Annotated in this window: 56 protein-coding genes and 1 tRNA gene (2 of these 57 only partly in view); 29 read left to right on the top strand and 28 right to left on the bottom strand. The window is 61.1% G+C overall.

Translation table 11 applies throughout. The features are described from left to right. Positions 1–313: the beginning of a PAS-domain containing protein gene (locus IEV82_RS03025; RefSeq protein ID WP_188480463.1), read on the bottom strand. The gene continues 1199 nt to the left of window position 1, outside the view; the window shows 313 of its 1512 coding nt (coding positions 1–313); its start codon is at positions 311–313; its stop codon lies off the left edge, out of view. 74 nt (positions 314–387) lie between these two features. Next, positions 388–1776 carry a sensor histidine kinase RegB gene (gene regB, locus IEV82_RS03020; RefSeq protein ID WP_188480462.1) on the bottom strand — a complete coding sequence of 463 codons (1389 nt, stop codon included), beginning with the start codon at positions 1774–1776 and terminating at the stop codon, positions 388–390. Positions 1777–1893: 117 nt separating this feature from the next. On the opposite strand from regB, the gene IEV82_RS03015 reads away from it, so the two are divergent. Further along, the gene (locus IEV82_RS03015; protein ID WP_188480461.1) at positions 1894–2517 is read left to right on the top strand and encodes an SCO family protein; all 624 of its coding nucleotides are present in this window, start codon (positions 1894–1896) and stop codon (positions 2515–2517) included. Positions 2518–2595: 78 nt separating this feature from the next. Continuing rightward, positions 2596–3150 carry an ActR/PrrA/RegA family redox response regulator transcription factor gene (locus IEV82_RS03010; RefSeq protein WP_188480460.1) on the top strand — a complete coding sequence of 185 codons (555 nt, stop codon included), beginning with the start codon at positions 2596–2598 and terminating at the stop codon, positions 3148–3150. Here the strand turns inward: IEV82_RS03010 and IEV82_RS03005 are convergent. Beyond that, the gene (locus IEV82_RS03005; protein ID WP_229747638.1) at positions 3147–3635 is read right to left on the bottom strand and encodes a GNAT family N-acetyltransferase; all 489 of its coding nucleotides are present in this window, start codon (positions 3633–3635) and stop codon (positions 3147–3149) included. The two genes, IEV82_RS03010 and IEV82_RS03005, sit on opposite strands and share 4 nt — an antisense overlap. Then, complete coding sequence (locus tag IEV82_RS03000; protein ID WP_188480459.1) at positions 3632–4228, bottom strand: HD domain-containing protein; 597 nt, start codon at positions 4226–4228, stop codon at positions 3632–3634. The genes IEV82_RS03005 and IEV82_RS03000 overlap by 4 nt, the downstream gene beginning before the upstream one ends. 124 nt (positions 4229–4352) lie before the next feature. On the opposite strand from IEV82_RS03000, the gene ahcY reads away from it, so the two are divergent. Beyond that, a complete protein-coding gene (gene ahcY / locus IEV82_RS02995) occupies positions 4353–5741 on the top strand; it encodes an adenosylhomocysteinase (protein WP_188480458.1) in 1389 nt (462 codons plus the stop codon). A 31-nt stretch (positions 5742–5772) separates the two neighbouring features. On the opposite strand, the gene lysM is transcribed toward ahcY, so the two are convergent. Continuing rightward, the gene (gene lysM, locus IEV82_RS02990; RefSeq protein ID WP_188480457.1) at positions 5773–6192 is read right to left on the bottom strand and encodes a peptidoglycan-binding protein LysM; all 420 of its coding nucleotides are present in this window, start codon (positions 6190–6192) and stop codon (positions 5773–5775) included. A 184-nt stretch (positions 6193–6376) separates the two neighbouring features. On the opposite strand from lysM, the gene IEV82_RS02985 reads away from it, so the two are divergent. Further along, entirely contained in the window at positions 6377–6718 is a 342-nt protein-coding gene (locus tag IEV82_RS02985) for a DUF2853 family protein (protein WP_188480456.1), read from the top strand. A gap of 222 nt (positions 6719–6940) precedes the next feature. On the opposite strand, the gene IEV82_RS02980 is transcribed toward IEV82_RS02985, so the two are convergent. The 5 genes from IEV82_RS02980 to tsaD are packed head-to-tail and all read right to left on the bottom strand — an operon-like array spanning position 6941 to position 10108. Then, complete coding sequence (locus IEV82_RS02980) at positions 6941–7336, bottom strand: DUF1761 domain-containing protein (protein WP_188480455.1); 396 nt, start codon at positions 7334–7336, stop codon at positions 6941–6943. Between the two features lie 56 nt (positions 7337–7392). Next, on the bottom strand, positions 7393–7812 hold the full coding sequence (locus IEV82_RS02975; protein WP_188480454.1) for an EVE domain-containing protein: 420 nt from the start codon (positions 7810–7812) through the stop codon (positions 7393–7395). Next, on the bottom strand, positions 7809–8084 hold the full coding sequence (locus IEV82_RS02970) for a YciI family protein (RefSeq protein ID WP_188480453.1): 276 nt from the start codon (positions 8082–8084) through the stop codon (positions 7809–7811). The genes IEV82_RS02975 and IEV82_RS02970 overlap by 4 nt, the downstream gene beginning before the upstream one ends. After that, complete coding sequence (locus IEV82_RS02965) at positions 8085–9029, bottom strand: NAD(P)H-dependent glycerol-3-phosphate dehydrogenase (RefSeq protein ID WP_188480796.1); 945 nt, start codon at positions 9027–9029, stop codon at positions 8085–8087. 8 nt (positions 9030–9037) lie between these two features. Further along, a complete protein-coding gene (gene tsaD, locus IEV82_RS02960) occupies positions 9038–10108 on the bottom strand; it encodes a tRNA (adenosine(37)-N6)-threonylcarbamoyltransferase complex transferase subunit TsaD (protein WP_188480452.1) in 1071 nt (356 codons plus the stop codon). Between tsaD and IEV82_RS02955 the strand changes: the two genes are divergently transcribed. The 5 genes from IEV82_RS02955 to IEV82_RS02935 all read left to right on the top strand — a co-directional run bounded on the left by IEV82_RS02955 (position 10095) and on the right by IEV82_RS02935 (position 14494). Continuing rightward, a complete protein-coding gene (locus IEV82_RS02955; RefSeq protein ID WP_188480451.1) occupies positions 10095–10916 on the top strand; it encodes a uroporphyrinogen-III synthase in 822 nt (273 codons plus the stop codon). The two genes, tsaD and IEV82_RS02955, sit on opposite strands and share 14 nt — an antisense overlap. A gap of 131 nt (positions 10917–11047) precedes the next feature. Continuing rightward, a complete protein-coding gene (locus tag IEV82_RS02950) occupies positions 11048–12427 on the top strand; it encodes a COG4223 family protein (protein WP_188480450.1) in 1380 nt (459 codons plus the stop codon). A gap of 12 nt (positions 12428–12439) precedes the next feature. After that, positions 12440–13966: a heme biosynthesis protein HemY gene (locus IEV82_RS02945; RefSeq protein ID WP_188480449.1), complete on the top strand. Its 1527-nt coding sequence runs from the start codon at positions 12440–12442 to the stop codon at positions 13964–13966. 71 nt (positions 13967–14037) lie between these two features. Beyond that, positions 14038–14113 (top strand) — tRNA-Thr (locus IEV82_RS02940). 105 nt (positions 14114–14218) lie between these two features. Beyond that, positions 14219–14494, top strand: coding sequence for a DUF3072 domain-containing protein (locus IEV82_RS02935; protein WP_229747637.1), 276 nt, complete (start codon positions 14219–14221; stop codon positions 14492–14494). A gap of 178 nt (positions 14495–14672) precedes the next feature. Here the strand turns inward: IEV82_RS02935 and IEV82_RS02930 are convergent, their stop codons facing one another. Together IEV82_RS02930 and IEV82_RS02925 are read right to left on the bottom strand one after the other, a co-directional pair. After that, the gene (locus IEV82_RS02930; RefSeq protein ID WP_188480448.1) at positions 14673–15962 is read right to left on the bottom strand and encodes a methyl-accepting chemotaxis protein; all 1290 of its coding nucleotides are present in this window, start codon (positions 15960–15962) and stop codon (positions 14673–14675) included. Positions 15963–16073: 111 nt separating this feature from the next. Beyond that, positions 16074–16967: a LysR family transcriptional regulator gene (locus IEV82_RS02925; RefSeq protein WP_188480447.1), complete on the bottom strand. Its 894-nt coding sequence runs from the start codon at positions 16965–16967 to the stop codon at positions 16074–16076. Positions 16968–17072: 105 nt separating this feature from the next. On the opposite strand from IEV82_RS02925, the gene cuyA reads away from it, so the two are divergent. The 3 genes from cuyA to cuyB are packed head-to-tail and all read left to right on the top strand — an operon-like array spanning position 17073 to position 20047. Further along, positions 17073–18098 carry a D-cysteate sulfo-lyase gene (gene cuyA, locus IEV82_RS02920; RefSeq protein WP_188480446.1) on the top strand — a complete coding sequence of 342 codons (1026 nt, stop codon included), beginning with the start codon at positions 17073–17075 and terminating at the stop codon, positions 18096–18098. A 6-nt stretch (positions 18099–18104) separates the two neighbouring features. Continuing rightward, positions 18105–19307, top strand: a complete 1203-nt coding sequence (locus tag IEV82_RS02915; RefSeq protein WP_188480445.1) for a DegT/DnrJ/EryC1/StrS family aminotransferase — start codon at positions 18105–18107, stop codon at positions 19305–19307. Beyond that, positions 19307–20047, top strand: coding sequence for a cysteate racemase (gene cuyB / locus IEV82_RS02910; protein WP_188480444.1), 741 nt, complete (start codon positions 19307–19309; stop codon positions 20045–20047). The genes IEV82_RS02915 and cuyB overlap by 1 nt, the downstream gene beginning before the upstream one ends. A gap of 17 nt (positions 20048–20064) precedes the next feature. On the opposite strand, the gene urtE is transcribed toward cuyB, so the two are convergent. From urtE to IEV82_RS02875, 7 genes are all read right to left on the bottom strand, one after another. Continuing rightward, positions 20065–20772 carry an urea ABC transporter ATP-binding subunit UrtE gene (gene urtE / locus IEV82_RS02905; protein WP_188480443.1) on the bottom strand — a complete coding sequence of 236 codons (708 nt, stop codon included), beginning with the start codon at positions 20770–20772 and terminating at the stop codon, positions 20065–20067. Beyond that, positions 20762–21502 carry an urea ABC transporter ATP-binding protein UrtD gene (urtD, locus tag IEV82_RS02900; protein WP_188480442.1) on the bottom strand — a complete coding sequence of 247 codons (741 nt, stop codon included), beginning with the start codon at positions 21500–21502 and terminating at the stop codon, positions 20762–20764. Before urtD ends, urtE begins: the two co-directional genes overlap by 11 nt. Beyond that, on the bottom strand, positions 21499–22752 hold the full coding sequence (gene urtC, locus IEV82_RS02895; protein ID WP_188480441.1) for an urea ABC transporter permease subunit UrtC: 1254 nt from the start codon (positions 22750–22752) through the stop codon (positions 21499–21501). Before urtC ends, urtD begins: the two co-directional genes overlap by 4 nt. Positions 22753–22755: 3 nt before the next feature. Beyond that, on the bottom strand, positions 22756–24714 hold the full coding sequence (gene urtB / locus IEV82_RS02890; RefSeq protein WP_188480440.1) for an urea ABC transporter permease subunit UrtB: 1959 nt from the start codon (positions 24712–24714) through the stop codon (positions 22756–22758). An 84-nt stretch (positions 24715–24798) separates the two neighbouring features. Continuing rightward, complete coding sequence (urtA, locus tag IEV82_RS02885; RefSeq protein ID WP_188480439.1) at positions 24799–26085, bottom strand: urea ABC transporter substrate-binding protein; 1287 nt, start codon at positions 26083–26085, stop codon at positions 24799–24801. 296 nt (positions 26086–26381) lie between these two features. Then, positions 26382–26738 carry a hypothetical protein gene (locus IEV82_RS02880; protein WP_188480438.1) on the bottom strand — a complete coding sequence of 119 codons (357 nt, stop codon included), beginning with the start codon at positions 26736–26738 and terminating at the stop codon, positions 26382–26384. A gap of 209 nt (positions 26739–26947) precedes the next feature. Then, positions 26948–27847: a hydrogen peroxide-inducible genes activator gene (locus IEV82_RS02875; RefSeq protein ID WP_188480437.1), complete on the bottom strand. Its 900-nt coding sequence runs from the start codon at positions 27845–27847 to the stop codon at positions 26948–26950. A 117-nt stretch (positions 27848–27964) separates the two neighbouring features. Between IEV82_RS02875 and katG the strand changes: the two genes are divergently transcribed. Next, the gene (gene katG, locus IEV82_RS02870) at positions 27965–30142 is read left to right on the top strand and encodes a catalase/peroxidase HPI (protein WP_188480436.1); all 2178 of its coding nucleotides are present in this window, start codon (positions 27965–27967) and stop codon (positions 30140–30142) included. Between the two features lie 66 nt (positions 30143–30208). Here katG and IEV82_RS02865 read toward each other — a convergent pair whose 3' ends face one another. Beyond that, positions 30209–30514, bottom strand: coding sequence for a sensor histidine kinase (locus tag IEV82_RS02865; protein WP_188480435.1), 306 nt, complete (start codon positions 30512–30514; stop codon positions 30209–30211). Between the two features lie 305 nt (positions 30515–30819). Between IEV82_RS02865 and IEV82_RS02860 the strand changes: the two genes are divergently transcribed. From IEV82_RS02860 to IEV82_RS02835, 6 genes are read left to right on the top strand one after another with little or no spacing between them, the layout of a single operon-like run. Continuing rightward, entirely contained in the window at positions 30820–33681 is a 2862-nt protein-coding gene (locus IEV82_RS02860; RefSeq protein WP_188480434.1) for a monovalent cation/H+ antiporter subunit A, read from the top strand. Between the two features lies 1 nt (position 33682). Continuing rightward, on the top strand, positions 33683–34036 hold the full coding sequence (locus IEV82_RS02855) for a Na+/H+ antiporter subunit C (protein ID WP_188480433.1): 354 nt from the start codon (positions 33683–33685) through the stop codon (positions 34034–34036). Then, positions 34033–35565, top strand: coding sequence for a monovalent cation/H+ antiporter subunit D (locus tag IEV82_RS02850; protein ID WP_188480432.1), 1533 nt, complete (start codon positions 34033–34035; stop codon positions 35563–35565). Before IEV82_RS02855 ends, IEV82_RS02850 begins: the two co-directional genes overlap by 4 nt. Positions 35566–35569: 4 nt before the next feature. Further along, the gene (locus IEV82_RS02845) at positions 35570–36061 is read left to right on the top strand and encodes a Na+/H+ antiporter subunit E (protein ID WP_188480431.1); all 492 of its coding nucleotides are present in this window, start codon (positions 35570–35572) and stop codon (positions 36059–36061) included. Then, positions 36058–36327 carry a K+/H+ antiporter subunit F gene (locus tag IEV82_RS02840; RefSeq protein WP_188480430.1) on the top strand — a complete coding sequence of 90 codons (270 nt, stop codon included), beginning with the start codon at positions 36058–36060 and terminating at the stop codon, positions 36325–36327. The genes IEV82_RS02845 and IEV82_RS02840 overlap by 4 nt, the downstream gene beginning before the upstream one ends. A 9-nt stretch (positions 36328–36336) precedes the next feature. After that, positions 36337–36711: a Na+/H+ antiporter subunit G gene (locus IEV82_RS02835; protein ID WP_188480429.1), complete on the top strand. Its 375-nt coding sequence runs from the start codon at positions 36337–36339 to the stop codon at positions 36709–36711. On the opposite strand, the gene IEV82_RS02830 is transcribed toward IEV82_RS02835, so the two are convergent. After that, positions 36675–37226, bottom strand: coding sequence for a MarR family winged helix-turn-helix transcriptional regulator (locus tag IEV82_RS02830; RefSeq protein WP_229747636.1), 552 nt, complete (start codon positions 37224–37226; stop codon positions 36675–36677). The genes IEV82_RS02835 and IEV82_RS02830 overlap by 37 nt on opposite strands. Positions 37227–37457: 231 nt before the next feature. Between IEV82_RS02830 and ectA the strand changes: the two genes are divergently transcribed. Genes ectA through IEV82_RS02810 form a run of 4 tightly spaced genes read left to right on the top strand, consistent with a single transcriptional unit; the run spans position 37458 to position 41168 of the window. Continuing rightward, entirely contained in the window at positions 37458–37991 is a 534-nt protein-coding gene (gene ectA / locus IEV82_RS02825) for a diaminobutyrate acetyltransferase (RefSeq protein ID WP_188480794.1), read from the top strand. A 52-nt stretch (positions 37992–38043) separates the two neighbouring features. Further along, on the top strand, positions 38044–39336 hold the full coding sequence (ectB, locus tag IEV82_RS02820; RefSeq protein WP_188480793.1) for a diaminobutyrate--2-oxoglutarate transaminase: 1293 nt from the start codon (positions 38044–38046) through the stop codon (positions 39334–39336). Positions 39337–39340: 4 nt separating this feature from the next. Further along, positions 39341–39742 carry an ectoine synthase gene (locus IEV82_RS02815; protein WP_188480427.1) on the top strand — a complete coding sequence of 134 codons (402 nt, stop codon included), beginning with the start codon at positions 39341–39343 and terminating at the stop codon, positions 39740–39742. A 1-nt stretch (position 39743) separates the two neighbouring features. Next, complete coding sequence (locus IEV82_RS02810) at positions 39744–41168, top strand: aspartate kinase (protein WP_188480426.1); 1425 nt, start codon at positions 39744–39746, stop codon at positions 41166–41168. Between the two features lie 23 nt (positions 41169–41191). Here IEV82_RS02810 and IEV82_RS02805 read toward each other — a convergent pair whose 3' ends face one another. The 6 genes from IEV82_RS02805 to IEV82_RS02780 form a co-directional block, all read right to left on the bottom strand. After that, entirely contained in the window at positions 41192–41818 is a 627-nt protein-coding gene (locus IEV82_RS02805; protein ID WP_188480425.1) for a glutathione S-transferase family protein, read from the bottom strand. Between the two features lie 24 nt (positions 41819–41842). Next, a complete protein-coding gene (locus IEV82_RS02800) occupies positions 41843–42898 on the bottom strand; it encodes an ABC transporter ATP-binding protein (protein WP_188480424.1) in 1056 nt (351 codons plus the stop codon). A 2-nt stretch (positions 42899–42900) separates the two neighbouring features. Next, complete coding sequence (gene argH / locus IEV82_RS02795) at positions 42901–44388, bottom strand: argininosuccinate lyase (RefSeq protein WP_188480423.1); 1488 nt, start codon at positions 44386–44388, stop codon at positions 42901–42903. Between the two features lie 64 nt (positions 44389–44452). After that, positions 44453–45331, bottom strand: coding sequence for a carbohydrate ABC transporter permease (locus IEV82_RS02790; RefSeq protein ID WP_229747667.1), 879 nt, complete (start codon positions 45329–45331; stop codon positions 44453–44455). Continuing rightward, complete coding sequence (locus IEV82_RS02785; RefSeq protein WP_188480421.1) at positions 45328–46215, bottom strand: carbohydrate ABC transporter permease; 888 nt, start codon at positions 46213–46215, stop codon at positions 45328–45330. The genes IEV82_RS02790 and IEV82_RS02785 overlap by 4 nt, the downstream gene beginning before the upstream one ends. A 61-nt stretch (positions 46216–46276) precedes the next feature. Next, positions 46277–47545: an extracellular solute-binding protein gene (locus IEV82_RS02780; RefSeq protein WP_188480420.1), complete on the bottom strand. Its 1269-nt coding sequence runs from the start codon at positions 47543–47545 to the stop codon at positions 46277–46279. Positions 47546–47663: 118 nt separating this feature from the next. Here IEV82_RS02780 and IEV82_RS02775 point away from each other — a divergent pair, with 118 nt between their 5' ends. The 4 genes from IEV82_RS02775 to galE all read left to right on the top strand — a co-directional run bounded on the left by IEV82_RS02775 (position 47664) and on the right by galE (position 53346). Further along, positions 47664–48839, top strand: coding sequence for an ROK family transcriptional regulator (locus IEV82_RS02775; protein WP_188480419.1), 1176 nt, complete (start codon positions 47664–47666; stop codon positions 48837–48839). Positions 48840–48842: 3 nt separating this feature from the next. Then, the gene (locus IEV82_RS02770) at positions 48843–51176 is read left to right on the top strand and encodes a PIG-L family deacetylase (RefSeq protein ID WP_188480418.1); all 2334 of its coding nucleotides are present in this window, start codon (positions 48843–48845) and stop codon (positions 51174–51176) included. Next, positions 51173–52051 carry a DMT family transporter gene (locus tag IEV82_RS02765; protein WP_188480417.1) on the top strand — a complete coding sequence of 293 codons (879 nt, stop codon included), beginning with the start codon at positions 51173–51175 and terminating at the stop codon, positions 52049–52051. Before IEV82_RS02770 ends, IEV82_RS02765 begins: the two co-directional genes overlap by 4 nt. 275 nt (positions 52052–52326) lie before the next feature. Continuing rightward, complete coding sequence (galE, locus tag IEV82_RS02760) at positions 52327–53346, top strand: UDP-glucose 4-epimerase GalE (RefSeq protein WP_188480416.1); 1020 nt, start codon at positions 52327–52329, stop codon at positions 53344–53346. On the opposite strand, the gene IEV82_RS02755 is transcribed toward galE, so the two are convergent. Continuing rightward, positions 53343–55553, bottom strand: coding sequence for a hypothetical protein (locus IEV82_RS02755; protein WP_188480415.1), 2211 nt, complete (start codon positions 55551–55553; stop codon positions 53343–53345). The genes galE and IEV82_RS02755 overlap by 4 nt on opposite strands. Before the next feature lie 224 nt (positions 55554–55777). Here IEV82_RS02755 and IEV82_RS02750 point away from each other — a divergent pair, with 224 nt between their 5' ends. Both IEV82_RS02750 and IEV82_RS02745 read left to right on the top strand, forming a co-directional pair. After that, the gene (locus tag IEV82_RS02750) at positions 55778–56746 is read left to right on the top strand and encodes a glycosyltransferase family 2 protein (RefSeq protein WP_188480414.1); all 969 of its coding nucleotides are present in this window, start codon (positions 55778–55780) and stop codon (positions 56744–56746) included. A gap of 69 nt (positions 56747–56815) precedes the next feature. Then, a protein-coding gene (locus IEV82_RS02745) for a glycosyltransferase family 2 protein (protein WP_188480413.1) crosses the window boundary here: on the top strand, positions 56816–56883 show its beginning. It continues 2179 nt past the right edge of the window; the window shows 68 of its 2247 coding nt (coding positions 1–68); the start codon lies at positions 56816–56818; its stop codon lies beyond the right edge, outside the window.

Raw genomic sequence — 56883 nt, 5'->3', positions numbered from 1 at the left:
TGGTCAGTCCCATTCGGGACGCGTCGGCGCTGATTTGGGTCGGGCACGGCGTTTCCGGCAGATCGGGGGCAACCGGCAGCAACAGGGGTCGTATGTCGCCCCATGTCGGCGAGGATGGCAGATCGGGCAGCAGCGACCAGATCTGGTCATTCGCGTCGATCAGGATGCCGTCCTGGAACAGCATTGTGACCGTCTGCGCTGATCGTGGGCGCGGTTCGGGTGCCTTGGACTTGCGCAGGAAAAGGACCAGCAGGACACCCCCTGCGACGCAGGCCAGACCGAGCAGACTTGCTGCCAGAACAAAAGAATCCATCAATCACCTTCAGGCCCGTCAAGCCGACATTGAACGGTGAGATGGTTAATGGAGGGTTAACCGCGTCCGATGCCTCAGGCCTCGAACGCGGGGTTTTGGCCGATGCCCTCACCTTTGCGCAGGCTGGGCGGCACAATCGCAGTGCGTGGCCAGACGACTTCGACGATGGCGCCGCGACGTCGGGACGATCCGTTCGCGCGATCCGTGCCGTTGGCAAAACTCAGTTCCGCACCAGACCGCTGAAGCAGCGTTTTGGCGATGAACAGGCCCAGCCCCATGCCTTCATAACCGGGACGCGCGGTGCGCTCGCGGTCGCTGCGACGGTTGCGCACGAAGGGGTCACCGATCCTTCCAAGCATGTTGGTCGGGTAACCCGGCCCATCATCCATGATCCGCACGGAAATGACGCTGTCGTTCCAGCGCGCCTCGATCCAGACCGAGGACCGGGCAAAATCAACCGCGTTCTGGATCAGGTTGCGCAGGCCATGAATGATCTCGGGGCGACGCAGCGTCAGGGGAGGATCGAACGAGTCGTCGTCCACTCCGACCGAGTCGATCAGAACGTCCTTGCCCCGGTTCAGGTGCGGCTCTGCGGCTTCGCGGATCACCTCGACAAGGGGGGCGGACCGGATCTGCAAATCCTCCTTACCCGCCCGACCCATGGATTGAAGGATATCTCGGCAGCGGTTGGCCTGATCCCGGATCAGGCGCGCGTCTTCCTGCAGTTCGGGCTGGTCGGAAAGGTCTTCGATCAGTTCGGCGCTTGTCAGTTTTATGGTGGCCAATGGTGTGCCCAGTTCATGCGCGGCGGCCGCGACCACGCCCCCGAGATTGTTGAGCATCTGCGTCCGGCTCAACGCCATCTGCGTGGCGACGACGGCATCGCTCATGGAGTTCATTTCTTCGGTGATCTGCCGCGCGTAGAGCGACAGGAAGATGATCGCGATGGTGATCGCCGACCATTGGCCAAAGATGAACACGTCCGCGATCCGCATGATGAAGCCCTGTTCCGTCCTCAAAGGCATGTGAAAGAACACCATGAGCGTGACAAGCGTCATGGCGGTGGCCCCGATGATGATGGTCGACCGAAGCGTCATGATCGTGGCCGACACGATCACCGGACCGAGGATCAGGATGGTAAACGGATTGTGAAGCCCGCCGGTGAGGTAGATCAGGAAGCACAATTGCAGCAGGTCGAACAGGACCATGAGAAAATTCTCGGCCTCGTTCAGACGCTTGTTTTCAGGGAAAACGAAGATGGCGATCAGGTTGCCGACGATGGACACGCCGACCGCCAAATAGCACAATCCCAGTTCAAGTTGCAGGTTGTACATCTTTTGGGCCAGCGTGATCGCCGCCAATTGTCCGACGATGGCGCACCATCGCAGCCAGATCATCGTCCGCAGCCGGATAAAGCTGCCGCGCTGGCGTTCCTGGAAGATCCCGAACTCGGATTGCGTCATCTGCGCCCTTTCGCCTCTTGCCCCGGATTTCAAAATCCTTACCTCGGCTATAGCAAAGCATAGGCGAGCCAATTCCGATGAGAAGGGCTTTGTTCATGCAGGGGCGAAGGAGATCACATGGTACGATTGGCAGCGATTTCGGCAGGTGTGGCAATGGTCGCCCTGATTGCCGGTATCTGGTACTGGAGCAGGCCTGTTGATGGTGGCGACAAGTACGCGTCCTGTCGGAGCACCCAGATTGCAGGCGGTGCAGACACGATTGGCGGGCCATTCACGCTGGTCAATTCTGCGGGCGAGACGGTGACCGATGCTGATGTGATCACAAAGCCGTCGCTGATCTATTTCGGCTACACGTTCTGCCCGGATGTGTGCCCGCTTGATACCGCGCGCAATGCCGAAGCCGTCGATCTGCTCAAGGCGCAGGGCCATGATGTGACCCCGGTTTTCATCTCGGTCGATCCCAAGCGTGATACCCCCGAAGTGGTGGGGGAATTCGCGGCCAACCTGCATGAAGACATGATCGGTCTGACCGGTTCCGAAGAACAGGTGAAGGCCGCGAGCCAAGCGTACCGGACCTATTTCCGCGCGCAGCCGGGAGATGAGGACTACTATCTCGTTGATCATTCTACCTTCAGCTACCTCGTCATGCCCGAGGACGGGTTTGTCGAGTTCTTCCGCCGCGAATTGACTCCTGAACAGGTTGCCGACCGGACGTCGTGCTTTCTTGACGTTGCCGACTAGTGGGTCATTTGAACGTTGATGTTGGAAAATTCGCCGCTAATACTGGTGGATAACTTGAACGCGACGGGAGGAACCACGGTGAGTGAGCGTACCACAGACGATCTTGGCGACGACAAGAGCCTCCTGCTGGTTGACGACGACGAGCCGTTTCTCCGCAGATTGGCCAAGGCGATGGAGAAGCGTGGCTTCGAGGTCGAGATGGCACAATCCGTGACTGCAGGTACTGCAATCGCCACTGCGCGTCCCCCAGCCTATGCGGTTGTCGATCTTCGGCTTGAAGACGGGAACGGTCTCGATGTGGTCGAGGTGATCCGCGAAAAGCGGCCGGACAGTCGGGTGGTCGTCCTGACAGGATATGGCGCGATTGCCACCGCCGTGGCCGCGGTCAAGATCGGTGCGACGGACTATTTGTCGAAACCCGCCGATGCGACCGACATCACCAATGCGCTTCTGGCCAAGGGTGACGATCTTCCGCCGCCGCCCGAGAACCCGATGAGCGCCGATCGTGTCCGTTGGGAGCATATCCAGCGCGTCTACGAGCTTTGTGATCGCAACGTGTCGGAGACAGCGCGTCGCTTAAACATGCACCGCCGCACCTTGCAGCGCATCCTGGCAAAACGGTCCCCGCGCTAGGTCAGGTCGTAGCGTTTGCCGATCCTGTCGACAAGCTGCCCATTTCCCAAGGCAATGCCAGCGTGACGCGCATAGTTCTCGAACCCTCGGCTTTGGTAGTACGCCAACCCGCCTTCGTTATCGGCGCGGATCGTCGCGTTGATCCAACTGTAGCCCAAATCGCGCGCGGCCCGTTTCGACGCTTCGAAAAGCTTTGACCCCACACCAAGACCTGTCTGTCCCAAACGCACGAAAGTGGCGATATCACAGGCGTCGGAGGGCAATTCGGGATGTGGTTCAAGGAACTGAAACCCCAGTATTTTCCCCGCCTCGTCCTCGGCCACATGCCATGCGGATCGCTGTGGATCGCGCTGCATCCAGTCCAGAAGTGTGCTCCGGGATACGGGATCGGTATGGGCGGTCGTGCCACCTTTCCGGATAATCGCATCCAGAAGGTCCGCCATCTCTCGTGCATCAAGATCACCGGCGCGGCGAATTGTGATCACAGCATGTCCCTCATCAGGTCCGCATGCCGCGATGTGAAGTCGGACCGTACCTCGACGGGGGCGCGCAGCACGATGGACAGGTCCGCAATCAGGTCCAGATCCGGCGCGCCAAAGAACTTGTCGGCCTCCGTACGGGTGAACCCGGCGATCTGGGTCGCCTCCATCCATGCGCTGATGCGGTCCGCCTTCTTGATCTGTTTTTTCAGCTTGGGGGGCGTCACCGCAGGCAAGCCGAACCGGATGTGCACCGCCGCCGTCAAGCGATCGTCCAAAGCGCCGTAACCGGGGCCAACCGCAGCCTTGACCGGCGAAATCATGTCACCAATCACGTATTCCGGGGCGTCGTGCAACAGCGCGGTCAGCCGTTCGGCGGCCGTGGCTTTGGGGCAGAGCCGGGTGAACAAGGTCTCGACCAGCAGTGAATGCTCGGCCACCGAATAGGCATAGTCACCAAAAGTCTGCCCGTTCCACCGCGCGACAAAGGCCAGCCCATGCGCGATATCCTCGATCTCGATATCCACCGGTGTCGGATCAAGCAGATCAAGCCTGCGACCGGACAGCATTCGTTGCCAGGCGCGTGGTGATTTTGCCATAAGGAGCCTCGTTTTTGTCTTGGGTAGAGCGCCAATTCGACCTTGTAAACCGCCGCGCATTGCCCGGACGGTGACCGCGTGCTAACTGCCCAGCCAACCAAGGTTGACATGTGGAGAGCCGGGAATGGCCAAAGATTATATCGTCAAGGACATCGCGCTGGCCGGGTTCGGTCGCAAGGAACTGGATATCGCCGAAACCGAAATGCCGGGCCTGATGGCGCTGCGGGAAGAATACGGTGCTGCAAAGCCGCTGTCGGGCGCGCGCATCGTCGGGTCTCTGCACATGACGATCCAGACGGCGGTTCTGATCGAAACGCTGACCGCGCTGGGGGCCGATGTGCGCTGGGCATCGTGCAACATCTTCTCGACGCAGGACCACGCGGCGGCGGCGATTGCCGAGTCGGGCGTTCCGGTCTTCGCGATCAAGGGCCAGACGCTTGAAGAGCATTGGGATTACCTCGACAAGTCCTTCATGTTCCCCGAAGGCGCGAACATGATCCTCGACGATGGCGGCGACGCGACGCTTTACGTTCTTCTGGGCGCACGCGCCGAAGCTGGGGAAGAGATCATCCCGGTGCCGCAGTCCGAGGAAGAAGAGGTGATCAAGAAGCAGATCGCCAAGCGGATGGCCGAAACCCCCGGCTGGTTCACAAAGACGCGCGACGCGATCAAGGGCGTGTCCGAAGAAACGACAACCGGCGTGCATCGTCTGTACGAGCTGCACAAGAACGGCCAGTTGCCATTCCCGGCGATCAACGTGAACGACAGCGTCACCAAGTCGAAATTCGATAACAAGTACGGCTGCAAGGAATCGCTGGTTGACGGCATCCGCCGCGCCACCGACACGATGATGGCGGGCAAGGTCGCTGTGGTCTGTGGCTATGGCGACGTCGGCAAAGGCTCTGCCGCCTCGCTCGCTGGTGCGGGTGCCCGTGTGAAAGTGACCGAGGCCGATCCGATCTGCGCGCTTCAGGCGGCGATGGACGGCTTCGAGGTTGTCCTGCTCGAAGACGTTGTCTCGAGCGCCGATATCTTCATCACCACCACCGGCAACAAGGACGTGATCCGCATCGAGCACATGCGCGAGATGAAGGACATGGCCATCGTCGGCAACATTGGTCACTTTGACAACGAAATTCAGGTGGCGTCCCTTCGCAACCACAAGTGGACCAACATCAAGGAACAGGTGGACATGATCGAGATGCCCTCGGGCAATCGTATCCTCCTGCTGTCCGAAGGCCGCTTGCTCAACCTGGGGAACGCTACAGGCCATCCGTCCTTCGTGATGTCGGCCAGCTTTACCAACCAGGTGCTTGCACAGATCGAGCTGTGGAAGAATGGCGGCCAGTACGAGAACAAGGTCTACATCCTGCCCAAGCATCTGGACGAGAAAGTCGCCCGCCTTCATCTGGGCCGGATCGGCGTGAAACTGACACAACTGTCCCCGGAACAAGCGGCCTATATCGGCGTCACACCCGAAGGCCCGTTCAAGCCGGAGCACTATCGGTATTGAAGAAAAAGCCCCCGGTTTCGGGGGCTTTTTGTTACGCCTCTGTCGGAATGCGCAGAACTTGACCCGGATAAATCTTGTCCGGGTGGCTTAGCATCGGGCGGTTGGCCTCGAAGATCGCGTTGTATTTCGATCCGTTGCCCAACGTCTTGGCGGAAATTGCCCAGAGCGTGTCGCCCTTTTCGACCGTGTGGAACGTCGGTTCGTCCGCAGTGTCCGCCTCGACCGCCGACACACCTTCAACGTTGCCGACCGCGAGGATCACCTTTTCCCGCTCTTCCTGGGTCATGTCACCGCCGGTGACGACAACCTTGTCACCCTCGACCGTGATCTCTGCGCCCTTGGTGTCCAATCCAAGATCCGCGACCTCCTTGTGCAGCAGGGCTGCCGTTGGCAGTTCCTCTGCTCCAACGATTTTGCGGCCCGCTGTCTTGACGAAATTCCAAAGTCCCATGTGTACCTCCAATCAATAGTTACAGACGCGACCATTCAGTGACTTTCGCGCATACACCAGAGGGAAATCGCAGGATCGTGACGCAAAATCGCATTTTTCGTTGCCCGAAGCGGGGCTTTTTGCCACCTTTCCACTCGTTGGGGGCCGGTCCTCCGGGGAACCAAGACTTCACAGGGAGACAGTGATGGGTAAGAGAGACGATTTGATCGCAAAGTATGCGGATGACCTCAAGACCAAGTGCGGCATGACGCCGGACATGGACTTGCTGACCAAGGTCACGATCGGATGTGGGCCAGCGATCTACAACGACGATGCATCGACCGTCGCAGGGTCTCAGCCCTCCGAACTGGAGACCGTAAAGACCAACTTCCTGATCAAGAAGCTGGGCCTGAGCGATGGCCCCGAGCTTATGGATGCGATCGATTCAGTGATCGAGACCTATGGCAAGTCCGAGCGCAACAAGTACCGGGCCGTGGTCTATTACATGCTGACCAAGCATTTCGGCAAGGAAGCTGTCTACGGCTGACGCCAAGGCGCCTCACGATGCCAGAGGGCGTTCCGGTGGAGCGCCCTTTTCCTTTGCAGTTGAGACAAATGCTCCGGACTTGGGATTTGGTTTTGAGCCTGGGTTGAAGTAGAACACTCAGGACGGTCAGGACGACCGAAACCATATTCAGTTTACGCGCGTGGTGACTTGGGAGCGCGGGGACGGAGGGTTTCGGTTTCGGCCGCAACCCTCCGTTTGAATTCAGAACAGGGGGATCACGGCACCAATCACTGCGGAGCCGAATATCGCGTATCCCGCATCAATCATCGTCAATGTGAACGGTCTGCCTGCGAACCCATAGCTGGTTGCCAGCCATGGTGCGGCGAAACAGGCACCGATGCCGAGACCGGATGTAAATCCTTTTGCAACGGTCACGATCTCAAGCATGTCGAACGCATAATACATCGTCGCCGCCACGATTAGTGCCGCAGCAATGCTGATCACGTAGGGGAACGGGTTTTTCCGGTTGACCGGCTTGCCGTCTGCATCGGTCATGACCCCAGATGCCGCGATCCATTGTTTTGCGAAGACACTGTACCACAAAGCGCCAAAGGCCCATCCGGCCAGCCCGGCCACGATCACTGGAAGTATTGGCATTCTCCGACCCTCCCCGACAGGTGAAACCGGTCAACGGCCATCTGAGACCACACACCTCATCCTGTCAAACCCGCCAGATCGCAGATGATCCGCCATTCCACATTCGTGACAGGCTGAACCGACAGGCGGGAATTGTTGACCAGCACCATGCCGGACAAACGCTCATCCGCCTTGATCTGTTCGAGCGTGACTGGCGTCTTGACCGGATCCAATGCCTTGATGTCCACACATTCCCAGCGGTCATCGTCACTTGTGCTGTCTGGATGAGCCTTGGCGATAACCTCGACCGTGCCGACAACCGCCTTTTCCGATTGGGTGTGGTAGAAAAACCCACGATCCCCGACCGCCATGTCGCGCATGAAGTTGCGCGCCTGGTAGTTGCGCACGCCGTTCCATTCCTCCCCGACAGCGCCCTTGGCGACCTGATCCTCCCAGGACCATGTCGAGGGTTCGGATTTGAACAGCCAGTATCTCATCCGCCGATCACGCGTTTCCACGGGATCAGCTCGACGCTGTCGAACAGACCGGCCTTGGCATAAGGGTCATTGTCGGCCCAGTCCTGCGCCGCAGCCATGTCGGCCACGTTCAGAACCACCAGAGATCCGATCATCTGGTCCGCGTCATCCAGCAGGGGTCCGGCCTGTTCGACGACGCCAGTGGCCTCGATATAGGCCAGGTGGGCATCCCGATTGGCCTTGCGGGTTTCAAGCGCGCCAGCTTTGTCGCGAGCGATGAGAGCGATGAGCATCTATTCTTCCTTCAATGGACGGGTCATGAGTGTTTCTATGGCATCCTTGATCGTCGTTGAACCCTCAACCAGCCGCGTCACGGTTTCGGTGATCGGCAGGTCGATGCCCCTCTGGCGCGCGATCGTGGACATGGCCTTGGCCGTTGCGGCACCTTCGACGGTGATCTTCGGGTCGAAAATCTCTTCTCGGCCCAGCGACAGCCCAAGCTGGTAATTGCGCGACAGATCCGAGGTGCAGGTCAGGGCGAGGTCTCCCAACCCGGACAGGCCTGCAAGAGTGTCGGTACGTGCGCCGAAAATGGTGCCGATCCTTTGCATTTCTGCAAAGCCCCGGGTCATGGTCGCGGCGCGTGCGCTGTCCCCCAGACCCGCGCCGATCACAGCACCGCAGGCAATGGCCATGACGTTCTTCAACGCGCCGCCCAGCTCTGCTCCAATGGTGTCCGTTGTCCGGTAAAGCCGCAGGGTTGGAGTGGTCAGAGCGCTTTGCAGCGCCGCCCCTGTCGTTGCATCCGCACAGGCGAGGGTCAGGGCGGTGGGTCGACCGATGGCGATATCCGCGGCAAAGCTCGGGCCAGTCAGGATTGCTGTGGTGATGCCGGGCAGAGCGTCTTCAAGCACCCGGATCGGGCCAAGGCCGGTGGTCAATTCTATGCCCTTGCAGCACGCGACAAGAGGCGTGTCGACGCGGCCCAGCTGCGCTACGGCGGATCGCATGGATTGCAGGGGCACAGCGACAAGCAGCGCGGTCCCGCTGGTGATCCGGTGTATGTCCTGCGTGATCTCGAGGGTTTCGGGGAACGGGGCGTCGGGAAGATAGGCTCTGTTAAACCGCAACTTGGCCATGTCCTGCGCCTGATCCGCGTTGCGGCACCATAGCGTCACGGGCTGCCCTGTCTTGGCAAGAGCGATGGCCAGCGCGGTGCCGAACGCCCCGGCGCCCATGATGCCGATCACGCCTTGGCCCCTTTCTTTCCGCTTCCCAAGGCAGACGGCGACCGGGTGTCGAGCGGCCACCTTGGACGGGCGGTCAATGTCAGATCGTCCGCGCCCTCTGCGGCGAATTTCTCGGCTCCGGCAAAGGCAATCATCGCGGCGTTGTCGGTGCACAAGGCAAGCGGCGGCGCGACAAAGGGGATATCGTGGTCCAGCGAAAGCGTCTCTAACGCTGCCCGAAGCTGTGTGTTGGCGGCGACACCACCTGCAACGGCAAAGCCTGTGATCCCGTCTGAGGCACGCAGCGCCCTGTTCGATTTTTCGACCAGAACATCGCGGATGGCGGCCTGAAACCCGGCGCAGAGGTCGCTGATATCCTGCGGATGCAGCCCGCCCTGATCGGATACAAGCTGATCGCGCTGGCGCAGAAGGGCCGTCTTGAGACCGGAAAACGACAGGTCACATCCCGGTCGGTCCAGCAAAGGCCGCGGAAAGGCAAAGCGGGTTTCGACACCGGACAGGGCGCTGTGTTCAACCGAGGGGCCACCCGGTTGCGGCAACCCCAATAGGCGTGCGGTCTTGTCGAACGCTTCGCCGGGCGCGTCATCAATGGTGCTGCCGAGGCGGTAAAACGTCGTTGGACCATCGACGCGCAGGAATTGGCAATGCCCACCCGACACAAGAAGGATGAGGTAGGGGTACTCCAAGCCATCGGTCAGGCGTGGGGTCAGCGCGTGTCCGGCAAGGTGGTTGACCCCGATGAGGGGCTTTCCGGTTGCGGCGCTCAGACCTTTGGCCATCATCACGCCGGACAGCACGCCGCCGATCAGACCCGGGCCGGCGGTGACCGCAATGGCGTCGATGTCGGACAGGGACGTTCTCGCGTCAGACAAGGCGCGTTCAATACACAGGTCCAGCTTTTCGGCATGGGCGCGTGCGGCGATCTCTGGAACGACACCGCCGTAAGCCGCATGCAACGCGGTCTGGTCTGCCACGACAGAGGACAGGATTTCGCGCCCGCGCAGAACGGCGGCTGCGGTGTCATCACAACTGCTTTCCAGCCCAAGAACGGTGATGTCGTGGCTCATCAGACTTTCCGTTGCACCCATGCGGCCCAGCAGTTACCACCCTTGGGTGCTGCTCACAACAACACCGGATGCCATGGCTGCTCCACGCCCTCTTCTGCTTTTGACACGCCCGCAGGCGTCATCAGAGGCATTCGTGTCGGCGCTGCCGCAGCAGGCGCGGGACGCTGTTGATATTTTGATCAATCCGCTGCTGACGATCCGTGTCACCGGTCCTTTGCCCGATCTCGAGGGGGTGACCGGGTTGATCTTTACCTCTGCGAACGCTCTAGATGCGTACATGGCCCTTGGGGGGCGTGTTCCGGATGTTCCCGCAATTGCGGTGGGAACTGCAACGGGAAGGGCGGCTCGTGCGTTGGGGTTCAGGACGGAAGTTGCAGGGGGGACAGCAGACCAAGTGATCGGGCATGTTCTGGACAATGGCTTTAAGGGCCCGTTGCTGCACCTGCGGGGTGAGATCGCCATCGGGGATATCGCGGGGCGGCTGAGTGCGGCGGGCGTGGAAACATCGGACGCCGTTCTATATACTCAGGGGATTGAGCCCTTTGCAGACGCCACGCGGGCAGCTTTGTCGCAAGACAGATTGACGCTCGCGCCGGTATTCTCGCCGAGGACGGCACAGCAGCTTCGCAGCGAATCGATGGGTTTTGACCAAATTCGGTTTGCCGCGATCAGCGAAGCCGTTGCACAGGCCCTGCCCGCGGATGCGGCGCACCGAACGAGGATAGCGCACCGACCAGATCGCGACGGGATGGTGGACTTGGTAACGGATATGATCGCAGACGCCACGAACCTTGAGCGGCGGTTGTGACGGTTTTAAGGTGAAGTTGACATAACTGTCGCGCAGACTTGATAGATTCGAAGGATTAACCGGTGGCGAAACGCAAGAGCACGGACAAAACCTCAAAAGACGACACTGATCAATCGGTTGATGGAGACCGCGTGGCAGACCAGGCGGAATCGTCCGGGCCGTCGTCTCAGGATCTCGATACGGCGGCAGACGCTGTTGAAGCGGTTGAGGCTTACGCCCCTGCGGAGGACACTTCGGACCGCGAATCTCCAGAGGCAGATACCAAGGACACTGTCGAAGATGCGGTGTCGGACGATACGATCGAACAGCCCGAACCCAAGATTGACGAGACAGTCGATGATGCCTCCAAGGACATCGGGTCGCCCGAGACCGGCGCATCCCCACATGTCGACGATCATCTGACCGACGAAGAAGCCGAACGTCTGATCGGCGCGGCGGAAGCAGGCGACAACCATCCCACAAGACCCGAACCCGAAATCGAACCCGAGACGCTGCCTGTTGCGCCGCAGGTCATTCGGGAAACGACGGTCGAACGCAAAGGCGGTTTTGTGCCCATGTTGGTGGGCGGGGCGGTTGCGGCAGTGCTTGGCTACGGGGTTGCGGCATATACATCGCAGGCCGTGTGGCCCTTTGATGCGGCGCAGGACTCCACCTTCGAGGATGAAATCCGCGACGCACTGACCACGCAGGACGGCACATTGTCCGAGTTGGGGACGCGGATCGCGACCCTCGAAGGCGTTGAGCCTCCGACATTTGATCTGAGCCCTGTCGAGGACCAGATCGCATCATTGCAGGCAACCACGTCGGACCTGTCAGCCCGGCTGGAAGACATGGTTTCCCGGATCGACACGCTGGAGCGTCAGCCGCTGGAGTCGGCGGTGTCCGAGGAAGCCATTGCTGCCTACGAACGCGCGCTCGCCGATCTCCAGGCCGAGGTCGAAGCGCAGCGCGCCGAGGTGTCCCTGATGGCGCAGGAAGCGGTCGCCGCCGAAGAGAACGCCGAAGAGAATGCACAGCTTGCCGCCTCTCGTGCAGCCCTTGCAGAGATCACCACAGCGCTTGAAAGCGGCGCGTCGTTTTCCGGGGCAGTTGCCGTTCTTTCCTCGAACGGTGTCGACGTGCCCGAAGCCTTGGCAGCACAGGCTGAAAGCGGTGTGCCGACGCAGTCCGGACTTGCAGAGGCATTCCCCGACGCGGCGCGTGCGGCGCTTCGTGAAGCACGCAGCGCCGACACTGAGGGCGCGGAGGGGGTGGGACGGATCACCACATTCTTTGCCAACCAGCTTGGCGCACGGTCCGTTGCTCCCAAGGAGGGCGACGATGCGGATGCGGTTCTGTCCCGCGCCGAAGCCGCTGTCAGATCGGGTGACCTGAGCGCGGCCCTGTCGGAGCTTTCGGCACTACCCGAGGCAGCACAGGGAGCGCTTTCCGACTGGCAGGACGGTGCACGCGCACGACTAGAGGCTAAAACGGCAGCGGACGACCTCGTCCAGCAGCTACTTCAGGAATAAGGGGGGCGTCCGATGCTTTGGTCTCTTTTCAAGATCATACTTTTTGTCGTCATCGTCGCCGCTCTGGCGATCGGTGCTGGCTACCTCATGGAAAGCAGTGGCGGGATTCAGATCACCGCAGGGGGCACGGAATTCACCCTCGGGCCGCTCCAGTCGGTCATCTCGGCGCTGGTGGCCATCCTTGTCGTCTGGGTGTTCCTCAAGCTGTTCGGGCTTTTGATCGCGACGCTGAAATTCATCAACGGCGACGAAACCGCGATTTCGCGCTACTTCGACCGGAACCGGGAACGCAAGGGGTTCCAGGCGCTCAGCGAAGGCCTGATGGCGCTGGCTTCCGGTGAAGGCCGTCTGGCGATGGCCAAGGCGACCAAGGCCGAGAAATACCTGCACAAGCCTGAACTGACTGACCTGATCACGGCGCAGGCCGCAGAGATGACAGGCGACCGCAAGAAAGCCGAAGAGGTGTACAAACGCCTCGTGCAGAACGAAACCACGCGGTTTGTCGGTGTCCGTGGCCTGATGAAGCAGAAACTGGACGCCGGTGACACCGAAACCGCGCTCAAGCTGGCCGAACGCGCCTTTGCCATCAAGCCCAAGCACGAAGAGGTGCAGGACACGCTGCTGCGCCTTCAGGCCAAAAACGCGGATTGGTCAGGTGCGCGCAGGACCCTGAACGCAAAGCTGAAGCACGGCGCCCTGCCGCGCGATGTTCACAAGCGTCGGGATGCGGTGCTGGCTTTGTCAGAAGCGAAGGGTGTGCTGGACGAGGGCAAGACCATCGAGGCGCAGGAAGCTGCCATCGCGGCCAACAAATCGTCGCCCGACCTGATCCCGGCCGCGGCCATGGCCGCGCGCAGCCACATCGCGCAAGGCCGGTCGAAATACGCTGTGCGGCTCCTCAAGAAAGCGTGGCAGGCCCAGCCCCATCCTGACCTTGCCTCCGCCTTTGCCGAGATCGAACCGAACGAGACGCCACAGGCGCGGTTGAAACGCTTCACGCAGCTGACATCGATGCGCCCCGAGCACCGCGAAACCAAGCTGCTTCTCGCAGAACTGAACCTTGCCGCCGAGGATTTTCCCGCAGCCCGTCGCGCGATGGGAGATCTTGCGGAAAAGGAACCGGATACGCGGGTGCTTGCCATCACGGCGGCGATCGAACGCGGAGAAGGCGCCTCCGACGCCGTTGTCCGAGGCTGGCTGGCAAGAGCCCTGACAGCGCCGCGCGGGCCTCAGTGGGTCTGCGACAATTGCAAGACGATCCACACCGAATGGACCCCGGTCTGCAACACCTGCGAAAGCTTCGACACCCTGAGTTGGACAACGCCAAAGCAAAGCGAAACGGTTCTGCCCGCAGGTGCCGAGATGCTGCCGCTCATCGTAGGCTCGCTCGAAGACAAGTCCGCGCCGGTGGACGAGGCCGAGGTGATAGACCCCGATCCCGTTTCTCAGGGGGAGTCGACGCCCGAGACTGACACGACGTCAGGGTCTGAAGATGCCCCGACAAACGCTGAAACGCCCGAGCCGGAAAAGGTCAAATAACACTTTTCTTGCTCTGAAACCGGTGCTAACAGGCGCGCCATTCCCGAGATGATCTGGTCGCTTCGGGATTGGCCGCTGTAGCTCAGCTGGTAGAGCACGTCATTCGTAATGATGGGGTCGGGGGTTCGAGTCCCTTCAGCGGCACCACTGATCCGTCTGGTTTCAGTGTTCTTTGTCTGACATGACAGAGCGGTGTCGCACCCGTGATTGCCGCGCCCAGAGGTCTGCAAGACCCGCGTGTGAGACGTCAGAATGACAGGAACTCCCGAATACTCCGGAACATTGAGACAGGAACGTGGAGGGATCATGCCAGAAAGACCAACAAACACCCCGAAGAAAGACGCACCCGGCAATGCTGACAAGCCGGTCGATGAATGGGTGACCGGTGATGAACCGATGACTGGTGCGCAGGCGAGCTATCTCAAGACGCTGTGCCAAGAGGCCAATGTCGAGTTTGACCCAACGCTTTCCAAAGCAGAAGCGTCGAAACAGATCGATGCGCTTCAGGTTGAAACCGGCCGGAGCTGAGGAACTCGCCGGGGTTTCCTTGTCGCTGGGTGCAGGCAGGTCAAAATCCGGAGCTCTTCAAGAGCAAACTTCCGCCTCAAGAACCTGCCCTGTCTCATCTGGAAAAGCCCTGAACGTCGCGGGCACCGGTGGAGATGTGATATCTTTGCCGGTGCCCGTGTTCCCTTTGGATCGCTGGTCAGGAGATCTGGAAGGTCGAGACCTCTGTCGCCAGCGCGTTCGACGCTTCCGACAGATACTTGCAGGCCGATGTGGTTTCGGTCGCCATCTGCGCGTTTTCCACTGTCATGCTTTCCATGTGACCCACGGCTTCATTGATCTGGGAAAGGGCGACGGATTGCGTTGTGATGCTGTCCGCGATCCGTCCCACGGTTGAGCTGAGGCGTTCGATCCCCTCGAAAAACCCGCTCAGGTCCGAACCGGCGCGGTTGACCAGTGTCACACCGCTGGCGACATGGGTTTCGCTTTCGGCGATCAGGCCGCCGATCTCGCGGGCGGAGTCGGAGCTGCGCAGCGCCAATTGGCGGACTTCCGTTGCGACCACGGCAAAGCCCCGGCCCGCATTGCCTGCTCGTGCGGCCTCGATCGCCGCGTTGAGCGCAAGCAGGTTGGTTTGCACGGCAATGGATTCGATCGTGTTGACGATCTTGGAAATCCGCCCCGATGACGTCTGGATCAGCATCATCGCTTTCATCATGTCTTCGACAAGTTTGGTGTTGCCCTCCGCCTTGCCGCGCGTTTCCTTGGCGATTTTATCCGCCGATTGCGCCTCTTCGACCGCGCTGCGCACGGTGGTGTCGAGCTGGTTCAGGGCCTGAGCCGTCTCGCTGAGCGCGGAGGCCTGCGACGCACTGCGGCTCGAAAGCTCTTCCGACGACGCGCTCAGGTTCCGTTCGATGTGCTGGACGGACCCCGTGACGACGGACACGCGACCCAGCAGGGCATTCCAGTCTTCGGTCGTGCGATTGAAAGCGGTCCCGAGGATGGCAAGATCGGGCAGATCGCTGACGCGGATGCGATGCGTGAGGTTACCGCGGCGCAGATGGTCCAATCCTTCGGCCAGATCATGGATGGCTTCCTGCCGTGCGGTGATGTCCGAGGCGACCTTCACAACGCGCTCCACGACTCCGTGGTCGTCGAAAACGGGGGCATAGGTCGCCTGAATCCAGATCGTGCGCCCCGTGCGGGTGCGGCGCGGGAATTGATCCGTAAAGGTTTTCCCGGATTTGAGGTCTTGCCAGAACTTGGCATAGGCGCTGCTGCGCGCGTATTCTGCATCGACGAACATGCGGTGGTGATTTCCAACCACTGCATCTGCCGTATATTCCAGAGCCGCGAGGAAGTTTGCATTCGCGTGCAGAATGGTTCCGTCGACCGTGAAATGAATAACGGCCTGTGTGCGTTCGACCATTGACAGAAGGGCGACGGCACCTTCGTCGAGGGTGGAATGGGATGTCGTGTCCAACATGATAAGGTCCCTTGTGAGTTATCAGGCTCAACGACACGGCTCGCCAAAAATTTAGCGGTTTTCGAAAGGAATTCGCAGTTTCTGCTGTTTCAAGGTCTGGCCGTATGACCGTCAGTGCGACAGTGTAAGGCGCGTCCAGGCATCCAGCGTGGCAGAGTTTGTGGTCTGCGCCCAACGTTGTGCCACGATGTCCATGCCGATCCAGCCCAGGTCGCCTTCGAGATTGGTCAGATCCCCGCGGGACAGATCCGGTTGCGCCAGTGCTTTCGGCACCCATGCCACACCCAGTCCCGATTGCGACAGTTGCATCGCGGCAGTGGACAGCCCGGTTTCCGTCACCACGCTGACGCTGCACCGACCGTCGAGCGCCGGAAGGATATGCCGCGTGACCGCTGCGCCCAGAAACACGTCCGCCGGATAGCCGATGATCCGCAGCGCGCCGTCGTTGAAGCGGGCCATCAAGTCACCGGCATGAGCACTGCCACAGACCGGGATCAGCGTTTCCTCACCAATCACGGCCTCGATCAGAAACGAGGCCAGTTCCGCCGCGGGTTCGGACTTGATCCGGTAGGTGAGCGAAATCGCGGCTTGCCTGCGGATCAGCAGGGTTTCGCATTCATCCCGATTGGCGGACCGCAGGCGGATATGCGTGCGGCTGGGTTCGGCCACGGACTTGATGATCTGGGTGCCCAGGGACGTGGTGATCGCGTGCTGGCTGGCGATCACAAGCTGACGCAATCCGGTGCTTTGTTCCTGTCGCATGTCGGACAAAAGCAGCCGTTGCTCGGTCGCCAGTTTGCGCAGCTCGGCGTCGCGGTCACGCAGCACTGTGGATGGGCCACTGGGCTTGACGCTCCGGTCGATCAGTTCGATCCCGAGCACCTCTTCAAGCACTTTGATGCGGCGCGAAAAGGCGGGCTGTGTTACATTGCGCAGGCGTGCTGCGTCGGCAACGCCTCCACTGTCCAGCAGCGCGACAAGGTCTTCGATCCAGTCTATCCGCATGGGTGGCCTCTTTATGCAAGATGCGCATAATAACGCCCGTTTTTCTATTTGACGAGGCTGGTTACATGCAGAATTGATACTGCGAACCCATCAAAGGACGCTTCAATGCATTTTTCCCGATTCCCCCGCGTACACCTTGCTCATCTGCCCACCGCCCTTGAGCCGATGGACCGTCTGTCCAAAGAACTGGGTGGACCGCGTATCTGGATCAAGCGCGACGATTGCACCGGCATGTCCACAGGTGGCAACAAGACCCGCAAGCTTGAATTCCTGATGGCCGAGGCACAGGCGCAAGGGGCCGATCTGGTCATCACGCAGGGCGCGACGCAATCCAACCATGCCCGGCAGACCGCCGCCTGCGCGGCCAAGTTGGGCATCGATTGCCACATCCTTCTGGAAGACCGCACAGGGTCGAACGATCCGAACTACAATCTGAACGGCAACGTGTTTCTTGATTTCCTGCATGGCGCGACTGCGGAAAAGCGCCCCGGTTCCGGTCTGGACATGAATGCCGAAATGGAAACCGTCGCGGACAAGTTCCGTGCCGAGGGGCGCAATGTCTACACCATCCCCGGTGGCGGATCGAACCCGACCGGCGCGCTGGGCTACGCCAACGCCGCGATGGAGCTTGTCACCCAGGCCAACACCATGGGCCTGCGGATCGACCGTCTGATCCACGCCACCGGAAGCGCGGGCACACAGGCCGGTCTGATCGTGGGTCTCAAGGCGATCAACGCGCAAATCCCGCTTTTGGGGATCGGCGTGCGCGCGCCCAAGCCCAAGCAGGAAGAGAACGTCTATAACCTCGCCGTCAAGACCGCCGAAAAGCTTGGGTGCCCCGGTGTGGTCACCCGCGAGGATGTCGAGGCGAACACTGATTACGTTGGCGAAGGCTACGGCATCCCCACCAAGGACGGTCTGGCCGCGATCGAGATGTTCGCGCGTCTCGAAGGCATCCTTCTGGACCCGGTCTATTCCGGCAAGGGCGCAGCCGGCCTGATCGACCTTGTGCGCAAGGGTGCCTTTGCTGGCGACGAGAACATCGTCTTCCTGCACACCGGCGGTGGTGTGGCGCTCTTTGGCTACACGGCGGCGTTCGACTATGACGCGCCGACCATGGCAGCGGAGTAAGCCCTGATGCAGCCGTTCACCGGCAGCTTTACCCAGCAGGAGCCGATCGCGGATGACGCGATCAAGGCGGCTGTTGAGGTTTTGCGCAGTGGACGGCTGCATCGCTACAACACGGTCGGCACTGAACTCGGTCCGGTGGCCGAGCTTGAAAAGGCCTATGCCGCCTACCAGGGGTCGGCCTACTGCCTTGCCTGCACCTCTGGCGGCTACGCAATGGCCACGGCCCTGCGCGCGCTGGGCGCCGGTCCGGGGGATGCGGTTCTCACCAATGGCTTCACGCTCGCCCCTGTACCGGGCGCGATTGCCGCTGTCGGGGCCGATGCGGTGCTGGTCGAGATCACGTCCGATCTGGTGCTTGATCTGGCAGACGTCGAGGAAAAGATCGAAGCCACCTCTCCGAAGGCGGTGATGCTGTCCAACATGCGCGGTCACCTGTGCGACATGGACGCGCTGACTGCGCTTCTGGATCGACACAATGTGCCGCTGATCGAGGATTGCGCACATACGATGGGGGCTGCCTGGAACGGGCGCAAATCGGGCAGTTTCGGCATCGCCGGGTGTTTCTCGACCCAGACCTACAAGCACATGAACAGCGGCGAAGGCGGGTTCCTGACCTCGGATGATCCCGAATTCATGGCCCGCGCCATCATGCTGTCCGGGTCGTACATGCTCTATGATCGCCACGGAGCGGCACCCGCGCCCGAGGTCTTCACCGATATCCGGCTGGACACGCCGAACATGTCCGGGCGGATGGACAACCTGCGCGCGTCGATCCTGCTGCCGCAGCTGTCAAGGTTGGAAACCAATATCGACCGTTGGAACGCGCGGCACGATCTGGTGGCCGACAGGCTGCGGGGGATGAACGGCATCTACGTCCCGCACCGCCTGGAACAGGAACGCTATGTCGGGTCGTCCTTCCAGTTCCTGATGCCGGAGGCCAGCAAGGAAACCGTGCAACAGGTGGTGACTGGGGCCAAGGCGCTTGGCGTCGAGCTCAAGTGGTTCGGCGCGGACAGTCCGGTTGGCTTCACCTCGAACCACCAAAGCTGGCGCTATGTGACACCGCAGGACCTGCCCAAAACGGATGCCATTCTTGCCGGATTGCTGGACATGCGCATTCCTCTGACGTTCAGCCTCGCGGATTGCGCCCATGTGGCCGACATTATTGCGCATGTGGTGGCGCGCGCCCTGCAAAAAGGAGCAGCCTGATGCGGCGTATTGGTGTGCTGGGCGGTATGGGCCCGGAAGCGACGATCTTTTTCATGCAGCAGATCGTCGACGCCATTCAGGCGCGCGATGATGCCGATCACATCCCCTTGCTGGTGGACAACAACACCCAGGTGCCTTCGCGCATCAAGGCGATCCTCGAAGGCGGCGGCGAAGACCCCGGTCCGGTTCTTGTGCAGATGGCCAAGCGGTTGGTCGGTGCAGGTGCCGAGGCGCTCGTCATGCCCTGCAACACCGCACATTACTATGCGGGTCAGGTGGCGGCTTCGACCGATGCACCTTTCCTGAACATGGTCGAGATGTCCTGCGCTGAGGCCGCTCGGATCGCCCCCGGCGGCAAGGTCGGTTTGCTTGGCTCGCCCGCGCTGCAACAGGTGGGCGTGTTCGAAAAGGCGCTGGCGGATGCGGGCCTCAGCCCGGTCTACGCGGCGGAGCAGGGTTGGGCGCTGGCCACGATCCGGTCGATCAAGGCGCAGGGGCCATCGGAATTCGCGGCGCACACGCTGTCGGACATCTGCACGCAAATGGTCGACGACGGGGCGGATGTGATCTGCATCTGCTGCACCGAATTCTCGCTTCTGGCGCAGGATATCAAGGCCACCGTACCTGTGTTCGACGCGATGCAGGTTCTGGTGTCTGCAACGGTCGCGTTTTCACGGTCAGACCTGCCCGAATTGAACACTCCAAACGCGGCTGAGCGCGTAGCGGGTGCCGCGACCTGACAGAGGGTCAAGGCAGCCTAGACCGACACCCCGGCCAGCAAGGCGTCGCGGTCCAGATCCCCTTTCGGACCGCTCATCTTCACGGCACCGCGTTCCAGGACGTAGAAACGGTCGCCAAGGTCGTAGGCAAAGCTGAAATACTGTTCGACCAACACAATCGCCATGTCGGCCTGTTCGCGCAGCAGGGAAATCACCCGTCCGATCTGCTGGATGATGTTAGGCTGGATGCCTTCGGTCGGTTCATCCAGAAGCAGGAGCTTCGGCTTGGTGATCAGTGCCCGCGCAATCGCAAGCTGTTGTTGCTGCCCGCCCGACAGGTCGCCGCCCCGCCGGTGCAGGAAGTCCTTCAGGATCGGGAACAGGTCGTAGATGTGATCCGGGATCTGATGTTCCGACTTCGGCAGGCAGGCAAACCCGGTTTCAAGGTTCTCGCGCACGGTGAGCAGGGGGAATATATCGCGCCCCTGCGGGACATAGGCGACACCTTTCTGGGCCAGCGCATGGGCACTCGCCGATCTGATGTCCTCGCCGTTCAGCGACAGCGTCCCACCGGAATAGGCATGTGTACCCGAGATCGCCTTGAGAAGGCTTGTCTTGCCGACGCCGTTGGTGCCCATGACGCAGGTGATCTCACCCCGATGCGCGGCCATGTCGATGCCGTTCAGGATCTGGCTGCCGCCATAATGCAGGGTCAGGCCCTTCGTGCGCAGGACTTCATCGGCCAAGATACACCTCGATCACCTGTTGGTTCTTCGTCACGTGGTCCAGCGATCCTTCCGCCAGTACCGACCCTTCATGCAGCACAGTCACCTTGCAGTTCAGGCGGCGCACGAATTCCATGTCATGTTCCACCACGACAACGGCGCGGGTCTTTGCAGCCTCGCGCAGGATGTCGGTGGTGTGTTCGCGTTCTGACGGTGTCATCCCGGCGGCGGGTTCATCGACCAGCAAAAGGCGCGGGTCTTGCGCCAGCAGCATGCCGATTTCCAGCCACTGTTTCTGACCGTGGCTCAACTCGCCCGACTTGCGATAAAGCGCTGCCGACAAGCCAATCTGTTCGGCAAGCGCGGCCACCTTGTCGTTGTCCTCTGACGCGGGTTTGAAGAACAGCACCGCCAGAGGACTGCGCGTTTTCTTGAGCGCCATCATCAGGTTGTCGAACACGCTCTGGTCCTCGAACACGGTGGGGCGCTGAAATTTGCGGCCCACACCGGCCTGCGCGATCTTGCTTTCCGACATCTTGAGCAGCGACACGCTCTTCTCGCCATAAATCACACGGCCTTCATCAGGTTTTGTCTTGCCGGTGATGATGTCCATGAACGTGGTCTTGCCCGCGCCGTTCGGCCCGATCACCGCGCGCAATTCCCGCTCGGCGATCTGGAAGGACAGGTTGTTGATGGCCTTGAACCCGTCAAAGGACACCGACACGCCGGACACTTCAAGAAGCGTGCTCATTTCTCGGCCTCCTGTTCGCGCAATGCGCCCTGATCCGGGCCAAGGTCTGCGCCATGTCTGCTGGGGCTCTTGCGGTCGATCAGGATATCGACCAGACCGCCGATGCCCTTGGGCGCGAACAGCGTCACACAGACAAAGGACACCCCCAGCAGCACGGTCCACCAATCGACCCAGTTGATTGTGTAAAAGCCAAGGTTGATGTCGGGGGCCTGACCGCCGGTGAACCATGTCGACACCAACGAGACAAACGCCGCGCCAATGACCGCGCCATAGAGCCTGCCGCGCCCACCGATGGCGACCCAGACCGCCAGGTAGATCGACGCAATGGGCGCAATCTCGGCCGGATTGATGATGCCTGCCTGCGGATAGTAAAGCGCACCCGCGATGCCCGCGATCACGGCCGTCAGGGTAAAGATCGCCAGCTTGAACGCCTCGACGGGATAGCCCAGGAACCGCACGCGGGCTTCGTCGTCGCGGATGGCGCGAATGACCGATCCGAACTTGCCCGACACGACCCAGGCACAAAGAAGATAGCCAAGGCCGAGCGCCACAGCGGAGGCCCAGAAGAACCAGATCGAGACCGTGGATTGCGGTGTGTCAGACAGTCCGGGAATGTTCTGAAGACCAGACAGGCCATTGTTGCCGCGCAAGCCGCTGTCGTTCTGGAACAGATGCAGCGAAAGCGCCAAGGTCATCGCCTGCGTCAGGATCGACAGGTATACACCCGTGACGCGGCTGCGGAATGCCAGCCAGCCGAATACCAGCGCCAGAAGGCCGGGCACCAGGACAACGGCCAAGAGTTGCAGCGGCAGGGAATGGGCAAAGGCCCAGACAGGCGGAAACTCCGACGCGCCGACAACGCCGAAGATCTGGCTGGCGATGCCGTCCGACACTTCTGTCGGCGTGGGCGGCAAAGGTGCTGCGGAAAGGCTTTCCAGAACGATGATCTCGGTCCGCGCATACATCAGCCACATGCCGATCGCGTATCCACCAAGGCCGAAAAACGCCATGTGGCCAAGGCTGAGGATACCGCAATAACCCCAGACCAGATCCATCGCGAGCGCCACGAGGCACAGGCACAGGGTCTTGCCCAGCGTCTTGATGAAGCTGGTCGAGATCACACCGATGCCGAACCCTTCGGACAGGATCGTCACACCAACTGTGAACAGCGCGAGGATGGCCAGAAAGATCATCACCGACGGGAAGCGAAGGGCGATGGGCTGGCGGCGGGGAAGGGCTGCGTCAGTCATGCTTCACGCCTCCGCCGCGCGGCCCTTGAGGGCGATGATGCCCTTTGGCCGGAACTGGATGAACAGAATGATGAACAGGATCATGTAGGTCTGCGCCGCCAGGGTGTTGGACGGGTTGAACCACTCGATCCCCTTTTGCAGGAAACCGACCATGGTGGCGCCCAGCAGTGTGCCCCAGATGTTGCCCACTCCGCCGACCACCACGGTCATGAAGCTTTGCACGATGTAATCGCTCCCCATTTCCGAGGTCACCTTGGCATACAGCCCGATGGCAACCCCGGCGATGCCGGCGATGCCCGACCCGAAACCAAAGGTCAGCATGTTGATCTTGTCGGGGTTGATCCCCATCGACGCCGCCATGCGCGGGTTCTGCGTCACCGCGCGCACTTCGAGGCCAAGACGGGTGCGGTTCATCACGAAAAGGAACAGCGCGAGGAACAGAAGCGCCAGCACGAAGATCGCGATGCGAATATAGCTGATCGACACGATGTCGTTGATGACCAGAGACCCGTCCAGCCATCCGGGCGCGGTCAGCGGGCGGGCCTGCGTGCCGAAGATGTTCTTGGCCAGCTGTTGCAGCGCGATGGAAATGCCGAAGGTGGCAAGCAGCGTTTCCAGCGGGCGATGGTACAGCCAGCGGATCACCAGCCGCTCCATCGCGACACCTGCGCCGAAGGTCACGGCAAAGGCCAGCGGGATCGCGACAAGGATCGACAGGGTGTAATCGGGAATGAAGAGTTGCACGACATAGCCGGTATAGGCACCCATCATGATGAACTCGCCATGGGCCATGTTGATGACGCCCATTACACCAAAGGTGATGGCAAGGCCGATGGCAGCAAGGAAATAGATCGACGCAAGCGACAGCGCATCGAGGCCAAGATCGAACGCCTGGTTGAGCGCGACCTTGTTCTCGATCGCCTCAAGGGCAAGCAGCGCCGCGGCAACCACTTCGGGGGGCGCGCCGATATAGCGTTCGTAGAAAACATGGTCCGACAGCCGCTCATCGACCTCGGCTTCGGTCGCGACAGCGGTCACGGTGCCTTGGTCCGCCAGGGCGGCATAAGCCATGTCGCGCGCGGTCTGGCTGTCCAGCGTAGCGACCTGAATGCCGGCCACCTGCCCATCCGCAATATTGGCAATCAGCGCCTCGCGCTGGTCTTCGACACTGATGCGCGGTTTGGCAAGGTCAGCGTCGACCAGCAAGGCATAGGCATCGTTGCGGGGCAGGGCGTCCGATCCGGGGTCCAGAGACCGACCGATATCGGGATCGCTGGGCAGGGTTTCCGCCGCTTCGACACGCACTGCAACAAGAGGATTGAGTGCTGCGCGCACATCGACGCCCAGATCACCGTCAAAGCTCTGGATCGCCACGATCCGCTCTTCGTTCGTGGCGCCATACGCAATGGTCAGCAACCGCTCCAGCCGCTGCTTGCGGGCAAGGATCACCGCGTCCGGTTCCTTCGCAAGGCTGGCACGCAGCGCGGCAAGATGGCTTTCCTCGGCGCCGCGTTCGATTGCATCCAGCGCGCGGCGGCGCGTGTCCGGGTCAGTGTCGCTGAGTTGGAATTGCACCAGCGCCGTGCCGATCAACCCGCGAATACCCGAGTTCGGCTTGAGCTGTTCGAACCCGTCATCCGGGACGACGCCAATTTCGCTGCCATCGGCAAAATCGAAAATCCGCAAGGCGTCGCCGTCAACCTCCTCGGCATAGACGAACAGGCCGGTTTCGGCGTTCACCCACATCTCTCGGGTCTGCCACTTGTCCATGACAACCTGCGCCGCGGGCAAACCGCTATTGGCAAGCGCATCGATGGCCGGTCCGATCGTCACTCTGGAGCTTTCGACGATGAGTTCGCTTTGGGACTGAAGCAATTGCTGGATGGGGGCATCCGTTTGCTGGGCAGAGGTCGGAAAAGCCAGCGTCAGACATGCAGAGAAAATGGCGGCAAAGCGCAGCATTGAGATATCCGTCGTCCTTTGTCCGCGCGCGCAGACGCTACGGTAGGGGTAGGGTGCGTGGTTTCCCACGCACCGCTCATGGGCTTAGTAGTTCGACTTGATCTGAACGCAGGTCGATGTCGCGGTGTTGTACATACCGCAGCCAAGGTCTTTCCAATCCGACTTGAGAACTGCCGATTCCGGCAGGAAGTCGGTCCAGGCGTCACCCGGTACCGGATCGGTCTGGCTGACGATGTCAAACTGGCCGTCGGCCTGGATCTCGCCGATCAGAACCGGCTTTGTCAGGTGATGGTTCGGCAACATCACAGCCGTTCCACCGGTCAGGTTCGGGAATTCCTGCCCGTACATCGCGGTACGAACGGCATCCACATCGGTGGTGCCTGCAGCGGTGACCGCGTTCACCCACATGTTGAACCCGATGTAATGCGCTTCCATCGGGTCATTGGTCACACGCTCTTCACCCATGCGGGCTTTCCACGCGGTGACCCATTCTTCGTTGGCCGGTGTGTCTGCGGACTGGAAATAGTTCCAGGCGGCAAGGTGGCCAACGAGGTTGCTTGTGTCCAGGCCGGACAGTTCTTCCTCACCGACCGAGAACGCAACGACAGGGATGTCATCTGCCGAAATGCCAGCGGCCGCGAGTTCCTTGTAGAAACCGATATTGGCGTCGCCATTGATGGTCGAGATCACGCCGACCTTCTTGCCATCAGCACCCAGCGCCACGACGTCAGCGACGATCTTGGACCAGTCGGAATGACCGAAGGGGGTGTAGTTCACGAAGATGTCCTCTTCCGCGATGCCCTTGTCCTTCAGGTAGGCTTCAAGAATGTTGTTCGTTGTGCGCGGATAGACATAGTCGGTGCCCAGAAGCGCGAATTTCTCGACGCCCAGTTCCTCGAGGAAGTAATCCGTGGCCGGGATGGCCTGCTGGTTCGGCGCGGCGCCCGTGTAGAACACGTTCTTGGAGCTTTCTTCGCCTTCATACTGGACCGGGTAGAACATCAGGCCATTGAGTTCTTCCAGAACCGGCAACGCGGATTTGCGGCTGACCGAGGTCCAGGAGCCGAACATCACATCCACGTTCTGAACGGTCAGAAGCTCGCGGGCCTTTTCCGCGAAAAGCGGCCAGTCGGAGGCAGGGTCAACGACAACCGCCTCGAGCTCGCAGCCCAGAAGACCACCCTTGTCGTTCTGGATTTCGACAAGCATTTCCATCGTGTCTTTCAGGGTCGTCTCGGAAATCGCCATCGTGCCTGACAGGGAATGCAGGACACCCACCTTGATCGGGCAGGTGACATCCTGTGCGAGAGCAGGAAGCGTGGAAACCAGTAGTGCGGCAGCTGCTGTTGTGCTGAGAAATTTCATCGACATTATGCAAACGTCCTCTGTACGTTCTGCGCCGCGAAGGTTGCCAAGAGCAGAGCAAGGCCCCAGGTATCGCAAACGCAAGTCTATTGCGGAGTGCGGTGGAGCCTGGAGTTGAACGGCCGGCTTCATCGCACGTGATCAGCTGATGTCGCGCATCAGCCGCCGGTATCTAGGCCGCAGATGTTCAGGTCGGGAAATACGTCGTTGATCTTGTTAGCGATTGCCGACCCAGATGCACAAATTTTAGGCGGATTTTTTACCTTCGTCTGATATTTGTGCAAAAGCCATGAGCAAGGTCGCTATTGCGAGGCGTGCCATGCCTCCTGATTCACGCGGTTCAGGTCGGAATCATGGGCGTTGTCTGGCGTAGCAGCACCTTCCGGCGCGGGGTGCAGCAATATGGAGCGGCAATGGGCCAGTTCCTGTTCCGCCCGTTTTTCCGCCCATGAAGCCCGTCGCGGGTCTTGGGAAAACGCCGCTTGGGTCAAAAGAGAGGCATGCGCGACCTTGGCCTCGATGCGTTCGGCAAGGATGCGGGTCGCCTCTTCAGCAGAGGTCAGGGCGTCAAGAATGTCTTCAAGGTGGTCGCGCCGGGTTTCGACCTGTGCCGTGGGCTGGTCGGACATCAGCCAGTGATGTTCGATCTGCGCCGACATGCGGCCCACACAAGCGGTCACGCGGTGCAAAAGGTCTTGGTCAGGTATCGCAGCCGTGGCGGCGAGACAGGTGACCAAGGTGGCATATCCGAAAGTTTTCAAAACGCCCATAATTTGAGCGTGTAGCACAATTTTCTTTCTCGCAACTTAACGCGGGTTAGGCCCCCGCTTTTTCCAAAAGTGAGTCATTATTGCTTCAGGGGGCGGTTTCAGGGATCACTCCTCTGCCCGACGCCGCGCACGATCGCCCCGACCTCCATGAGGTGATCCGCCAATGGGTTCGATTTGCGCCAGACCATGCCAATAGTGCGATTGGGCTTCGGCCGATCAAAGGTCACCACCGACACGTTCGCATTGCGCGTCTCAAGCGCAACAGCCATTTCGGGGATCAGCGTGACCCCCATGCCTGCCCCGACCATCTGCACCAGCGTCGACAGGGAACTGCCCTCCATCAACTGGCGCGGCTGGGTCTTGGTGATTTCGCAGAACGACAGCGCCTGATCGCGAAAGCAATGCCCCTCTTCCAACAGCAGAAGTCGCATGGATTTGAGCATGTCCGGGCTTGGAACGGGTTTGCCATCGTCCTTGCGCGGGCGCACCAGAACGAAATCCTCCTGGAACAGCGCGAACTCCCGCAGCGCGGGTTCCGAAATCGGCAGCGCGACGATAGCCGCATCCAACCGTGAGTCCAACAAATCGGCCACCAGCGACTTCGTGACCGATTCCCTCAGCTCGAGGTCGATATCCGGAAAGCGGCCGGTCAGTGCAGTGATCGTATCGGGCAGCAGATACGGCGCCACGGTCGGAATCACCCCAAGCCGAAAGCGTCCGGCGAACGGGCCTTGGGACACGCGCATCAGGTCTTCCAGCTCGTCGATGGCCAGCAAGACCTGCCGCGCCTTGATGACAAAATCCTCGCCGATAGGGGTCAGACGCAAGGTCCGCGCACCGCGTTCGACCAACATGGCCCCGGCCATGTTTTCCAACTCCTTGATCTGCAACGACAGTGCCGGTTGCGAGATCGTACAGGCCTCGGCAGCACGCCCGAAATGCAGATGCCGCGCCAGCGCGTCGAAATATCTGAGCTGCTTGATGGTCAGTCCTATCATTTGGAAAACTTATCATTTCTTTTTGAATATCCAATTGGAAATTATTGATCCACGTGGTTAGAACCATTCTAGACCCGGCCTCTTGGCCAATCTGATTCACTGCGAGGGAAAAAGATCATGGACGGAAACAATCTCGACCCGAAAGGGGCCTGCCCCATCATGCACGGTGGCAACACCGGCACTGGCAACAGTGTCACCAAATGGTGGCCGAGCGCGCTCAACCTCGGGATTCTGCACCAGCACGGCGCACGCACCAACCCGATGGACCCCGACTACAACCACCGCGACGCGGTCAAGGCGCTCGACTTCAACGCGGTCAAGGCCGATGTCGAGGCGCTGCTGACCGAAAGCCAGGAATGGTGGCCGGCGGACTGGGGCCATTACGGCGGTCTCATGATCCGTCTGGCCTGGCACTCTGCCGGGTCCTACCGCATGGGTGACGGTCGCGGTGGCGCCGCAACGGGCAACATCCGTTTCGCTCCGCTGAACTCCTGGCCGGACAACGCCAGCCTCGACAAGGCCCGCCGCCTGCTGTGGCCGGTCAAGAAGAAATACGGCAACGCGCTCTCATGGGCTGACCTGATCATCCTGTCGGGCACCGCCGCGTACGAATCCATGGGGCTCAAGACCTTCGGCTTCGGCTTTGGCCGCGAAGATGTCTGGGCGCCCGAGGAAGACGTCAACTGGGGTGTTGAAGAAGAATGGCTCGCGCCGTCCGAGGAACGCTATGGCAACCTCGATGAGCCTGCGACCATGTACAACCCGCTCGCGGCTGTGCACATGGGCCTCATCTACGTGAATCCCGAAGGCGTGAACGGCCAACCCGATCCCGCCCGCACCGCTCTGCATGTTCGCGAAACCTTTGCGCGCATGGCGATGAACGACGAGGAAACCGCGGCTCTGACCTGTGGCGGTCATACTGTCGGCAAGGCGCATGGCGCGGGTGCCGGCGATACCATCGGTGACGCACCCGAAGGCTGCCCAGTGCACAGCCAGGGCTTTGGCTGGTCCAACCCCGGTCACGAAGGCAAGGCGGCCAACGCCTTTACCTCCGGCATCGAAGGCGCATGGACCCAGCACCCGACAAAGTGGGACATGGGCTATTTCGACTACCTCTTCGGCTATGAGTGGAAGCTGACCAAATCGCCTGCCGGTGCAAACCAGTGGGAACCGGTTGGCATGCCGGAAGACAAGAAGCCGGTTAACGCGTCTGACCCGTCCAAGCGCGATATGCCCATGATGACCGATGCCGACATGGCGATGAAGGTCGACCCGATCTACAACGACATCTGCCAGAAGTTCCGCGCTGATCCCGAGTATTTCGCCGATACCTTCGCCCGAGCATGGTTCAAGCTGACGCACCGCGACATGGGCCCGAAGACCAATTACTACGGTCCCTACGTCCCCGCGGAAGACCTGATCTGGCAGGATCCGATCCCGGCTGGCAACACCGGGTACGATGTTGAGGCCGTGAAGGCCAAGATCGCCGACAGCGGCCTGACCGCAGCCGAAATGATCGCAACCGCATGGGACAGCGCCCGCACTTATCGCGCCTCCGACAAGCGGGGCGGCGCCAATGGTGCCCGCATCCGTCTTGCTCCGCAGAAGGACTGGGTCGCCAACGAACCCGAGCGTCTGGCCAAGGTGCTGGGCATTCTGGAGCCGATTGCAGCCGAAACCGGCGCATCGGTTGCGGATGTGATCGTTCTCGCGGGCAATGTCGGGCTGGAACAGTCGCTCAAGGCGGCTGGCCACGACATCGCCGTGCCCTTCGCTCCGGGTCGTGGCGATGCGACGGACGACATGACCGATCACGCAAGCTTCGACGTGCTCGAGCCGCTGGTCGATGGGTTCCGCAACTTCCAGAAGGAACAGTACGCGGTTTCCATGGAAGAGCTGACGCTCGACAAGACCCAGTTGCTGGGACTGACGGCACGCGAGATGGCCATTCTCATCGGCGGGATGCGTGTTCTTGGCACCAACTTCGGCGGAACCAAACATGGCGTGTTCACGGATCGTGAAGGCCAGCTGACGAACGACTTCTTCGTCAACCTGACCGACATGACCTACAGCTGGCACCCGGTGGAAGACGGAACCTACGAGATCCGCAACCGCAAGACCGGTGAAGTCAAGTGGACCGCGACAAGCGTCGACCTGGTTCTGGGCTCGAACTCGATCCTGCGCGCCTATTCCGAGGTCTACGCCCAGGACGACAACGCCGACAAGTTCGCGCGCGATTTCGTCGATGCATGGACCAAGGTGATGGACGCCGACCGCTTCGATCTGGTCGCCTGAACCTGACATGACCTCCCGGGCGCCACGCGCGCCCGGGAGGTCCTTTTTACCCGTTCCGCTGTGTGGTTACTCCGGCAGTGACAGTGGCAGAATGAGCGAAACCTTCGCCCCGGACCGCAGGGTTTCATCTATTCTGATCCGGCCGCCCATCGCTTCGGCGAATTTCTGAGCCAGCGACAGCCCGACACCCACACCCGATTTTGTCCCGGTCTCGTGGCCCAGCCTTTCAAACGCGACAAAGGCCACGTCTGCGGTGCCTTCGGGAAAGCCCGGACCGTTATCCCTGAACACGATTTCGACCTGATCCTCTCCCATCGCCTGCGCCTGAATTCCGACAGTGCCGCCCGCAGGCGAGAACTTGATCGCGTGCAAGGATACCAGCCCGTGTCGAACGGATCATCCGCGTCCTATCTTTGGTGCCGCCAGCGGTCGCTTGGTTGGACGGCTCCGCGAAAGAGCCTACCCTTTGGTCATCTGTGCTTTCCCGGTGACATGCCGGGTTTGTCTTTGCCAAAGCTAAACTTCCGACCCGAACGGACGAAATCAGACACAGAGGTCGTGGTTCGTCCCAGGTCACCTGGCTGGCATGACATGTGCATCACGCTCCGGGGCTTTTACATCCTCTACTTTTAGAGATATGCCGCTTCGAGGCATTCAGGGTTGGATTAACTGTTGATATGAACACATCGGGCAACGTTCTCTTCCTCATCGCTCTGCTCCCCTTCGTTGGCGCCCTCGTGCCCGGTCTCATGATTCGTGCCGGGCGCAATGCATGTGCAAGTTTTACAGCGGCACCGACCGCGATTGCCCTGATCCTGCTGCTCACCTACGCCCCCGCCGTGCTGAACGGCGAGGTCATTCAGGCCGAGGTCATGTGGCTGCCTCAACTGGGCCTGTCCGTGTCGTTTTTCCTCGACGGGCTTGGGCTGCTCTTTGCCTGCATGATCCTTGGCGTCGGGCTTCTGATCACGCTCTATGCCCGGTTCTACCTGTCTGGCGACGACCCTGTGGGACAGTTCTACACCTACCTGCTGCTCTTCCAGGGCGCGATGCTCGGGATCGTGATTTCCGACAACATTTTGTTGCTGCTCGTGTTCTGGGAACTGACATCGCTGTCCTCGTTCCTGCTGATCGGCTATTGGAAACACCTGCCCGAAGGCCGTCAGGGCGCGCGCATGGCGTTGACCGTGACGGGTGCGGGTGGCCTCGCGATGATCGGCGGGATGCTGATCCTCGGAAACATTGCAGGCAGCTACAACCTGACCGACATCCTGCAAGCGGGTGACGCGATCCGCGCGTCCGAATGGTACCTGCCCGCACTTATTCTGATCCTGCTCGGCGCGTTCACCAAATCGGCGCAATTCCCGTTCCATTTCTGGTTGCCCCACGCCATGGCCGCACCGACGCCGGTGTCGGCCTACCTGCACTCCGCCACAATGGTCAAAGCGGGTGTGTTCCTGATGGCCCGCATGTGGCCGGTGCTGTCGGGCACCGATGCGTGGTTCTACATCGTGGCGACCACTGGGTTGATCACGATGGTGCTGGGTGCGCTGATCGCGCTCTTCAAGGATGACCTGAAGGCGCTTCTGGCCTTTTCGACCGTCAGCCATCTGGGCCTGCTGACCATGCTTCTGGGCTTCGGCACCGAAGCGGCGGCGGTTGCGGCGGTGTTCCACATCATCAACCACCTGACCTTCAAGGCGGCGCTCTTCATGACCGCCGGGATCATCGACCACGAAACCCACACCCGAGACATCAAGCGGCTGGGCGGGTTGCGCCATCTGATGCCGATCACCTTTGTGATCGGGACGGTTGCGGCTCTGTCGATGGCGGGGATTCCGCTGTTCAACGGGTTCCTGTCGAAAGAAATGATGCTTGAGGAAGCGTCCCACACCTCCTGGGCGGCCAGCCACTATGCGGTTCCGGTGATGGCCACCATCGGCGCGCTGCTCTCGGTTGCCTATTCCCTGCGCTTCATCAAACACGTTTTCCTCGGCCCGGTGCGCGACGATTATCCCGCCAAGCCGCATGATCCCCCCTTTGGTCTTTGGGCCGCGCCTGCGCTGCTCGTGATTCTGGTTGTGCTGATCGGTGTCATGCCATTCCTCGCCGATGGCATCGTCGCCGCCGCGGCGAGCGCCGTGACCGGGGCCGACCTCGATCCGCACCTGAAAATCTGGCACGGCGTCACGCCTGCGCTTTACATGTCGGTGATCGCGGTCGTCGGCGGTGCGGTCCTGCTGATGCTGCACGCGCCGTTGGACAAGGCCTGGATCAAGGCACCGCGTCCCGAGGCCAAGGCGATCTTCGACCGCCTGATCGCGGCGTGCGTCGCCATGACCCGGAGCGTGACCGAAGTCACGCATAACGGCGCGATCAGCCGCTACCTTGCCATCTTCACCGTCAGTTCCGTTGCCCTTGGTGCCATCGCCTTTGCAGGTGGCGGTCTGTCGGAACCCACGCGCGACATGCTGCCTGTGCCCGCGATCATCGCCGTGGGCTGGGTGATGCTGGTCGTCGCCACGATATCCGTCGTGACCATGCACCATCACCGCTTCCGGGCGCTTGTCCTGATCGGGATCATCGGCCTGTCGATTTCAGCGGGCTTTGTGTACATGTCCGCGCCCGACCTTGCCCTGACGCAGATCTCGGTGGAAACCGTCACGATCATGCTGCTGTTGCTGGCCCTGCATTTCCTGCCCAAGGAAACACCGAAGGAAAGCCCCTTGTCGCTCAAGATCCGCGACGGGATCATCGCGGTCACGGCAGGGGCGGGCGTCGGTGGTCTGGCCTTCGCCTTCATGCAACGCGATGTCTCGACGATCTCGTCCTACCACATCGCCAACAGCTACGAAGGCGGCGGCGGCACCAACGTGGTGAACGTGATCCTTGTGGATTTCCGGGGTTACGACACCTACGGCGAAATCATCGTTCTCGGGATCGCGGGCATGCTGATCTACGCGCTGATGCAGTCCCTTCTCGAAGGACCGGCGGCGCGTCGCCTGCGCAATGCCAATTATGCAAATGATCGCTCCAAGGACCGTCACCCGCTCATGATGGTCGTTGTCACCCGCGTGCTGATGCCGATTGCGCTCATGGTCGGCATCTACATCTTTCTGCGGGGCCACAACCAGCCGGGCGGCGGTTTCGTGGCGGGACTGGTCGTCGCGATTGCCCTTTTGATGCAATACATGGCTTCGGGTTTTGCCTGGACGCAGGATCGTCAACGCATCGAATATCACACGCTGATCGGCTTTGGCGTCATCATCGCCGGTGTCACCGGCGCAGGGGCCTGGGTGTTCGACGCGCCCTTCCTCACCAGTTCCTACACCTATGTCCATCTGCCCCCGATCGAGGAATTCGAGCTGGCCACCGCCATGCTCTTTGATCTCGGGGTCTTTCTGACCGTCCTGGGTGCCGTCATGCTCATGCTCTACAGCCTGTCGCGCATCGCGCGCTATGCGGGCACCACAGTGAACGTGGACCCGATGGATTTCGATCCCTCCAGTCGGGCCGAAGACAACTCGGAGGCGCGCTGACATGGAGTTTCTGGTTGCAAGCGCCATCGGGACAATGACTGCAGGCGGCGTCTACCTGCTGCTGCGGTTGCGGACATTCCCCGTGATCCTCGGTCTGGCGCTCCTGTCCTACGCGGTGAACGTGTTCCTGTTCTCCAGCGGTCGTCTGGCGATCGACATGTCGCCGATCCTGTCGAAATATGGCGAGGCCACCTATACCGACCCGTTGCCACAGGCGCTGGTGCTCACCGCAATCGTGATCTCCTTCGGCATGACGGCGGTTCTGGTGATGATCTCGCTTGGCGCATTTCTCGAATCCGACACCGACCGTATCGACATTGACCCGACCGACACCGACGAGGATGCCGCGAAATGAGCCACTGGATCATTCTTCCCGTTGTCCTCCCGGCACTGCTCGCACCGATCATCGGTTTCATGATGCGCCACGATATCGTTCTGGCGCGCGTCACGTCGATGGTCGGCTCGGTGCTGCTTCTGGCCATCTCGATGGTGCTGATCGCGATGGCGATGGACGGCACCACGCATATCTACCGCTTGGGCGACTGGCCTGCGCCGTTCGGCATTGTCCTTGTGCTGGACCGGCTGTCGGCGCTCATGATCCTGTTGACGGCGGTGCTGGCGCTGATGGTCCTTCTGCACGCGATGGCAACCGGGTGGGACAATCGCGGGCGTCATTTCCACGCGCTGTTCCAGTTTCAGCTCATGGGCATCTGCGGCGCGTTCCTGACCGGAGACATCTTCAACCTGTTCGTGTTCTTCGAAATCCTGCTGATCGCATCCTACGGCCTGATGATCCATTCGGGGGGCCGTGAACGGATGCGCGCAGGCTTGCAATACGTGGTCATGAACCTCGCTGGCTCCACGCTGTTCCTGTTTGCGCTGGGCACGCTCTATGCCAGCACCGGCACCCTGAACATCGCCGACCTTGCCGCCAAGATCTCCGACATCCCGGCGGATGAGGCAGGGCTGGTGCGCGTCGCGGCGATGCTTTTGATGATCGTCTTTGCCGTCAAGGCGGCGCTCTTCCCGGTGCAGTTCTGGCTGCCCGCCACCTATTCCAACGCGCCTGCTCCGGTCGCGGCGCTGTTCGCGATCATGACCAAGGTCGGCGCCTATGCCATCCTGCGGGTTCATACCGTCGTGTTCGGCCCCGGTGTTGCTGGCACCGAGGGCATGATCGACGCGTGGCTGTTCCCCGCCGCCATCGTCACCATCGCGCTGGGTGCGTTCGGTGTGCTGGGCGCACGCCGCCTTATGCCGTTGATCAGCTTTTCGGTCATCGGTTCCATGGGCACCCTGCTGGTCGCGGTTGCCGTCTTTTCGCCCGTCGCCACGACAGCGGCGTTGTACTACATGATCCACTCGACCTTCGCGGCGGCCTGCCTGTTCCTGATCGCCGATCTGGTGGTCAGCCGCCGGAACAGCGACTCGCTCACGCCCTCTGCCGCCACCGTTCAGAACGGGCTTTTCGCCGCGATCTTCTTCGCATCAGTGATCGCCATGGCCGGGATGCCGCCGCTCAGCGGGTTCCTTGGCAAGCTGCTCGTCCTTGATGCATTGCGTGGGCCGGATGTGATCGTCTGGGCGTGGACAGCCATCCTTGCAGGGTCTCTCCTGACAATTGTCGGCTTTGCCCGCGCGGGCAGCGCGCTCTTCTGGAAATCCACCGCCATCGACGCGCCAGCGTCTGAGGCCGGCCACACGACCGCTCCTGCTCACGCCACTCCGGCGGAAGTCACTCCGGTGATGCTGGCACTGGCCGCGCTGGTCGGGTTGTCGATCTTTGCGGGTCCGGTTGCCTCCTATCTTGAACAGACCTCCGCGCAATTGTTCGACCGGTCCGGGTATATCTCGGCGGTCCTTGCCCCGGTCGAGGAGCGTTGAGAGCATGTTGAAACGCCTGATCCCCCACCCGTTGCTCAGCCTGACCCTTGTTTTTGTCTGGCTGGCCCTGGTCAACAAATTCACTGTCGGCAACGCGCTGCTAGGCGTTCTGTTCGGTGTGGTCATTCCGATGCTCACCGCCCCCTATTGGCCGGACCGTCCCAAGATCAGCCGACCGCTCAAGGGCTTTGCCTATGTCGCGATCGTTCTGTGGGACATCGTTGTCGCCAACGTGCAGGTGGCCGCGATCATCCTGTTCAAACGTGAAAAGAACATCCGCTCCCGATGGATCGTCATTCCCCTCGAGGTCACCTCTGCCGAGGCGATCACGGTGCTTGCCGGAACAATCACGATGACGCCCGGAACGGTCTCGGCCACGCTGTCAGCGGATGCGCGCAGCATCCTTGTCCATTGTCTGGACACCGACGATGTCGATGCGGTGCGGGACGAGATCAAGAACCGGTACGAACGACGGCTGAAGGAGATTTTTGAATGATCGAAGCAGCAATCATCTTTGCAGCAGCCTGCTACGGCATCGCCCTGCTGCTGGACCTCTGGCGCATCGCGCTGGGTCCGAACGCCGCCGATCGCATTCTCGCGCTGGACACCATGGTCATCAACGTGATCGCGCTTCTGGTGCTCTACGGTGTGTGGCGCGGCTCGGCCATCTACTTCGAGGCTGCCATGCTGGTCGCCATGGTCGGTTTTGTTTCAACCGTCGCCTATTGCCGCTTCCTGTTGCGCGGCGACATCATCGAGTGAGGGCAGGTCATGAATTTCGTGGTTGAACTTCTTATCGCCTGCGCCCTCGTCGTCAGCGGGGTGTTCGGGCTGGTTGGGTCTTATGGCTTGGTCAAGCTGACCGACACGCTGCAACGGCTTCATGCCCCGACCAAGGCGACCACGCTCGGGGTTGGTGGCGTTCTGGTGGCGTCGATGATCTTTTTCTATGCCAAGACGGGATCGCTTTCGATCCATGAATTGCTGATCTCGGTCTTCCTGCTGCTGACAGCGCCGATCACCGCGAATTTCATCTCCAAGACCTACATGGCGCGGCACCTCAAGGAATCCGATCTGCCGGACAGCCAAACCGCCTGTGGCTGGTCGATCTACGACGAACCACCCGAGTCGCGCACCGGTTCCTGAGCCAACGGCTCGGGCCAGTCGGCTTTCCGGCTCGCCCTGATTTCGCCCGTCGTCAGGACAGGCGAGGCGTCCAGCCCCCGTGCATCCAGCATGTCCGCCACCCGTTCCAGTGTCGCGACAAGCTGCGCCTGCTCCCAGTCGGCCATGGCCAGGAAGGCACGCACATAGCGCTGCTGCAAGGCATCGGGCGCACGTTCCAGCCGGACATGCCCGTCCTTTGTCACGGTCACATTGGTCTGACGGCGATCCTGCAGAGACGGCACACGTTCCACCAGCCCTTGCGCCACGAGCTTGTCCACCAGCGCCGAAACGGTCGCCTGGCTGACACCCATCTGGGTCGCCAGCGATTTGGGCGTCACGCTGTCATTCCCACCGACGATCTGAAGCACCCGCAACTGCGCCGGGGTCAACCCCACGGCATGGGCAAGGTCACGGGCATAAAGTTCTGTCGCGCGCAGAATTCTGCGCAACGCGATCAGGCTGTCATCCATGCGGGCATTGGAGTCCGTGGTCATGGCGCGAAACATCGCATGAAAAAGCCAGCCTCTTCAATGAGCTTGGTGCAGACAAGCACTTTGCAACACTAATTAATTTTGGAACCAAATCCAGTCTCGGGACATAAATGTATGAACGTGAAGTGTGCTATAAGCGCATTAGACGTATAAAATATGACATATGCCTTTGTTGTTGAAATGACGAACCACTTATACTACTTAGTTAGGCGAACTAAAAAAGGGTCAGAAAAGATGCCAACACACAGTGACATTCCCCGAACGGGTGCGCCTCGTCTTCGCAAGCCGAATGCGACGGACGGGGCCGCAATCTGGGAGCTTGTAAAAGACTGCAAGCCTCTCGACGAGAATTCGATGTACTGTAATCTCGTTCAGGCCGACCATTTTCGCGACACCTGCATCGTCGCCCAGCTTGATGGCGACATCATTGGCTGGATTTCCGGTCACATGATCCCCGACCAGAATGCCCTGTTTGTCTGGCAGGTTGCCGTCAGCGCCAAGGCGCGTGGCATGGGTTTGGGCAAGAAGATGTTGCTCGACCTCATCGAACGCGACGTCTGTGACGGTGCCACGCATCTCAAGACCACGATCACACGCGACAACGCAGCCTCATGGGCGCTGTTCCGCGGGTTTGCCCGCCACATCGGCGGCGAACTGACCGACGAACCCCACTTTACGCGGGATGTTCACTTTGAAGGGCGTCACGACACCGAACACATGGTGTCGATCACGATTCCTTCGGCACGCGATCTCAAGCGCGCTGCCTGAACCACGCGTTCTATTCCCAAAATTCAATTCAAATGCCTTGAAAGGACACATGATGCCCAAGGACATGAACACGACCGATTCGATTTACGAACGCCGCGAAAGCCAGGCGCGCTCCTATTGCCGCGGGATGCCCGCAACCTTCACGATGGCGCGCGGGTCCGAGATCACCGACGACACCGGCAAGACCTATATCGACTTCCTCGCCGGATGTTCTTCGCTGAACTACGGCCACAACGACCCCGACATGAAGGCTGCGCTGATCGAGCATATCTCGAACGACGGAATCGCGCATGGTCTCGACCTGCACACCAACACCAAGGCGGCGTTCCTGGAAAGCTTTGAACAGCACATCCTTGAACCGCGCGGCATGGATCACCGGGTGATGTTCACCGGTCCGACCGGTGCCAATGCCGTCGAAGCAGCGATGAAGATCGCGCGCAAGGTCACGGGACGCACCAACGTGATTGCCTTCACCAATGGGTTTCACGGTGTGACATCCGGCGCTCTTGCGGCCACCGGCAACGGCTATCACCGCGGCGGTGCGGGCATGTCGCTGAACGGCGTCACGCGCATGCCGTTCGACAATTACTTCCCCGGCCAAACCGATACGGCGGAATTCCTTGACGCGATGCTGTCCGACAAATCCGGCGGCATCGATGCGCCTGCCGCGATCCTGCTGGAAACCGTCCAGGGTGAAGGTGGCCTGAACGCGGCCAGCCCAGAATGGGTCAAGCGGATTGCAAAGCTTGCCAAGGACCACGGCGCGCTTCTGATCGTCGACGACGTTCAGGCCGGTTGTGGCCGCTGCGGCACGTTCTTCTCGTTCGAAGAGATGGACGTGATGCCCGATATCGTCACGATGGCCAAATCCATCTCCGGTTTCGGTCTGCCCATGGCGATGCTGCTGGTGCGCCCGGAATACGACATTTTCGGTCCGGCCGAGCACAACGGCACCTTCCGGGGCAACACCCATGCCTTTGTCACCGCAAGGGTCGCGGTCGAGAAATTCTGGGCCGATGACAGCTTCCAGAAGGAACTGTCCGAGAAATCGCAGATGGTGCACGATGCGCTGTCCGATCTGGCCGCGATGGTGCCCGGAGCGTTCCTCAAGGGGCGTGGCCTGATGCAGGGCGTCGATGTCGGATCAGGTGATCTGGCGGGCGCGATCTGCGCGCGGGCCTATGAAAACGGTCTGATCATCGAAACTTCGGGCAGCGAAGATCAGGTGATCAAGGTGCTCGCACCTCTGACAACGCCCAAGGATACCCTGCGCAAGGGCTTCGAGATCCTGCTCGCAGCAGCGACCGATATCCTGTCCAGTCACAAGACACTCGCAGCGGAGTAACACAATGATCGTCAGAGACTTCAACAAGCTCGTTGCGGAAGAAAAGCACCGCGTTGTCGCGAATGCCAACTGGACAAGCGTCCGGATGCTGCTGGCCGAAGACAAGATGGGCTTTTCGTTCCACATCACCTTTCTGGAAGAAGGGTCCGAACACACGTTCGAATACAAGAACCACTTCGAAAGCGTGTATTGCATGAAGGGCAAGGGCTCGATCACCGACCTTGCCACGGACGAGACCCACGAGATCACGCCCGGCGTAATGTATGCGCTCGACAAGCATGACCGCCATGTGCTGCGCGCCGAAGAAGAACTGGTCATGGCATGCTGCTTCAATCCGCCGGTGACCGGCACCGAAGTCCACCGCGAAGACGGGTCCTATGCCGCGCCGGAAACCGAGGACGCCTGAAATGACACATACTGTGGAAAAGATCGGCGGGACATCCATGTCCCGCCTCTCCGAATTGAAAGAGACGCTCTTCATCGGGGATCGCGGAATGACGGACATCTACAACCGCATCTTCGTGGTTTCCGCTTTTGCCGGGATCACCAACCTGCTGCTGGAGCACAAGAAATCGGGCGAACCCGGTGTCTATGCGCTCTTTGCGCATAACGACAGCAACCACAAATGGCAGGACGCGCTGGATGATGTCGCAGTTGCGATGAAGGCGGCGCACGGGGAACTCCTGACCCACAAGGCTGACATTCAGCAGGCGGACCTTTTTGTCGATGAGCGCATCCTCGGCGCCCGCAACTGCCTGATCGACCTGCAGCGCCTGTGTTCCTACGGCCACTTCCGCCTGCCCGAACATATGGGTCATATCCGCGAACTGCTGTCCGGTCTGGGGGAATCCCATTCGGCTTATGTCACGTCGCTGATGCTTCAGCGCAGCGGCGTCGAAGCGCTGTTCGTGGACCTGTCAGGCTGGCGCGACGAGGGCGATGTCTGTCTTGAAAAGCGGATCACCGGCGCGTTCGAAGGCATCGACCCGTCCGTCGAAATGCCCATCGTCACCGGCTATGCGCAATGCGTCGAAGGGCTGATGAACGAATTCGACCGGGGCTATTCCGAAGTGACCTTTTCGCATCTGGCCGCCCTAACCGGCGCCCGCGAGGCGATCATCCACAAGGAATTCCACTTGTCCTCTGCCGATCCCAAGCTGGTCGGTGAAGGGGCGGTGCGCAAACTCGGCCGCACGAATTATGACGTGGCGGACCAGCTGTCCAACATGGGGATGGAGGCGATCCACCCCAAGGCGGCCAAGACCTTGCGTCAGGCGGGTGTGCCTCTGCGCGTCACAAACGCCTTTGATCCCGGCGATCCCGGCACGCTGATCGACGACCAACCTGCAGACAAACCTGCGGCGGAAATCGTCACCGGACTTGATATCGTGACGCTCGAGGTGTTCGAACAGGACATGGTTGGCGTCAAAGGGTATGATGCAGGCATCCTTGACGTTCTGACCCGGCACAATGTCCGCATCGTGTCCAAGACCTCGAACGCCAACACGATCACACATTATTTGGACGCATCGCTCAAGACGATGCGCCGGGTGGAACGTGACATCGCCAAGCTGTTCCCGGCCGCAGAGATCACCAGCCGCCGACTGGCCATGGTGTCGGTCATCGGTCGTGATCTCAACGGTCTGTCCATCCTGACGCGCGGCCTGCAAGCCATCGCCAAGGCCGGACGCGAGGCCATCGGCGCCAGCCAGGGTCCGCGCAACGTCGACGTGCAATTCGTGATGGACCGCGATTCCATGGAAGACGTGATCAAGGCGCTCCATGCCGAACTGATCGAAGATGTCCCAGCGCACCTGTCGCGCGCGGCCTGATCAACACCTCTCCGATGCCCGGTTCAGGGCATCGGAATCTCCGTGACGAATTTCGGAACCTGATAGCCCTTCTGTACTGCCGGTCGATCTGAAATCCGCAGATACCAGTCCCTGACATGGGGAAAATCGTTCAGGTCCACATCCTGCCACTCGAACCGCGCCGCCCATGGAAAGATCGCCATATCGGCGATGCCATAGTCCCCGGCCACGTAATCCCGCCCGTCCAGATGGGTGTTGAGCACGGAATAGAGCCGCGCGGCCTCTGTGCCGTACCGCACCTCGGCATAATCCGACACACCCCTGTTGAACTTCAGGAAATGATGCGCCTGACCCAGCATCGGGCCAAACCCGCCCATCTGCCACATCAGCCATTCCATCATCCGCCAATACGCGTCGCCTTTGGCCAGGAACCGGTCATGCTTCTGCGCGAGATACAGCAGGATCGCCCCGCTCTCCATCAGCGAAAGCCCAGTCTCCTGATCGACAATCGCCGGGATCTTGTTGTTGGGTGAGATCCTGAGGAACTCCGGCGCGAACTGCTCGTCCTTGCCGATGTCGATCGAGTGCACGCTGTAGGGCACGCCCAGCTCTTCGAGAAGGATGGACACCTTGCGCCCGTTCGGTGTGGTCCAGGTGTAAAGATCGATCATTGCATCCTGCCTTTCGTGGTCACTTCACCGCAACGCATCGCCGGTTGCTGCATCGAAAATGTGCAGCGTCTCCACCGCAGCGGTCAAGGTCACCTCTTGCCCGACCTCCGGCGGCGTGCGCCCATCCGCCTTGGCAATCACTTCCTGCCCCTCGGCCCCGACATAGATCAGCGTCTCGTGCCCCAGCGGTTCGCGCACCGTCACCGGCCCGCGTACAAGCGCAGGGCCATCACCGGGATGCAGGTCTTCGGGCCGCACACCCACCGTGACAGCGCGCCCTTCCGCCATGTCCAGCCCAAGGTCCAGCATGGTCCCCGACCCAAGCCGCAATTTGCCCTGCGACACCGAACCCGACAGCATGTTCATCGACGGCGCACCAATGAACCCGGCGACAAAGGTGTTGGCGGGCTTGTGATAGACCTCGGCAGGTGTGCCGACCTGCTGGATATGCCCGTCCTTCATGATGACGATCCGATCCGCCATCGTCATCGCCTCGACCTGATCATGGGTGACGAAGATGATCGTGTTGCCGACCCGCTGGTGCAGCTTCTTGATCTCCAGCCGCATCTGCGTGCGCAACTGCGCATCGAGGTTCGACAGCGGCTCGTCAAACAGAAACACCGCCGGATCACGCACCATCGCCCGCCCGATGGCAACGCGCTGCCGTTGCCCGCCGGACAACTGGCTGGGCTTGCGCGCCAGAAGATCGGTCATCCCCAGAATGCCCGCCACTTCGTCGATCCGCGCTTCCTTGTCCGCCTTCGACATCTTTGCTGTGCGCAGTCCAAAGCCGATATTCTTGCGCACGGTCATGTGCGGGTAGATCGCGTAGTTCTGGAACACCATCGCGATATCCCGGTCCTTGGGCTCGAGGTTGTTGACCACGCGCCCACCGATCACGATCTCGCCCTGTGTCGCGTCCTCCAGCCCCGCGATCAGACGCAGCGTTGTGGATTTGCCACAGCCCGACGGGCCGACAAACACGACGAACTCGCCATCTTCGACATCAAGGCTGATGCCATGCAGCACCTCGGTCTTGTCATAGCGTTTGACCAGATTTCTGATCGCAAGGTCGGCCATGGTCAGTCCTTCACCAGCAGCGCGTCAAACGCCGTATTCAGTCTCTGTTGTGCGGTTTCGTGTCTGTTTTTGCGTTCGGCACAGACCGCGCGGGCGGCCTGCGCCGTCGCCGAATACTGCCCCAAGGCCTCGGACATGGCAGCCTCCGCCGGTCCCCCGGTCCGATCCCGCCGCGCCACGAATGTCTCGGGCGCAACGGCCGTGCGGAACTGCTCCTCCGACAACCCGGTCTCGCGCCCGGTCTGCGCGGCAAAAGCGCTGCGAAACGGCGCAAACCCATCCCCCAAAGCTGCCCCTTCGGCAATCACTGCCTTCGCTGTCGCCGCCGCGACCTCATGTGCCGCACGAAAACTCAGCCCTTCGTCGCGGACAAGCGTGTCCGCCAGTTCGGTGATCGTGATGCAGGCCGAGTCGGTGGTCCGTCGCACCCGATCCACATTCACCCGGCAGGCCGGGATCAGCGCGGTCAGCAACTGCAACACCCGCGCACCGCGGTCGAACGCGGCATATCCCAACTGCTGCACCTCGCCTTCGCTGTCGTTCATGTCGGTGAAGGGCGTGTTGTGCATGACATTCACGATGGCATCGCATTGCCCCACCGTCGCGCTCGCCAGATGGCGCAGATGCTCGATCGGCACCGGGTTGCGCTTTTGCGGCATGATCGAACTGATCTGCACAAGGCTGTTGGGCACATACAGCTGCCCCACCTCGAAGGCGGTCCAGAACTGCATGTCCTGAATGACCCGGCCCAGATGCAGGAACATCAGCTTCATCGCGGAATAAAGCCCGGTCACGTAATCGACGGACGCGATACAGCCATAGGAATTGACCAACGGTCCGGAAAACCCCAGCAAGTCCGCCATGCGCGCCCGGTCTATCGGGAACCCGCTTGTGGTGATCGCGGCAGCGCCCATCGGGCAATGCTCCAACCCGTCCGCCGCCGCGTTGAGCCGCGCAATGTCCCTCAAGAGAACCTCGATCACCGCACCCAGATAATGCCCCCAGGTCGTCGGTTGCGCCGGTTGCCCGTGCGTATAAGCCACGATCAAAGTCGCTTTCTCGGCCTCCGCCTTGGCAATCAGCGCCTCGGTCAAGGTCAACGCCTGCTTCAGCAGCACCGCCACCCGATCCCGAAGCGCCAGCTTGAACAGCGTATGGTCCATGTCATTGCGCGACCGCGCGGTGTGCAGGGCCCCGCCCAGATCGCCCAACCGGCGTTTCAACTCTGCCTCGACCAGAAAGAAATAATCCTCGAACTCGCCGGTATAGGTCAGCGCGTCGATATCTGTCTCTGTCTCGATTTCCCGCAAGGCCCTCGCTATCGCGTCCGCCTCACCCGCAGGCAGGATCCCGGTCTCCGCCAGCATCACCAGATGCGCGCGGTTGATCGCGCCCATATGCCCCGCGTAATGCGCCTTCACACCCTCGAACAAAGGTGCAAGCACGGTGTCCCGATAGGTCGGGTCCGGAAACACGCTCTGGTCCGTCATGCGCCGCCCCCTGCTTCTTCTTTTTCCAAATATGCCAAAACGACGCCTGCCAAACCGTGCCCCGTCATCCCTTGAGCCCCGCCATCACCACGCCCTGGATGATGTAGCGCTGGAAGATCAGGAACACGATCAGTGTCGGAATGGTCGAAATCGCGGCCCCCGTCATGATCAACTCCCAGGCCACATCGGCCTCGTCGCCAAAGGACGACAGCCCGACCGGCAGGGTATACATTTCGACCGAATTGGTGACGATCAGCGGCCAGATGAACGCGGTCCAGTTTCCGAGGAAGACAAAGATCGCCAGTGCGGCCAGCGCGGGCTTCACCAATGGCATCGCCACGGTCCACCAGATCTGCAACTCGTTCAGCCCGTCGATTCGCGCCGCTTCGATGAAATCGTCGGGAACGGTTTCGAAAAACTGCTTCATCAGGAAGGTGCCGAAGGCCGTCATCAGGCCGGGGAACATGATGCCCCAATAGGTGTCCAGCCACCCGAATTGCTGGCTCATCAGGTACCAGGGGATCACAAGCATCTCGGTCGGGATCATCAACGTCGACAGGATCGCGATGAACACGATGTACCGGCCCGGAAAGCGGAACTTGCACAGCGTGTAGCCCACCAGAGAGTCGAAGATCACGTTACACACGGTGGTGATCACCGCGATGATCATCGAATTGAGGAACCACCAGTAGAACCGCCCGTCCTCGAGCACATAGGTGTAGTTCTCGAGATGCGGCTCGTCCGGGATCAGCTTGAGGTTATAGACCTCATGCGGCCATTTCAGCGAGGTCGAGATCATGTAGGCGATGGGCATCACCATCGCGACGCCACCCAGAAACAGCAGCGTCCAGCGGATGATCTGCCCCATGTTCGCGGGCTTCTTCGGCGCGTCCGTCTTGAGCAGCGCGTCGGTCGTCGGGCGGATTTCGGTAACGGCCATCAGCTGTCCCTCAGGATGCGCAGCTGGATCAGGCTCACCACCAGCAGAACAAGGAACAACACCACCGTCTGCGCGGCCGCATACCCCATGTCGAAGGCGCTGAATGCGGTCTCGTAGATCATCAGCACCAGCGGTTTGGTGCTGTTCAACGGCCCGCCGGGATTGTTCGTCGTCATGTTGAACACGTGGTCAAAGATGCGCAGGAACCCGATGGAGCTGAACACCACGATGAACACGATGGTCGGCTTCAAGAGCGGCAGCGTGATTTCCCACAGCACCGTCCACCACGACACCCCGTCGATCCGTGCGGCCTCGTAATAACTGCGCGGGATCGCCCGCAACCCGGCCATGAAGATGATCACCTGAAATCCAAGCCCTGCCCAGACCGCCGGGGCCAGAACCGACGGCAGCGCCCAGGTGGTCGATTGCAGGAACGGGAACTGGGGGATGCCCATGCTCGCCAGTGCATTGTTGAACAACCCCACCGGCACCGGCTGGTAAAACCACCGCCACACCCAGGCCATCGCAACGGCGCTGGTCATGAAGGGCAGGAAGTAAAGCATCCGCAGGAACCCGTGCATGAACCGAACCTGATCCAGGTGATAGGCGATCACGAAGGAAATGATCAGGCTGACGGGCGTGCCGATCAGCAGATAGACAAAGGTGTTCCGGAACACCTTCCAGAACACCGGATCGGCGAACAGCGTCTGGTAATTGTCAAAACCAGTCCAGGTCCGGTCGCCCAGCAGGTTCCAGTCCTGAAAGCTGATCAGGATGGCGTTGCCTGTCGGATAGAACCGGATCACCGTGTAGAACAGGATTGGAATGGCCAGAAACGCCCATGCCCAGACGATCTGTTTCTGCCGGATGGTCAGATTGCGATACATGCCTGTGTCCGAAAAGGGGACACCCCGGCCCAAAGGCTCCCGGGGCGTCCGTTTCGTGCGATCAGTTCGACGCGCTCTTGTAATAATCGTCGAGGATCTTCTGTTCGGCTTCGGCCGCAATGGCAAGGCTGTCCTCGGCGCTCATGCCCTGAAGGGTCATGCGCTCGACCATTTCCACCATCACCTGCCGCTGGCCGCTTTCATTGGCGAACTTGGTGGTGTGGGCGTATTCCAGCCCCCGAATGAACGGGCCAAAGACCGGGTCACTCGCGTTTTCATCCGTCATGCCGACCGAAGGCTTGGCGGGCAGTTCACCGACCACATCCAGCCAGACCTGCATCGCCTCGTCACCGGTGATGTACTCCATGAACTTGACCGCCGCGTCGTATTTCTCGCCCTCGGCCTTGGTGGTGATCGCGTTCACCCAGTAGGACGCATAATTCGACTGCGTGCCATCCGCCGTCGCCGGAAGCTCGGTCACACCCCAATTCAGGCCGCGCTGGCCTTCCAGCGACCCGATGCGGAACGACCCGTCGATATGCAGCCCCGCGCGCCCGGCCTTGAAGGCCGCCTGAGGCTCGTCCATGAACCCGATCGACGTCACCGCGTCGTCGCCCATGAAGAGGCTCGAATAGAAATTCAGCGCCTCGAGACCCGCCTCATTGTTGTAGTTCACCGTCTGGTAATCATCGACATAAGGCTCCCCGCCGAACTGCCGCACAAGGCCCTCGCGCCACCAATGGTGATCCTGCGCGGTCATGCCGGCGGTCATGCCAACTTGCGTCAGGTTGCCCGCGCCATCGCGCTTGGTCATCGCCTTTGCAGCGGCGATCATCTCGTCCAGCGTGGTGGGCGGCTCGACCCCGGCTTCCTCCAGCAGGCGTGTGTTGTAGAACAGGGCAAGCGACCGTACGGCAGTGGGCAGCGCCCAGTACTGATCGCCTTCCTTCATGGCCTGCACCATCGGAAAGAACTCCGCGTCGATCTTGCTTGCGGGGAACACGTCCGAAGGCAGCGGCTGGATCAGGTCGGCGGCGACATAATCGTTCAGCCAGCCGTAGAACAGCTGCACCACATCCGGGCCTTCGCCGGCCGGGATCGCTGCGGCAACTTTGGTGCGGTAATCGGCATAGGGGAAATGGGTCATCTTGACCGTGATGTCCGGGTTCGCCGCCTCGAAATTCTCGATCAGTGTTTCCATCGCCTCGACCCGAGTGTCGAAGAAGTATTGCCAGTATTCGATTTCTACTGCCTGTGCGGCAGTGCTGAAAAGAGCAGCGGCGCTGGTTGCTGTCGCAACGGCCAATGCTTTGACGTTGAAGAATGTCATGGACCTCTCCCTGTTGAGATCTGTTGAAACGCCAGCCCATCCTTGGTCGGGACCGGTCAATCTCCAAGCGTTAACTCAACTTTCTTGAGTGTTCAAGTTTGGTGCGCTAAGCGAAGGCATGGTCACGACGCTGAAACCGAAACTTGGCGCGAATCCCGAACGCGCGCGCAGCCACAACAAACAGTTGGTTCTGCGGGCGGTGCGCCATTCCGGCACCATCGGGCGCGCCGAAATCGCCCGCGCCTCTGGGCTGTCCACTCAAGCGGTATCGAACATCATCTCTGATCTGCTGGCCGAAGGGCTGCTGGTCGAACAGGGCCACCGCAGCGCCGGGCGCGGCCTGCCGGTGCAGCAATATGCCATCAGACCCGGAGGCGGCTATGCCTTTGGTGTCGAGGTGCGGCCCACCGCGATGTTCACCGCGCTGGTCGATCTGGTGGGAACCCCGATCCTCACGCACCGCACACCGCTGAAAGACCCGACGAAAGGCGTGATCCTCGACACTGTTTGTGCCCAACTCGATCACGCCCTGTCGCAAACGCAGGTGCAGAGACACATGCTCATGGGCGCAGGGATCGTCATGCCCGGCCCGTTTGGCGACACCGGCCTGACCGGCACCGCGTCCGAGCTTCCCGGCTGGAACATCGGCGACCCCGCGGAGATCTTCGCAACCGCGCTTGAGCTTCCGGTCTTTGTCGAGAACGATGCCAACGCAGCGGCGATGGCCGAACGGATGAACGGTGTGGCACGCGGTCTGGATGATTTCGCCTATCTCTATTTCGGTCAGGGGCTTGGCCTCGGCCTTGTCCAGAACGGTCAGATCCTGCAAGGCGCTTTCGGCAACGCCGGAGAGATCGGCCACATTCAGGTGCTTGTCGACGGGCGACCGGTGGAACTCGAAAGCGCGACCAGTCGTTTGTCGGTGCAAGCCTGTTTGGCCCGACAGGGCATGGATGTCACGACCATGGATGATCTTACCAGTCTCTATTCCAGCGCAAACCGGCATCTGATGCTGTGGCTGGATCAGGCGGCGCAGGCATTGTCTGCGGCGCTGTCGATCATTGAAAACCTGTTCGATCCGGAAACCGTGATACTTGGTGGCGCGATGCCCGATGTGCTGCTGGATCACATCATCGCCCGCACGGTGCTGCCCGAACGCTCTGTGTCCAACCGGCCAGACCGCGTGCATCCACGTCTGATGCGCGGCACGTCAGGCCGCATGACCGCAACTCTGGGTGCCGCCGCCCTCGTGTTGCACCAGGCCTTTACACCCACCATCGCCGAAGCGAGGTAACACATGCCGACCCAAGACCAGACCCGCCTGCAAGAGACCCGGATGCGCCCGCGCGTGCTTGATCTGTGGTGGGCGCTGCGTCCGCTGCAATCGGTGGTGCGGCTGATGAACACCGGCGCGCATCCCGACGACGAAACCACCGCGCTGCTTGCCGCCATCGGTCTGCGTGACGGCATCAACCTCAGCTACGCGTGCTCCACCCGTGGCGAGGGCGGACAGAATGACATCGGCACCGAAAGCGGCCCGGCGCTGGGCGCTTTGCGGACGCGTGAGATGGAACGCGCCTGCGATCTTCTGAACATGCGGCTTTACTGGCACGGCACCTCGCCCGACGATCCGATCCGGGATTTCCGGTTCTCGAAAAGCGGCGAAGAGACGATGGGCATCTGGGGGCACGACCATCTCCTGCACCGCTTTGTCGAGATTGTGCGCACCGATCGCCCGGATATCATCCTGCCCACTTTCCTCGACGTGCCCGGTCAGCACGGCCACCACCGCGCCATGACCCAAGCCGCGCATGAGGTGATGACCGCTGCCGCCGATCCCGACTTTCCGTCGAATCTGCCGCCCTGGCAGGTGTCCAAGATGTACCTGCCCGCGTGGTCCGGTGCAGGGCAGGCCTATGACGACGATCTGCCGCCCCCCGAGGCGACGCTGACCATCGACGGCGCAGGGAAAGACCCGATGTCCGGCTGGAGATATGCCCGCATCGGCCAGATGTCGCGCGCCTGTCACCGCACCCAAGGCATGGGGCGTTGGGTCCCTGCCGGACCGGGCAGGGACTGGCCCCTGCACCTTGCCGTCAGCCATGTGGACGGGCCGGATGATGCGCTGGGCGCGGGCTTGCCGCAAACCCTGGCGGATCTGGCCGGTCAGGCGCCCGAGATCGCAGATCTTCTCCTGGCGGCGCATGGTCATATCACCGAGACCATATCGGCTTTCCCGCATGTCACCCATATGGCGGTGACGGCACAGAATGCGCTCAAGCAGGTCCAATTGGCCGAGGCGGACGCCCCTGCGCACATGGCCCACCGACTGGCTGCAAAGCACCGGCAGCTTGCCCATGTCCTGCGGCTTGCCCTTGGCGTCGAGGCCCGCGCGCGCACGGGCCAGACGTGGCTGCGCCCCGGCGACACCACAGATGTGACGGTCGAATTCGACCCCGGCGCGGCCGAGGCGTGCAGCCACAGCCTTGCGCTGCCCTATGGCTGGTCGGAAGAGGACGGTCGGATCACCATTACCGCCAACGCCAATCAGACTGACCCGTACCGCCCTGAATACGATCCAGCCGATCCCCCGCTGCCCCGCATCGAGATCAAGCTCGGGACTGCCACGGTTGCGGTGCCGTTCGAGACACCGCCGGTGATCCTGCCGGACCGCGCCGCGCTGATCGCGCCGGATGCGGCTCTGATCAACCTGAAAACGCCCAAACGCAGTGTCTTGGTCGGGATCGCCGATGTCAGCCCGGCAGGCCGCCGGGTGAGTTTCGATCTGCCCGAAGGCTGGAGCACGCAGCAGGCGGCGGGTGGTGTCGAGATCGTTCTGCCCGACGACCCGGAGCCGGGGCTTCATTCCCTGCCGCTGTTTGTCGGGGATGATCCGGCGATGACCGAACAGCGCATCGCCCATGACCATGTCGACCCGACCGTGCATGCCCGACCTGCCGCGCTGACCGTCCGCGTGCTGGACGTGGCGCTGCCTGAGGCCAAGGTCGGCTATATCGGCAGCGGGCATGATGCGGTGGCAGAGTGGCTGAACGCGCTGGGTGTCGATGTGACCGTACTGAGCGACGATCAGATCACCAGTGACGATGCGCTGGCCGGGTTCGACACGATTGTGATCGGCATCTTCGCGCTGCGGTTCCGGGACGGGCTGGTGTCGGAAATGCCCCGCTTGCGGGACTGGGTCGAGGCCGGCGGTACGCTTCTGACCCTCTATCACAGGCCATGGGACAACTGGGATCCAGAGACTGTTCCGCCGCGCAGGCTCGAAATCGGGCAGCCCTCGCTGCGCTGGCGCGTGACCGATGCAGAGGCCGAAGTCACGCATCTGACCGACCATCCGGTGCTGTCCGAGCCGAACCGGATCACCGACGCGGATTGGCAGGGATGGGTCAAGGAACGCGGTCTCTATTTCGCCAAGAGCTGGGATGACGCCTATACGCCTTTGCTGTCCATGTCCGACCCCGGTGAAGAGCCGCTGAAAGGTGGGCTGTTGACCGCCGAGATCGGCAATGGGCGGCACACCCATTGCAGCCTCGTGTTGCACACCCAGATTGCGCGGCTGGTGCCCGGTGCCTACCGCCTGATGGCGAACCTGATCGCTCCGCGCCGATGAACCCAGACGCGCCGCGCGACAATGTCAGGGGCGGTGCGTGGCTATTGGCCGATATGGCGCTGAACATCTGGGCGCTGGGCATCGTCAAGGCGCTGGGGCTGGGTTATCCCGTGGCGCAGATCGTGTTCCTGCGGGCCGGGATCGGTTTGGTGCTGTTGTTGCCGTGGATCCTGCGCAACCGCCACAGCTTTGCCCTGGTGCCGGACCTGCCCCTGCAAGTGCTGCGCGTCGGGCTGAGCGCGGCCACGCTGACCGCCAGCTATTTCGCCATCGCCCGCGTGCCTCTGGCGCTGTTCACGACGATGAATTTCACCCGTCCGCTTGTGGTGATGGTACTGGCGGCTCTGCTGCTGCGGGAACGGGTCACCGGTGGGCAATGGCTTGCCGCGATTGTCGCCATGCTGGGGGTGCTGATCGCCATCGACCCCGATGGCACCACGCTGGGTCCGGGGCTGATGGCGCTGGCGTTGGTCGTTTTGACCGGGTCGGGTGCCGTGATCGTCACCCGCCGATTGCGCGCCACTCCGACGATCGTGCTGATGACCTTCTACACCGTGGGTCTGGGGCTCTGCACCCTGCCATTCGCGCTCTGGTCATGGCAGCCCATCCCGTCTGACCACCTTGTGCCATTGCTGGCCATCGGGGTGTTCGCGCAATCCGCGCAGGCCTGTTTCCTGCGGGCGCATTTCAACGGCGATGCAGGCGTGCTGTCGGTGCTGGGCTACATGAGCCTGCCGCTCTCTACCGCCGCCGGATACTTTGCCTTTGGCGAAACGCCGACCTTGCGGTTCATGGCGGGCGCAACACTCGTTGTGCTGGCCGCTGCATCGTTGACGGTGTCGCGCCGCCCGCGGGCGATGATGCGGATCAGGTGAACGCGTTCCGAGCGGGACCGAAATCATTGTGTCTGTATTCGGACGACGTCTGACGCGCTATGCGCACCCGCTCAGAGTGAGCTGTTATAGAGGGCGCACATGGCCTGAGCCCACCGCGGTCCTTCCACAATGTGGTCACCACGGCGACAGAAATGATCGGAAATTCACCATGAACAGGTACCGATTGACAACATATTTGGCGCGTAGGACACGGGCTTGCGCAGCGGTTGCGCAGGCAGAACATCGGTTCTGGGCGGGTTTTCTGGAGGTGTCCTGTGACACAGCGCGTGCTTTTGACGGGAGGGGCCGGGTATATCGGCTCGCACACCCATGTCGCTTTGGTCAATGCCGGGTACGAGGTTCTTGTCCTCGACAATTTCAGCAATTCCGCACGGGATGTTCCGTCGCGGCTTGAGACCGTCACCGGTCAGGCCGTGCATGTCATCGAAGGCGATGTGCTGGATCGTGCTCTTCTGGACCGGGTGTTTGCCGATCACGACATCGACGCGGTGATCCATTTCGCGGCGTCGAAATCGGTCGGCGAAAGCATGCGCAAGCCGCTGGCCTACATGCAGAACAACATCGTCGGGCTGGTCACCCTGATGCAGGCGATGGATGCGGCCGATGTGCGGCGTCTGGTGTTTTCGTCCTCGGCCACCGTCTATGGCAGCGCCGCCGACCTGCCGATCCGGGAAACCGAACCGCTGAGCTATGGCAATCCGTACGGCCATTCCAAGCTGGTCTGCGAACAGATCATCGAACAGACCGTGGCCTCCGACCCGCGCTGGGCGGTGGGCGTGCTGCGCTACTTCAACCCGGTGGGGGCGCATCCGTCCGGGCTGATCGGCGAAGACCCGGCAGGCCTACCCGACAACCTCATGCCCTATGTCGCCAAGGTGGCGGCAGGCCAATTGCCCGTGCTGTCGGTGTTCGGCGACGATTATCCCACGCCCGATGGTACGGGTGTGCGTGATTACATCCATGTCTTCGATCTGGCGCAGGGTCATGTGCAATCGCTGGCCGCGCTGGAGCGTGACGGGACAGGTCATGTCGTGAATCTTGGCACGGGGCGGGGATATTCGGTGTTGGACCTGATCGCGACCTATGCCCGCGCGAGCAACCGCGACATCCCCTACAAGATCGCGCCCCGCCGCGATGGGGATGCGGCGTCGAGCTATGCCGACCCGTCGCTTGCCAAGACGGTTCTGGGGTTCGAGGCGCAGTACGACCTGTTCGACATGTGCCGCACCAGTTGGGTCTGGATGCAGAATTCGGCGCAAAAGGCCGAAGGCTAGCCCGTCAGATCCTTGAGCCCCATGCGTACGGCACGGTTGGAGTTCTGTCTGAGGATGTGTTCGCCCAGCGATTTCGCAAGCCGGGTGTGGCCCTTTTCCACAGCGCGGTTGAACAGTTCCCGCTGGTAGCGCGGAAAGCTGCGGCGTTCGCGGAGCAGCTTGTAATAGGCGTCGCTGTTCAGGGTGCCGTTCAGCGCGCCAAGGATGATCGGGCTGAGAATGCCCATCTGGTTCAGCGAACTGCCGAGCCGGTGCCCCAGCAAGGGCGCGCGCAGGTGTTGCACGTTCGCACCTGTAAAGCGCGCCGCATGTTGCGCATCGAGCGGCTCATACGGGTCATAGAGGATCGAGACACGATTGGCGGCTTCGCTGACCTGCGCGGCGTCGCCATACTTGCCGCTGAAATCGCGGTCCCAAACCACCTTGTAGCGGGATTCCCACGGCACGATGGCTTTGTCGACCGTCGATTGCGGCGAGATCGCCACCACGTCGCATCCCGGTGCGGCCGGTGAAAAGGCGCAAGCCGCATAGCCGCCCATCGACGCGCCATAGAAGACCACGCGTTTGAACTGCCTGAAGAACCCGCTGTCTTTCAGATCGTCGAACTGGTCATGGACCCATTGTTCGCGGTACCAGGTCCAGCCGCCGGCCAGCACGCCGAGCATCGACCAGCCCTGATCCTTGATGAAGCTGTAGCCCCAGGGGCGGCGATCCTCGCGTTTGGTCATCGCGATATCGAGGTTGTCGAAGGACACCACCAGCGTGTCGGGATCACGCGAGATGTAGAGGAAACTGTGCCCGTTGGTGCCGGGCCGGTACCATCCCTTGGCTCCGGCAAGCTGAAGCGCGATGGCGTCCCAGCTTTCGTCGGTGGCAGGTTCGGGCGGGTTTGGTGTGATCTTGATGCGCGTGACGGGTTTGCCCTCGTCCTCGCGCGTCGAAAGGGTGGTGTTGGTGCCGTAGGGCTTGAGGAACGGAAACGCGCCGGACCCGCGGCGCACATCCATGAAGACGCGCGTGTCGGAATGGAGACAGCGTTGCAGGAACACCTCAAGGAACTGCGTCTTCCAAAGATCGCCAAAGCCCTGAAGGTTGCACAGCACATCAACCGGGCGCAGCTCGGCCTCGGAACGGATCACCTTGATCCTGTCGGGATCGACCTCGTTGTCGGTCAGGAAGGTGATGTATTCGGCCAGCCACGGCATGTCCTCGTCCTTGAACCTGGCGCGGCGGTTGGTGTTCACAAGGTGGATGTCGCAGTCGAACTTGTGATGCAGCGACAGCACGAAGCTGCGCGCGGCACCGGTCAGGTCGGCGACGCTGGTGACCTCGTCGAGATCCAGCGCGTCGATCAGCGCGCCGTCAAAAATGGTGTTGCCACGTCCCTTGATCGGGGCCAGCGCCGGGTTGATCCCATGCGCCTGCACCAGCTTTTCGAGGTAGGACCCCTTGGGCGGCAGACCGCCATGCAGGGCGCCCAACTGGCGCTTGTTCGACGCCCAGAGGTGCAGCGCGGTGGTCTGGGAGGTGATCAGACCCTCGGCCAGTTCGGCGCGGCGCATGAACTTGAACCGTTCGCGAAAGGTGATCGGATAGAACGCGTTGAGCGGTTGCACATGGTCTTCGAGGCCCAGAGCATGAACGTAATGCGTGACCATCATCGGCCCCCAGACGCCCCAGGGCTGTTCGGTGATATGCACCGGCTTGCCCTTTTCGGCCTTCTTGCGCATCTCGTCCTGTCGTTTGCGGGGCAGGAAGGGCGCGATGGAATGGCGGTCGTTGGTAAAGTCGATCATCTGGCGCAGCGCGTCGCTGTCGGCGGGCAGGCCAAGCACGGCATTATTCACCCGGTGTTCGCCGGGCAGTTCATATCCGAAGACATAATCGCTGTCGTACTCCATCGGGCGATGGCAATAGACATCCGTATCCACCCAGATCATGCCGGGGTTCTGGTGGATCATGTGCAAGCGAAACCAGTCCGCAAAGAGCGCGTAGCTGTTCTTCTGTTCGTACTTGATGAAGTCTTCTGTATCGATGATCTCGCGCCCGTCGCGGCGGATCACGCCGTCGGGGACGTTGGGGATGTCCTCATAGCTGAACAGGGTGATCTTCTGGCCCTTGTCGACAAAGGACTTGAGGCACAGCTGTTCCAGCCAACTGAGCGGCCCCCCGATCCAGAGCGTTCCGACCTCGCGCGTGCGTGGCATCTGCGTCACCTCATCCGCGCCTCTTGTTCCGATCGGGCGCTGTCTTTTTCGGAATCCTAAGCACAAAATATCGGGTTGTGTAGCCTGCGTGATATCTGACCCAGTTTTTGCATCATTCGTGCCTTTGGTGCCATGCAGCTTGCCAGAATGACCGACGACACGTTACCTTTTTTGCAAAACATCAATAATTGCGGGTGTAAATTGACCCGCTAGGCGAGGCAGTAATGAGCGGTGACACCTACACGGTTGTCTCAACCATGAAAAACGAAGGCCCCTACATCATTGACTGGGTGGCCCATTACAAGGTGCTGGGGTTTGACCATATCCTTGTCTGCACCAATGATTGCACGGACACGACCGTGGAGATCCTCTTGCGCCTGCAAGAGATGGGGTTGGTGACGCAGCACAACACGATCGTGCGCAAGGGCGGGATTCACCGCTCGGCGCTGCGTCAGGCCAGCCGTCGCTATGACATCGTGATGGACGCCACATGGGTCTTCGTGTGTGACGTGGACGAATACCTCAACATCCATATCGGTGACGGGTCGGTGCAGGCGCTTGTTGACGGGTCCGGGCCGGATGCCGACGTGATCTCTGTGCCGTGGCGGGTGTTCGGGGCGGGTGGGATCGAAAACTTTGCCGACACACCCGTGACGCAGCAGTTCCGCATGGGTGAAGACGAATGGGATGCCGAATTGCGGCCCGAGACCGGGAAATTCGTCAAGTCGCTCTATACCAACCAGCACAAGTTTCAGCGCATGGGCCTGCATGCGCCGGTGTCGCTTGAGGAGCATGTCGCCGACACGCGCCGCGTTCTGCCGGGCGGGATCGAGTATATCATCGGTGGCGAGCGCACCGACAATCCGCCGCTGTTCACCCATGCGCAGGTGAACCATTATGCGCTGCGCTCCATGGACAGTTTCCTTGTCAAACGCGCGCGCGGTCGGGCCAACCATTCGCATCACGTGCTGGGGATGGAGTATTGGGAGCGGTTCAACCTGAACCACGACAAGGATACGTCCATCGACCGGTACAAGACCAAGGTGTCCAAGCTGGCCAAGGAGTTGAAATCCGATCCGGTGCTGCAAGACCTGCACGCGCGCGCGGTGGACTGGCACACGCGCAAGGCGGCATCGTTGAAGATCGACCCGGACATGGACGAGCTGGTCAATGGCTTGAAGGCGGCGTTGTGAGTGTGCGGACCACATCCGTGATCCGGGGATGCCCGGCCGATCCGAGTGAGAACCGCAGGTAGGGGCGACATGGGACAGGTGATCGAAAGGCGCTTGCCGGGTTTGGCCCTTGGTCCGATCACGGTTCTGGACGCCGT

This window comes from Marivita lacus (genome assembly GCF_014637725.1).
GTDB classification, from domain to species: domain Bacteria; phylum Pseudomonadota; class Alphaproteobacteria; order Rhodobacterales; family Rhodobacteraceae; genus Marivita; species Marivita lacus.
The sequence above is the reverse complement of the archived record's forward strand: the minus strand, read 5'-3'. Positions and strand labels throughout refer to the sequence as shown.

Coding starts and splice junctions, on each gene's coding strand:
- urtA (WP_188480439.1), bottom strand. CDS start 26,085: ATGTCGATGAAATTTCTCAGCACAACAGCAGCTGCCGCACTACTGGTT.
- IEV82_RS02880 (WP_188480438.1), bottom strand. CDS start 26,738: ATGTCGGCGCAGATCGAACATCACTGGCTGATGTCCGACCAGCCCACG.
- IEV82_RS02970 (WP_188480453.1), bottom strand. CDS start 8,084: ATGCTCATCGCTCTCATCGCTCGCGACAAAGCTGGCGCGCTTGAAACC.
- IEV82_RS02810 (WP_188480426.1), top strand. CDS start 39,744: ATGACACATACTGTGGAAAAGATCGGCGGGACATCCATGTCCCGCCTC.
- IEV82_RS02935 (WP_229747637.1), top strand. CDS start 14,219: ATGACAGGAACTCCCGAATACTCCGGAACATTGAGACAGGAACGTGGA.
- IEV82_RS02755 (WP_188480415.1), bottom strand. CDS start 55,553: ATGCCACGCACGCGCGAGGTCGGAACGCTCTGGATCGGGGGGCCGCTC.
- katG (WP_188480436.1), top strand. CDS start 27,965: ATGGACGGAAACAATCTCGACCCGAAAGGGGCCTGCCCCATCATGCAC.
- IEV82_RS02975 (WP_188480454.1), bottom strand. CDS start 7,812: ATGAGATACTGGCTGTTCAAATCCGAACCCTCGACATGGTCCTGGGAG.
- IEV82_RS02845 (WP_188480431.1), top strand. CDS start 35,570: ATGTTGAAACGCCTGATCCCCCACCCGTTGCTCAGCCTGACCCTTGTT.
- IEV82_RS02980 (WP_188480455.1), bottom strand. CDS start 7,336: ATGCCAATACTTCCAGTGATCGTGGCCGGGCTGGCCGGATGGGCCTTT.
- IEV82_RS02860 (WP_188480434.1), top strand. CDS start 30,820: ATGAACACATCGGGCAACGTTCTCTTCCTCATCGCTCTGCTCCCCTTC.
- IEV82_RS02805 (WP_188480425.1), bottom strand. CDS start 41,818: ATGATCGATCTTTACACCTGGACCACACCGAACGGGCGCAAGGTGTCC.
- cuyA (WP_188480446.1), top strand. CDS start 17,073: ATGCATTTTTCCCGATTCCCCCGCGTACACCTTGCTCATCTGCCCACC.
- IEV82_RS02775 (WP_188480419.1), top strand. CDS start 47,664: ATGGTCACGACGCTGAAACCGAAACTTGGCGCGAATCCCGAACGCGCG.
- IEV82_RS02750 (WP_188480414.1), top strand. CDS start 55,778: ATGAGCGGTGACACCTACACGGTTGTCTCAACCATGAAAAACGAAGGC.
- ahcY (WP_188480458.1), top strand. CDS start 4,353: ATGGCCAAAGATTATATCGTCAAGGACATCGCGCTGGCCGGGTTCGGT.
- IEV82_RS03000 (WP_188480459.1), bottom strand. CDS start 4,228: ATGGCAAAATCACCACGCGCCTGGCAACGAATGCTGTCCGGTCGCAGG.
- ectB (WP_188480793.1), top strand. CDS start 38,044: ATGCCCAAGGACATGAACACGACCGATTCGATTTACGAACGCCGCGAA.
- lysM (WP_188480457.1), bottom strand. CDS start 6,192: ATGGGACTTTGGAATTTCGTCAAGACAGCGGGCCGCAAAATCGTTGGA.
- urtC (WP_188480441.1), bottom strand. CDS start 22,752: ATGACTGACGCAGCCCTTCCCCGCCGCCAGCCCATCGCCCTTCGCTTC.
- argH (WP_188480423.1), bottom strand. CDS start 44,388: ATGACGGACCAGAGCGTGTTTCCGGACCCGACCTATCGGGACACCGTG.
- IEV82_RS02930 (WP_188480448.1), bottom strand. CDS start 15,962: ATGTTGGACACGACATCCCATTCCACCCTCGACGAAGGTGCCGTCGCC.
- ectA (WP_188480794.1), top strand. CDS start 37,458: ATGCCAACACACAGTGACATTCCCCGAACGGGTGCGCCTCGTCTTCGC.
- IEV82_RS02965 (WP_188480796.1), bottom strand. CDS start 9,029: ATGGGCGCCGGGGCGTTCGGCACCGCGCTGGCCATCGCTCTTGCCAAG.
- tsaD (WP_188480452.1), bottom strand. CDS start 10,108: ATGAGCCACGACATCACCGTTCTTGGGCTGGAAAGCAGTTGTGATGAC.
- IEV82_RS02915 (WP_188480445.1), top strand. CDS start 18,105: ATGCAGCCGTTCACCGGCAGCTTTACCCAGCAGGAGCCGATCGCGGAT.
- IEV82_RS02945 (WP_188480449.1), top strand. CDS start 12,440: ATGCTTTGGTCTCTTTTCAAGATCATACTTTTTGTCGTCATCGTCGCC.
- IEV82_RS02765 (WP_188480417.1), top strand. CDS start 51,173: ATGAACCCAGACGCGCCGCGCGACAATGTCAGGGGCGGTGCGTGGCTA.
- IEV82_RS02985 (WP_188480456.1), top strand. CDS start 6,377: ATGGGTAAGAGAGACGATTTGATCGCAAAGTATGCGGATGACCTCAAG.
- IEV82_RS02785 (WP_188480421.1), bottom strand. CDS start 46,215: ATGTATCGCAATCTGACCATCCGGCAGAAACAGATCGTCTGGGCATGG.
- IEV82_RS02925 (WP_188480447.1), bottom strand. CDS start 16,967: ATGCGGATAGACTGGATCGAAGACCTTGTCGCGCTGCTGGACAGTGGA.
- urtD (WP_188480442.1), bottom strand. CDS start 21,502: ATGAGCACGCTTCTTGAAGTGTCCGGCGTGTCGGTGTCCTTTGACGGG.
- cuyB (WP_188480444.1), top strand. CDS start 19,307: ATGCGGCGTATTGGTGTGCTGGGCGGTATGGGCCCGGAAGCGACGATC.
- IEV82_RS02835 (WP_188480429.1), top strand. CDS start 36,337: ATGAATTTCGTGGTTGAACTTCTTATCGCCTGCGCCCTCGTCGTCAGC.
- IEV82_RS02815 (WP_188480427.1), top strand. CDS start 39,341: ATGATCGTCAGAGACTTCAACAAGCTCGTTGCGGAAGAAAAGCACCGC.
- IEV82_RS02875 (WP_188480437.1), bottom strand. CDS start 27,847: ATGATAGGACTGACCATCAAGCAGCTCAGATATTTCGACGCGCTGGCG.
- IEV82_RS02840 (WP_188480430.1), top strand. CDS start 36,058: ATGATCGAAGCAGCAATCATCTTTGCAGCAGCCTGCTACGGCATCGCC.
- urtB (WP_188480440.1), bottom strand. CDS start 24,714: ATGCTGCGCTTTGCCGCCATTTTCTCTGCATGTCTGACGCTGGCTTTT.
- IEV82_RS02770 (WP_188480418.1), top strand. CDS start 48,843: ATGCCGACCCAAGACCAGACCCGCCTGCAAGAGACCCGGATGCGCCCG.
- IEV82_RS02800 (WP_188480424.1), bottom strand. CDS start 42,898: ATGGCCGACCTTGCGATCAGAAATCTGGTCAAACGCTATGACAAGACC.
- IEV82_RS03015 (WP_188480461.1), top strand. CDS start 1,894: ATGGTACGATTGGCAGCGATTTCGGCAGGTGTGGCAATGGTCGCCCTG.
- regB (WP_188480462.1), bottom strand. CDS start 1,776: ATGACGCAATCCGAGTTCGGGATCTTCCAGGAACGCCAGCGCGGCAGC.
- IEV82_RS02780 (WP_188480420.1), bottom strand. CDS start 47,545: ATGACATTCTTCAACGTCAAAGCATTGGCCGTTGCGACAGCAACCAGC.
- IEV82_RS02830 (WP_229747636.1), bottom strand. CDS start 37,226: ATGACCACGGACTCCAATGCCCGCATGGATGACAGCCTGATCGCGTTG.
- IEV82_RS02850 (WP_188480432.1), top strand. CDS start 34,033: ATGAGCCACTGGATCATTCTTCCCGTTGTCCTCCCGGCACTGCTCGCA.
- IEV82_RS02855 (WP_188480433.1), top strand. CDS start 33,683: ATGGAGTTTCTGGTTGCAAGCGCCATCGGGACAATGACTGCAGGCGGC.
- IEV82_RS02955 (WP_188480451.1), top strand. CDS start 10,095: ATGTCGTGGCTCATCAGACTTTCCGTTGCACCCATGCGGCCCAGCAGT.